Below are 48682 nucleotides of genomic sequence, written 5' to 3' on the forward strand. Positions count from 1 at the left end.
CACATCGGTAGCCACCAACACATCAGCGTCATTTTTTTTAAACGCCATGATAGAAGCGCGCCGATCCCTTTGATCCATATCCCCATGCAAAGCGGTGCTTTTGTAATTTTTAGAAGCAAGGAATTGGTGCAATTCATCGGCTTCTTTTTTGGTGCGCGTGAAAACAATGCTCTTTTCAGGCGCTTGGGTGTCTAAAAGGCGCATGATCGCTTCGGCCCTCTCATGCTCATTGATCACATAAAAGCGTTGGGTGATGTCGGTGTTAGTGATATTAGAAGGAGCGATATGGATTTTAATGGGGTTTTCTAAAATCTTATCCGCTAGTCTTTTAATCGGCTCTGGCATCGTGGCTGAAAAAAGCAAAATCTGCACTTCGCTAGGGAGGTAGTCAAAAATCTCTTCAATATCGTCTAAAAACCCCATATCCAGCATTTCATCGCTTTCATCTAAAACGACCACTTTAGGCACGAATTTATGGATGCGTTCGTTTTTTAAATAATCCAACAACCTTCCTGGTGTAGCGATCATCACTTGGGGGTTTTTCTTAATGAATTCGCATTGTTTTTTAACGCTCTGGCCTCCATACACGCACACGGTCTTAGTCCTAGTGTGTTTGCCCAGTTTGAAAATCTCATCGCTAATTTGCATGGCTAATTCTCTGGTGGGCGTGATCACTAAGGCCTCTATGGTGTGGTTGTTTTTAAGGTTGTTGATAATGGGCAGAGCGAAAGCGGCGGTTTTTCCTGTGCCTGTTTGGGCTTGCGCGATGACATCTCGACCTTGCAAAACAGCCGGAATGGCCTTTTCTTGAATGGGGCTTGGGGAAGTGAAACCGGCTTCATAAACGGATTTTAAAACCGATTCTTTTAAGCCCAAATCATTAAAACTAGGCTTATGATAAGCGTCATCATCAATTTCTGTAGGGAGTGGTGGTTGATTAAATTCCATGGGAGATTCATACCTCAATTCAATTTGAAACTTTATAAAAAGCTAATAAAAGGCTAAAATTAAAATCTTTGATTTAAAGTTTATAGGATTTTTGAGTATAGCATAAAAATGCGCTCAATTAGGTTTAAAGTTTTTATAAAAGGCTTATGCTAAAATAATTAGAATTTAAGGAATAAGAAAGGGTTTGATTGAAACGGGTGTTTTTATGGCTTATTTTTGTATTAGCCTTCCACAAGCTTTTGGCCGAAAAAATAGGCGATATAGCGAGCATGGTGGGCGTAAGGGATAACCAGCTGATTGGTTATGGGCTTGTGATTGGCTTGAATGGCACAGGGGATAAATCCGGCTCAAAATTCACCATGCAATCCATTTCTAACATGCTAGAGAGCGTGAACGTCAAAATCTCCGCAGATGATATTAAGTCTAAAAATGTCGCTGCAGTGATGATTACAGCCTCCTTACCCCCCTTTGCAAGACAGGGCGATAAAATTGATGTTCAAATTTCTTCTATTGGGGATGCAAAATCCATTCAAGGAGGGACTTTGGTGATGACCCCTTTAAATGCGGTAGATGGGAATATTTACGCTCTCGCTCAAGGGGCTATCACTTCGGGTAATTCCAATAACTTGCTCTCAGCCCATATCATCAATGGGGCGACTATTGAAAGGGAAGTTTCGTATGATTTATTCCATAAAAACGCCATGGTTTTAAGCCTAAAAAGCCCTAATTTTAAAAACGCTATCCAAGTGCAAAACACTTTAAATAAGGTATTTGGCAATAAAGTAGCCATAGCGTTAGATCCAAAAACCATTCAAATCACTCGCCCAGAGCGTCTTTCTATGGTGGAGTTTTTAGCCTTAGTGCAAGAAATCCCTATTAATTACAGCGCGAAAAATAAGATCATTGTAGATGAAAAATCAGGCACGATCGTTTCAGGAGTGGATATAATAGTGCATCCTATAGTGGTTACAAGCCAAGACATCACGCTTAAAATCACTAAAGAGCCTTTAAGTGATTCTAAAAACACGCAGGATTTAGACAATAGCATGTCCTTAGACACCGCTCATAACACGCTGAGTTCTAACGGGAAAAACATCACCATTGCCGGGGTGGTAAAAGCCTTACAAAAAATTGGCGTGAGCGCTAAGGGGATGGTTTCCATCTTGCAAGCCCTAAAAAAAAGCGGCGCGATTAGCGCTGAAATGGAGATACTATGATAAACAACAATAAAGCCATGTTAGAGCAATACAATGTTTCTAAATTAGCGAGCGAAGAGAAATTAAAAGCACTAGCCCGCAATAAAAACGACAAGCTCCTCAAAGAACAAACCGATTCTTTTGAAGCGTTGCTTTTAAAATTCATGCTGGATAGCGCCATGAAAATGGATAACCCTTTATATCCTAAAGCCCCGGGCGATGAGATTTACACATCCATGTATAAGGACACCCTTTCTAAAGAATTGAGCGGGAATTTTGGCTATAGCGAAATGCTGTTTAATTTCTTAAAAGAGCGAGAAAAACAAAAACCATGAAAAAATCCAAGCGCTTGAAACGCCCTTATTTAAAGCGTCCCTATTTGAAACACTCCCATAAGGCTTCTTCTTTGAAGGGGTTGTTAAAAAAAGAGGATAATGTGATTTCATTAGAAAATTTCAAACCCAAAGAGAGCGAAGATTTATTAGAAAATTTTTCCAATAAAAAAGACATGCAAGAATTGCTAGGGCTTTTAAACCAATTCATTTTACAAAGCTACAAGGTAGAAAAGGAATTTAAGGATTATAAAGCCCTTTATGAATGGGTCATAGAGATTTTACCGCAAGCCATTTGGGTGATGAATGAAAACGGGAGCTTTTTTTATAAAAATTCTTTAGCCAATCAAAGCCATGAGGTGTTCAATAAGGCTAAATTAGAAAATTTTAACACTGAAATTGAACATGAAAATAAAAGCTATTTAGTCCAGCAAAACAGCATTCAAGGCAAGCAAATCATCACCGCAACCGATATTAGCGCTCAAAAACGCCAAGAGCGGCTCGCTTCTATGGGGAAAATCTCAGCGCATTTAGCCCATGAGATCAGAAACCCTGTAGGATCTATCTCTCTTTTAGCTTCGGTGTTATTAAAGCATGCGAACGAAAAAACTAAGCCCATTGTTGTAGAATTGCAAAAAGCTTTATGGCGCGTAGAAAGAATCATTAAAGCCACCTTGCTTTTTTCTAAAGGCATTCAAGCCAACCGCACCAAGCAAAGTTTAAAAACGCTAGAGAGCGATCTCAAAGAAGCCCTAAATTGCTACACTTACTCTAAAGACATTGATTTTCTTTTTAATTTTAGCGACGAAGAAGGGTTTTTTGACTTTGATTTGATGGGGATTGTGTTACAAAACTTCTTGTATAACGCTATTGATGCGATTGAAGCCTTAGAAGAGAGCGAACAGGGGCAAGTGAAGATTGAAGCGTTCATTCAAAACGAATTTATTGTCTTCACCATTATTGATAATGGCAAGGAAGTGGAAAACAAAAGCACTTTATTTGAGCCTTTTGAAACCACTAAATTAAAGGGTAATGGCTTAGGGTTAGCTTTGTCTTTACAAGTGGTTAAAGCCCATGAAGGGAGCATTGCGCTATTAGAAAATCAAGAAAAAACCTTTGAAATTAAGATTCTTAACGCTTCTTGATTTGGATAACTATCCCCCTTAAAAATGAGTTTTACTATAAAACAAAATTTTAAAAAGATTAAATAATATTAAATTGAATAGGGTTTATCAATATTTGACAAAAATAAGATCAAAAAAATTTTTTATTAACTCTTTTGGTGTAGGATAGCGTTCAAGGTTTTTATGAAAATAAAAGCCTAAAACAATTTTAAAAAAAGGACTTTTGATGAAAACATTTGAAATTTTAAAACATTTGCAAGCGGATGCGATCGTGTTATTTATGAAAGTGCATAACTTCCATTGGAATGTGAAAGGCACCGATTTTTTCAATGTGCATAAAGCCACTGAAGAAATTTATGAAGAGTTTGCGGACATGTTTGATGATCTCGCTGAAAGGATCGTTCAATTAGGACACCACCCCTTAGTCACTTTATCCGAAGCGATCAAACTCACTCGTGTTAAAGAAGAAACTAAAACGAGCTTCCACTCTAAAGACATCTTTAAAGAAATTCTAGAAGACTACAAACACCTGGAAAAAGAATTTAAAGAGCTCTCTAACACCGCTGAAAAAGAAGGCGATAAAGTCACCGTAACTTATGCGGACGATCAATTAGCCAAGTTGCAAAAATCCATTTGGATGCTGCAAGCCCATTTGGCTTAAGCTCCCAAAAAGAAGCCAGCATGAGAGATTACAGCGAGCTTGAAATTTTTGAGGGAAACCCCTTAGACAAGTGGAATGACATTATTTTTCATGCGAGCAAAAAGCTTTCTAAAAAGGAGCTAGAAAGGCTTTTAGAACTTTTGGCTCTTTTAGAAACTTTTATAGAAAAAGAAGACTTGGAAGAAAAGTTTGAATCTTTCGCTAGAGCTTTAAAAATTGATGAAGAGTTGCAACAAAAAATAGAGAGCAGGAAAACAGACATTGTGATCCAATCCATGGCGAATATTCTCAGTGGGAATGAATGAGCTTATCCGCTATGGCTTGATATTCCTCTTTTTTTTAAAGGCGTTTGGGCTTGATTATGGGATAGATAAAACGCTAGAATTAAAAAAAGATGAAGTGTTTAAAGCGATCATCAAAGACACTTCAAATGAACAAACCAAAGAAATCACGCTCTATTGGACGCTATATGCAAATAAAGGTTTAGTCATCAACATGCGTTTTAACCATTTCCCTTACCAGTTTATTTTATACACCGATCATGCGAGAAACACCTATAACCTCAAGGTTTTTGAAGAAAAATTTTCTTCTAACAGCACTCTGTCGCTCGTGTTTAAAGATTTTAAAGAAGATAAAGCCGCTTTAAGGCTTTTAGCCCTTATGCCCCTTGTTTTTTCTCCTAAAGAGCCTTAAGGAATTTGCATGCAAGAAAAACAACTTAAAGACATTCAAAATAAGATCGCTTCTTGGATCAAAGAAATAGAAAGCGGCTTTATAGACGAATTATTTTCTAAGATCGGCCCTTCAAAAATGCTGCGCTCCAAACTCATGCTCGCTTTGTTAGACGAAAAAACAGACGCTATTTTATTGGATAAAGCATTCAATTTGTGCGCGATTGTAGAAATGATACAGACCGCTTCCTTATTGCATGACGATGTGATTGACAAGGCGGCCATGCGCCGAAAACTCCCCAGCATTAACGCTCTTTTTGGTAATTTTAACGCCGTGATGCTTGGGGATGTGTTTTATTCTAAAGCCTTTTTTGAACTCTCTAAAATGGGTGAATCCATCGCCAAAGCCCTCTCTAATGCGGTTTTAAGGCTCTCTAGAGGCGAGATTGAAGATGTGTTTGTGGGGGGAAGTTTTAATAGCGACAAGCAAAAATACTGGCGCATTTTAGAAGACAAGACCGCTCATTTCATAGAAGCGAGCTTAAAGAGCATGGCGGTTCTTTTGGATAAAGACGCAAAAATGTATGCGGATTTTGGATTGAATTTTGGCATGGCGTTTCAAATCATTGATGATTTATTGGACATCACTCAAGACGCCAAAACTTTAGGCAAGCCCAATTTCAGCGATTTTAAAGAAGGCAAGACCACTTTACCCTACTTGCTTTTATATGAAAAATTAAATCAGCATGAACAAGGGCTTTTAATTTCTTATTTTAAACAAGATAGTCATGAAATCATAGAATGGACTAAGGAAAAATTCAAGCAATATGGTATCATAGAAGAAACCCTTAAAACCGCTCAAGTTTATTCTAAGAAGGCCCTTGAAGCCATTAAAGGGGAAAACAATTTGATTTTAGAAAAGCTAGCGCAAGATGTCATTTATAGGACTTTTTAATGGAGTTAGAAACTCATTTGTCAAAATATTTCACCCTAGCCTTTACGCATAAAAGCATGAGCTTGGAAATGCGAGAAAAACTCGCTATCAATTCGCCCGCAATGCTTAGAGAATTTTTACAAACCATTAAAAACCATTGCCCTAATATCAAAGAGTGCATGGTGTTATCCACATGTAACCGCTTTGAAATCTATGCGAGCCTAAGGCATGGCGCTCACGCTAACGAACAAAAAAGCGCGTTATTGAAAATTTTGGCTCAAAATAAAAAAATGAGCGTGTCTGATTTAGAAAAATGCGTTTTAATGAGCACTGATGAAAGTGCAGTCCATCATGTCTTTAGCGTGTGCAGCAGTCTAGATAGCCTAGTAGTGGGGGAAACTCAAATCACAGGGCAGATGAAAAACGCCTATAAATTCGCTTTTGAAGAGAAATTTTGCTCCAAAGATTTAACCCGATTGCTCCATTTTGCTTTCAAATGCGCCGCTAAAGTGCGCAATTTAACCGGCATTTCCAAACAAGGGGTCTCCATCTCTTCAGTGGCGGTCAAAGAAGCACTTAATATTTTTGAAAAAGAAAGGATTAAGGATAAAAAAGCCCTTGTGATAGGGCTTGGCGAGATGGCTCAATTGGTCATCAAGCACCTTTTAAACAAGCAATTTGAAGCGCTCATCTTAGGGCGTAATGCGGCTAAATTTGAAGATTTCATCAAAGAATTAGAAGAGCCAAAAAAAGTGAGCTTTCAAAATATAGAAAATTTAAACGCTTATATCAATGAATACGAACTGCTTTTTTGCGCCACTTCTTCGCCGAACTTTATCGTGCAAAATGGCATGTTAAAAGAAACGATTTTCAGGCGTTTTTGGTTTGATTTAGCCGTGCCACGAAACATTGAAAAGCCGGTATTGGATAATATTTTCTTATACAGCGTTGATGATTTAGAGCCTATGGTGAGAGAAAATGTGGAAAACAGGCAAGAGAGCAGAATTAAAGCTTATGAGATTGTAGGGCTTGCCACAATGGAGTTTTACCAGTGGATCCAAAGTTTAGAAGTAGAGCCTGTGATTAAGGATTTAAGGGAATTAGCCAGGATTTCAGCCCAGAAGGAATTGCAAAAAGCGCTTAAAAAACGCTATGTGCCTAAAGAATACGAAAACAACATTGAAAAGATCTTGCACAACGCTTTCAATACTTTTTTACACCACCCCACCATCGCCTTGAAGAAGAATGCTCAAAAAGAAGAATCCGATGTGCTTGTGGGTGCGATTAAAAACTTGTTTAATTTGGACAAATCTAACGCTAATCATGCCCAGAATTTGAATCTCTATAAATGCGAATATTACGAGGAATAATGCATGCTGTTTTCAAAACTCTTTGCCCCCACTCTCAAAGAACCCCCTAAAGATGCCGTGTTAAAAAGCCATAAACACTTAGCTCAAGCAGGATACATTTATCAAGTAGGCAGCGGGATTTATAATTTTTTGCCTTTAGCTAAAAAAGTGCTAGACAAGATAGAAAACATCACGCACAAACGCATGCAAGAGCATGGGGCGCAAAATATTTTAATGAGTTTTGTGGTTTTGGCGAGTTTGTGGGAAAAATCAGGTCGTTTGGATAAATACGGCAAGGAATTATTGGTTTTTAAAGACCGAAAAGACAATGATTTTGTTTTAAGCCCCACTTTAGAAGAAAATATCACCGAAATTGCCGCTAATTTCATTAAAAGCTACAAGCAATTACCCGTCCATCTCTATCAAATCCACACGAAATTCCGTGATGAAATCCGCCCACGATTTGGGCTGGTGAGAGCGAGGGAATTTATCATGAAAGATGGTTATAGCTTTCATGAAGACGCTGAGAGCTTGGATAAGGAATTTTTAAACACGCAAAGCGCTTATAAAGAGATTTTGAGCGATTTGGGTTTGGATTTTCGCATTGTGGAAGCGGATAGCGGGGCGATTGGGGGGAGTAAGAGCAGGGAATTTGTCGTTTTAACAGAATGCGGGGAAGACACGATCGTGGTGTGTAAAAATTGCGATTATGCCGCCAACATTGAAATCGCTAAACGCTCTAAAAGGCTTGAGCCTTTAAATGTCCCAAAAGCGCAATTAGCGAAATTCCCTACCCCTAATACCACTAGCGCGCAAAGCGTGGCGGAGTTTTTTAAAACAGAGCCTTATTTTGTTTTAAAAGCACTTGTGAGAAAGGTGATCCATAAAGATAAAGAAACCCTAGCGTGCTTTTTTGTTAGGGGCGATGACAATTTGGAGGAAGTTAAAGCCCTAAACGCCTTGAACATTATAGGAGCGAACGCTTTAGAATTGAGAGAGGCGAGTCAAAAAGATTTGGATAATGCGGGGTTAATAGCGGGTTTTATAGGGCCTTATGGCTTGAAAAAGCATGTTTCTTACATTGTTTTTGATGGTGATTTAAAAGAGAGTGATTGCTTGATCGCTGGGGCTAATGAAAAGGATTTTCATGCGGTGGGCGTGGATTTAAAAGGGTTTGAAAATCTTGTTTATGCGGATATTGTCCAGGTTAAAGAGAGCGATCATTGCCCTAATTGTCAAGGAACGTTGAAATACCATAAGAGTTTGGAAGTGGGGCATATTTTCAAACTCGGGCAAGGCTACGCTAAAAGCTTGAAAGCTAGTTTCTTGGATAAGAATGGTAAGGAGCGGTTTTTTGAAATGGGGTGCTATGGGATAGGCATTAGCCGATTGCTCAGCGCGATTTTAGAGCAAAAAAGCGATGATCTAGGCTGTGTATGGACGAAAAATACCGCTCCTTTTGATGTGGTGATCGTGGTTTCTAATTGGAAAGATGAAGCGCAAAAAAAACTCGCTTTTGAAGTGTATGAAAGGCTGCTTCAAAAGGGTGTTGATGCGCTACTAGATGACAGAGACGCGCGTTTTGGGGCGAAGATGAGGGATTTTGAATTGATTGGGGAACGATTGGCGCTCATTATTGGGAAGCAAACTTTAGAGAATAAAGAATTTGAATGCATCAAACGCGCTAATTTAGAAAAACAAACGCTTAAAGACGCAGAATTAGAAGAAAAAATTTTAGAAATGTTAGCGAGCGAATAAGGGGGAGAGAGTGGGAAATTTAGTGATTGGCTCTAGGGGGAGCGAATTAGCCTTATGGCAAGCGAATCACATTAAAGAGCGCCTGAAAAAAGAATGCTTGATAGAAAGCGAGATTCAAATCGTTAAGACTAAGGGCGATAAAATCTTAGACACCCCTTTAAATAAGATTGGCGGTAAGGGGCTATTCACTAAGGAATTAGAAGAATTGCTTTTAAAAGGCGAAATTGATTTGGCGGTGCATTCTTTAAAAGACGTGCCGGTCGTGTTTGAAAAGGGGTTAGACTTGGCATGCATCACCAAAAGGGCTGATGTGAGGGACACTTTTTTGAGCGTGAAATTCCCTGATTTGATGAGTTTGCCTAAAGGGGCCAAGGTTGGCACGACCTCTTTAAGGCGCTCCATGCAGCTCAAACTGAAACGCCAGGATCTAGACACAGAAAGCTTAAGGGGGAATGTCCAAACCCGTTTGAAAAAGCTTGAATGCGGAGAATTTGACGCTATCATTTTAGCTGAAGCCGGGTTATGCCGCCTAGAAATTCAAGGCGCGAAATACCGCAAGGCTTTTAGCGTGGAAGAAATGATTCCCAGCATGGGTCAGGGGGCTTTAGGGGTAGAAATGCTCAAAAACCACAAGCATTTTGCCACGCTCCAAAAACTCAACGATGAAGAAAGCGCGTTTTGTTGCCATTTAGAAAGGGAGTTTATTAAGGGGCTTAATGGGGGGTGTCAGATCCCTATAGGCGTGCATGCGAGTTTAGTGGGCGATAGGGTTAAAATCCAGGCGGTTTTAGGCTTGCCTAACGGGAAAGAAGTCATTACTAAAGAAAAGCAAGGGGATAAAACTAAGGCGTTTGATTTAATTCAAGAGCTTTTAGAGGCGTTTTTACAAAGTGGGGCTAAAGAGATTTTAGAAAAGGCGCAGTTGTTTTAATGCGTTTGTTTATCGCGCTGGTTTTGTTTGGGTGGTGGTTAAATTTGAACGCTAAAGAAGCGGATTTCATCTCTGATTTGGAATACGGGATGGCTCTTTATAAAAACCCTAGGGGTGTTGCGTGCGCGAAATGCCATGGCATTAAAGGCGAAAAGCAAGAAATCACTTTTTATTACGAAAAAGGCGAAAAAAAAATCCTCTACGCCCCTAAAATCAACCATTTAGATTTTAAAACCTTTAAAGACGCCTTGAGTTTAGGCAAAGGCATGATGCCTAAATACAATCTCAATTTAGAAGAAATCCAAGCGATTTACCTTTATATCACCTCTTTAGAGCATAAAGGAGAGCGTAAGGATCCTCTTAAGCCTTAATCAAAGCGCTTGATTTATGTTAAAATGGAGCGTTGCATTTTTTGTTTTGATTGAAGAGGGTTCTAAAAATCAGAATTTAAAAGAAGGTAGAAATGAGTGTCAAAATTTTAAAAATATTAGTTTGTGGGTTATTTTTTTGGAGCTTGAATGCCCATTTATGGGGGAAACAAGACAATAGTTTTTTGGGGATTGCTGAAAGAGCCTATAAAAGCGGGAATTATTCTAAAGCGGCATCTTATTTTAAAAAAGCATGCAACGATGGGGTGAGTGAAGGTTGCACGCAATTAGGAATCATTTATGAAAACGGGCAAGGCACTAGAATAGATTATAAAAAAGCCCTAGAATATTATAAAACCGCATGCCAAGCTGATGATAGGGAAGGGTGTTTTGGTTTAGGGGGGCTTTATGATGAGGGGTTAGGCACGGCTCAAAATTATCAAGAGGCCATTGACGCTTACGCTAAGGCGTGCGTTTTAAAACACCCTGAGAGTTGCTACAATTTAGGCATTATTTATGACCGAAAAATCAAAGGCAATGCCGCTCAAGCGGTTACCTACTACCAAAAAAGCTGTAATTTTGATATGGCTAAGGGGTGTTATGTTTTGGGCGTGGCTTATGAAAAAGGCTTTTTAGAAGTCAAACAAAGCAACCATAAAGCCGTCATCTATTATTTGAAAGCATGCCGATTAGATGATGGGCAGGCTTGCCGTGCGTTAGGGAGTTTGTTTGAAAATGGCGATGCAGGACTTGATGAAGATTTTGAAGTGGCGTTTGATTATTTGCAAAAAGCCTGCGGGTTAAACAATTCTGGTGGTTGCGCGAGTTTGGGCTCTATGTATATGCTAGGCAGGTATGTCAAAAAAGATCCCCAAAAGGCTTTTAATTATTTCAAACAAGCATGCGATATGGGGAGCGCGGTGAGTTGCTCCAGGATGGGCTTTATGTATTCCCAAGGGGATGCTGTTCCAAAAGACTTGAGGAAAGCCCTTGATAATTATGAAAGGGGTTGCGATATGGGCGATGAAGTGGGTTGCTTCGCTCTAGCGGGCATGTATTACAACATGAAAGACAAAGAAAACGCCATAACGATTTATGACAAGGGCTGTAAGCTAGGCATGAAACAAGCATGCGAAAACCTCACTAAACTTAGGGGGTATTGAAAAATTCAATCAATCCCCTAAATTATCATCGTGTTTGACTCAAAACTTTTCAAAGATTTGGCTCTGTTTTAAGAACCAAAGCAGAAACCCACCCTATTAATTTTTAATCTTTAGTGTTTGTAATGCTGCTAATCTATAACATTGCGTTCGTATCTAGGGTAAAGGAGTTACGCTTTTAAAGACATGATGCACAAAAAGAGCGGATGCGTTAGAGATCAAAATCTGTAAAATCCCTATTATAGGGATACAGAGTGAAACCCAAACTCTCGCATCAGTCTAGGGAAAATCTCAAATACCCTTAGCGTTGCTCCACTATGAATAAGCTTTAATTTTTTAAAAAACGGGATTTTTAAAACTCATAAGGGGATAGGGGGTATTTTGAAAAACTCTCCCCAAAACTAAATCCCCCTAACCCTATAAGAGCGTGTTATGAGAAACTACCGCTCGCTTAGCTCTTTTATTTTGATTATAAAAAAATACTTTTAGTGTTTTTAAACCCTACAAAGACCAATAGATCGCTCCAAAGAACACCACACTCCCTATCAAAACGCTTATAAACATGCGTTTAGTGTCCTTAAAAGCCACCATTAAAAACGCGCTCAAATAAAACAACAATAAAAACACGCAAAAAATCCCCAAAAGCGCCTTAAACACAACGCCCACCTTAGCCTTATGCAGCATGATGAGCGCGCCTAAAAAGCCCCTTTCAATGGTTTTGATTTTTGTTTGAGTGCCTTTAGTTTCAAGGTTGATTTCATACAAAGGCGTGCCAATAACCAACGCTCCCCTATACTCTCTAGGCTCTATCTTTTTAGGCATAGCGACATGGTTTTCTTTCAGAAAGTCTTTCAAAAAATCCAATCGTTCTTCTTTTTTTAAGGATTTTTCTAAAACCCACTCTTTGATCGTAGCGCCAGTGTCTTGGCGCACCCCAAAGAGCAATGAAAGCCCGCTAACCGCAAAAAGAAGCGCCAAAGGGAAGAAAAAAGTGGTCGCATAGATGTGAAAATAACGCATCGTTGCGGTCATTATTGCAACCTGTGGCTCACGAATTTTGAAAAATTATCCAAGATCAACCCCCCTTTTCTAAACCCTAGCGCGCAAGATTCATAAGCGAAAAACACATTAGGCTGATAATACAACCCGTTATGCGAATTGAGCTCGTAAAACTCTTGATAAACGGGTTTGTGGTTAGAATAAACGCCGTCCGTTTTCAAAAGCGATTGCATGGAAGCTTCAAAGATTTCACTATTCGCCCCTTCCCTACCAAAAGCCACTTTTTTGATTTGCTTTTTATTGGCTAAAGGTTCATAGCTCGTTTCTAACAATAAGGGGTGGTTGGGGTATCTGTCCCATAAAAGTTTTAAAAAACGCTTGGATTGGAAAAGGATCGTGTAAGCGGGGTTTAAAAAAATCGTGTTTTTATTTTCCATCATGCCTTGCATCAAAAGGGCTAATTCTGGCTCATCAATAGCGATATTTTCCCATGGGATTAGTTTGAATAAAAACTCATAATTCAAGCCGTTTTTAAACACGCCCTCTTCTATATTAAATTCCACCTCATCAATGTAAGAAAAATCCGTTTCAAACCCCACGCTCTGAGCAGCGTCTTGTAAAAAATGCATGGTGCGTTCTTCTTCAATATTCCCCCTAACGCTTGAAAAAAGGATTTTCCACCCCTCATACATTTCCTCAAAACGGCTCGTGTCTTCGCCTAAAGTGACCATGCGTTTAAAATTCTCGCCAAGCGCTTCATAAAGGTTATTGAATTGCTTGTTTTCATCATAGCCATTCGCTTTGAGTAACGCCCATTGAATCACCGCAGTTTCATAGAGCATGGTGGGGGTATCAGCGTTAAATTCCAGTAATTTAATAGGCTTGCCATCAAGCCCCCCGGCTAAATCAAAACGCCCGTAAATATGCCAATGCACTTCTTCTTCAAAACTCTGTTTGATCATAGGAATGAGCGCGTTAGGAATATCCAATTCAAAAAAGCGATCGTTTTTAATGGTCTCTTCAGCCGTCTCTACAAACATGTCATAAAGCTCATTACAAGCGTCATAATAAGCGTCCGCTTCTTTTTGAGAAACAACCACCATTTCATCAGCGATATAAGACGACATGTCGTCATTAGTGTGCCAATCTAAGCCGATTTCTTCTAAGGTCTTATTGTCTAAAGGTTTTAAAGGAATCACTTGCATTTTTTAGCCTTGAATAGATTAAATTATGAGTTAAAGCCCCTTGTCCCAGAGCTTACCGCAGGCGAACTGGTAGGCCTACTAGAGCCAAAAAACCCACTCTGTCCCTTACTCGCTCCGCCCATGCTTGAAGCACTGGGCACGCTTTTAGAAAAGGAATTTTGAGAGCGTTGGTAAGCTTGTGGGGATTTGTAGGTCCGTTGGGCGTTTTGCTGATAATTAGGGTTATTGAAAAGCTTATTGCCAATATAACTCCCTAAAATCGCCCCCGCCGCACTCCCTAAAATCGCGCTCCCCAAGCCAAAGCCTGAGCTTTCATTACTCCCTCCACTCCCTCCATTATTAGGTTGGATAAGCTTGCTCGTGCCGTTATCAATTTTGGCTTCTTCTTCTTTGATGAGCTTTTGAATCTCTTCATTGCTTAACACTCGTTCATTGCCTTGCAAATCGCGCACTATAATGTGGGTTCTTGAACTGGGGTATTCTTCAACAACCTTGTAAGATTTATCCTTTTGCTCTTCTAAAATCACAAACGCGCCTTTTTGAACGCTTTGACTTAAAGAGCTTTGCTCTTTTGGTTTGTCATCGGCATTGCTCTTACACCCCACAATGCTCACCATCACTAACGCGCTCAAACCACCCACGATCGCATAATCAGAAATCTTTCTGTAGGGTTTTTTCATGAGAGTAACCTTATATCATGCCTTATAATGGTATAAGAAAGGCACGCCTTTAATCATACCGGATTCAAAAATCTTTTTAGTGGTATTTTCCACTTTAGTACGCAAATCTTCAGGCTCTTTTTGAGCGTTAATATCGTATTGGGTGGAATAAATCTTTTCAAGAATAGAGATTTTATCTTCCACGCTCGCTCCCCTAGCCCTAGCTTTCGCCATTTCTTCTTGGATCAAAGCCGCTTTTTTAGCTGAATTGACTCCAAGCCACCCCACTACAACCATTCTCACGGTGTTTTCTTTTAAGTGATCCCTGAGTTTAGTGAGCTCTTTTTGGCAATGCGGGCACATGGGATCAGAAACAATATAAAGGATTTTATCCTTATTTTTAGCGTTAGTAGAGGGCAACTCTATCGCATAATCAGCCGGTATTTCATTAAAAATAGCGTTCAATTTCGCGCTATTTTGCTGGGTAGCGTTAAGGGCTTGGATTTTTTGATTGGTTTCTGCGACTAATTGCACATCTTCGCTTTTATTGCTAAAAAAGATATTGCTAAGCCCTATGATTAAATTACCATCCTTACTCACTACAAGCGGAATATTGTATTTAGTGTCCGGATCTTCAATAACGACCATTTTTAAATCCTGGCTGGATTTTAAAGGTTTGATTTCTAAAATACGCACCTTTTTATTGGTCTGTTTTTCAATCACGCTCACTAAATTATCCTGCATCCGTTTGTCATTAGCTGAAACTGAATGTTTAGGGGCTGCCCCTAAGCCTACAAGAAGTAACGCGCTCAACACACTCGCTCTTAATATCATTAAAACTCCTAAAGTTCAATAGCCTAAATCCCTAATAATAAAAGGAATAAGCTTTTAATGGGTATAATACCATAAAAATCCCCTATTTTCATAAGGCTTAAAAAGGTTTAAAGATGATTATCATTCCTGCCAGATTAAAATCCAGTCGTTTTGAAAATAAAGTGCTAGAAGATATTTTTGGCTTGCCTATGGTAGTCCGTTGCGCTAAAAATGCGAATCTAGTAGATGAATGCGTAGTCGCTTGCGATGATGAAAGCATCATGCAAACATGCCAAAAATTCCGCATTAAAGCGGTGCTAACCTCCAAACACCATAATAGCGGCACGGAACGCTGTTTGGAAGCGGCGCGAATTTTAGGGTTAAAAAACGATGAAAGGGTTTTAAACCTGCAAGGCGATGAGCCTTTTTTAGAAAAAGAAGTCATTTTAGCCTTATTAGAAGCCACCAAAAACGCCCCTTTCATGGCAACTTGCGCTAAAGTCATTGATGAAAGGCAAGCCAAAAGCCCCAATTTAGTCAAGGTGGTTTTAGATCATCAAAATAACGCCTTGTATTTTTCGCGCTCCCTTATCCCCTTTTTACGAGACGCTGATATGAAACGCCAAACCCCCCTTTTAGGGCATATCGGTATTTATGGCTTCCACAATAAAGAAATCTTAGAAGAATTATGTGCTTTAAAAGCTTGCGTTTTAGAGGAACTAGAAAAATTAGAGCAATTAAGGGCTTTGTATTACCAAAAAAAGATTGCAGTGAAAATCGTTCAAAGCGAAAGCGTGGGCATTGACACCAAAGAAGATTTGCAAAACGCTTTGAAAATTTTTAACCCCAATCTCCTTTGAGCGCTAAATTTTAAAAAGCACTCAAAGCATTTTCCACCATCAAAAACCTCTTTTTAAATCCAAAAAAAAGCAAAATTTCTTAATTTTTGCTTAATTTTATTAAAAATTCAATAAATTTATGGCATAATTTAAACGCATTGTAAATAAAGTTTCAATTTGATACGATTTTACAAATAAAACATTACTTTAAGGAACATTTTATGAAAAAAACGATTTTACTTTCTCTTATGGTTTCACCGCTCCTGGCTGAAAATGACGGCGTTTTTATGAGCGTGGGCTATCAAATCGGCGAAGCGGTTCAACAAGTGAAAAACACCGGCGAAATCCAAAAAGTCTCCAACGCTTACGAAAATTTAAACAATCTTTTAACCCGCTATAACGAACTCAAACAAACGGCCTCTAGCGCTGATTCAAGCACCGCTCAAGCGATTGACAATCTAAAAGAGAGCGCTAGCAGATTGAAAACGACCCCTAATACCGCTAAAGAAGCCGTATCCTCAGCGCTCAGCTCTGCGGTGGGCATGTGGCAAGTGATAGCCTCTAATTTAGCCAATAACTCGCTATCCACTAGTGAATACAACAAAATCAATGCGATTTCTCAATTGCTCCAAAATACTCTAGAAAATAAAAATACAGCCAACAATAATACCACGATTGAAAATGACTACGAACATCTTTTAGGGCAAGCTAGCACCATTATTAGCACCCTTCAAAGCCAATGTCCAGGAATAGACGGAGGCAATGGCAAACCATGGGGCATTAATGCAAGCGGGAACGCATGCGCTATTTTTGGCAGCACCTTTAACGCCATAAACAGCATGATAAATAGCGCTAAAGAAGCCGCCGCGCAATCCCGAAGAACCGACCCAGAAAATCCAAACCAACCAAGCGCGTTTACCAACGCTGATTTCAATAAAAACCTTAATCAAGTATCAAGCGTTATTAATGACACGATCTCTTACCTCAAAGGAGACAATTTAGCAACCATCTATAACACCCTTCAAAAAACGCCCGGTTCTAAAGGGTTTCAAAGTTTGGTGAGCCGATCTAGCTATAGTTATTCTCTCAACGAAACCCAATATTCCCAATTCCAAACTACCACCAAAGAGTTTGGCCATAACCCTTTTAGAAGCGTGGGATTGATTAACTCTCAAAGCAATAACGGGGCGATGAACGGCGTGGGCGTGCAATTAGGCTATAAGCAATTCTTTGGGAAAAATAAATTTTTTGGGATCCGTTATTATGCCTTTTTTGATTACAACCATGCCTATATCAAATCCAACTTTTTTAACTCCGCTTCCAACGTTTTCACTTATGGCGCCGGCAGCGATCTTTTATTGAATTTCATCAATGGCGGATCCGATAAAAACCGCAAAGTCTCTTTTGGTATTTTTGGAGGCATCGCTCTAGCAGGCACGACATGGCTCAATTCCCAATTTATGAATTTAAAAACCACCACTAGCATCTACAGTGCTAAAATCAACAACACCAATTTCCAATTCTTATTCAATACCGGTTTAAGGCTTCAAGGGATTCACCATGGCGTTGAATTAGGCGTGAAAATCCCCACCATCAACACGAATTACTATTCTTTCATGGGCGCTAAATTAGCATACCGAAGACTTTATAGCGTGTATTTCAATTATGTTTTGGCTTATTGATATGGAATCGGTTCTCATTACTAATGAGGACAAAGCCAACTTTTTGGCTCTCAATGAATAATGGCATCATTTTACTTGACTTTTTACAAAAAACACACTAAAATTTCTCTTTATTTTTTGAGCGAAATTCCAGATTAGCTCAGCGGTAGAGTAGGCGGCTGTTAACCGCTTGGTCGTAGGTTCGAATCCTACATCTGGAGCCATACTTTTAACTCATCTTTTTTTATAGCAAAAATTCACGCAATCCCTTTAGATTTGATCCATAACGCATTGACTAAAACCCCCACCACAACCCCTATCGCTAAATTATGCGTGTATAAAACCACCGCCACGACTAAGAGCATGTTGAACATGTCATAGAGCTTGATTTTTTTAATGTTGATAATGGATTGGAAATTAAAAGTGGTGAAAGAAATCATCACCATCACCGCCACAACTGCCACAATGGGGATCTTAACCACATATTCATTAAACACTAATATTAGCACCATTAAAGAAAAGCCGGCAAAAAAAGTAGAAAGCCTTGTTTTGGCCCCGGATTTTGCGTTGATGATAGACTGCCCCACTAAAGCGCACCCTGTCATTCCCCCCAAAAGCCCTGAAATGATATTCCCCAAGCCTTGCGCTTTAGTTTCTTTATTTTTATCGCTCACGCCGTCTTTTAAAATCACATCTAAAGTTTTAGCGGTCAATAAACTTTCTATCGTGCCTACTAGTGCTAAAGAAAGAGCATAAGGCAACAATCCTATCATTATTTTAAAATCCAAATTTTTGGGGATAATGATGAAATGAAAGCCTGAAACCCCTTGCTCAATGCTCCCCAAATTCGGCGCATGCACATCAAAAATTAAAGCGATCGCGCTGATTGCAAGGATACAAACCAGATTAGAGGGGATTTTTTTAGTGATTAAGGGGAAGAGATAAATGATCAATATCCCAATAACAAGCAAGATAAACACCCCTAAATTTTGGTTTTGAAGGAATTTGAATTGCTCCATTAACAGCAAAATGCCTAGCGCGTTCACAAAGCCATACATCACTGATTGAGGGATAAACCTCAAAAGATTCCCTATTTTCAAATAGCCTAAAAGAATTTGCAACACCCCTGCCATAAGAGTCGCCACGCCCGCGTATTCAAGCCCATACTTTTTAACCACGCCCACTAAAATGAGCGCCACTGAACCGGCCGCTGCGCTAATCATCGCCTTTCTAGCCCCAAAAAGAGACAAAACAAAAGCCATGTAAAAGGTCGTATAAAACGCCACGCCCACATCTAAACCCACCATGATCGCAAAGCCGGCCGTCTCTGGGATCACAGAAAGCCCCACCACAAAACCAGACAACAAATCTTTTTGAATGTTGCTCAACCATTCTTTTTGTATCTTTTCCAACATGCCTTTCTTTCTCATTAGAATGGCTTGATTATAAGATTTAAAAACCAATTTCAAACCAATAAAATTTTTCTTAGCGTTAAGCTTTTTTAAATATTTTATTGTAAAAAATACTTAAAATCGTTTTTTTTTTTTTNTTTTTTTTTTTTTCAAAATATAAATTTTAAGTTAAGAATAAGCATTTTATGGTAAAATGGTGGAATTTCATAAACATGCACTATCATGGGAATGTCATGGGAATGTGAAACCAAGAAAATCTATTAAAAGGAGAAACCATGAAAATCAAAAAATCTCTCTTTGCTCTCTCTTTCTCTCTCATAGCTTCATTATCAAGGGCTGAAGATGACGGGTTTTATATGAGTGTGGGCTATCAGATCGGTGAAGCGGTCCAAAAAGTGAAAAACACTGGAGCATTGCAAAATCTTGCGGACAGATACGATAATTTAAACAACCTTTTAAACCAATACAATTACTTAAATTCCTTAGTCAATCTAGCCAGCACGCCAAGCGCGATCACCGGCGCGATTGATAATTTAAGCTCAAGTGCGATTAACCTCACTAGCACTACCACCACTTCCCCCGCCTATCAAGCTGTGGCTTTAGCGCTCAATGCCGCTGTGGGCATGTGGCAAGTCATAGCCCTTTTTATTGGCTGCGGTCCTGGCCCTACCAACAATCAAAGCTATCGATCGTTTGGTAACACACCAGCCCTTAATAGGACAACCACCACTTGTAATCAAGCGTATGGGACAGGCCCCAATGGTATTCTATCCATTGAAAAATACCAAGAGCTCAACCAAGCTTATCAAATTATCCAAACCGCTTTAAACCAAAATCAAGGGGGCGGGATGCCTGCCTTGAACGACACCACCAAAACAGGGGTAGTCAACATACAACAAACCAATTATAAGACCACTACACAAAACAATATCATAGAGCATTATTATACAGAGAATGGGAAAGAGATCCCAACCTCTTATTCAGGCGGATCATCATTCTCGCCCACAATACAATTGACATACCACAATAACGCTGAATACCTTTTGCAACAAGCCGCTACTATCATGCAAGTCCTTATTACTCAAAAGCCGCATGTGCAAACGAGCAATGGCGGTAAAGCGTGGGGGTTGAGTTCTACACCTGGGAATGTAGTGGATATTTTTGGCCCTTCTTTTAACGCTATTAACGAGATGATTAAAAACGCTCAAGCCGTTTTAGAAAAAACCAAACAGCTTAACGCTAATGAAAACACCCAAATCACGCAACCAGAAAATTTCAACCCCTACACTTCCAAAGACAAAGGGTTCGCTCAAGAAATGCTCAACAGAGCGAACGCTCAAGCAGAGATTTTAAGCTTAGCCCAACAAGTAGCGGACAATTTCCACAGCATTCAAGGGCCTATCCAAGGGGATTTAGAAGAATGTAAAGCAGGATCGGCTGGCGTGATCACTAATAACACTTGGGGTTCAGGTTGCGCGTTTGTGAAAGAAACTCTCAATTCTTTAGAGCAACACACCGCTTATTATGGCAACCAGGTCAATCAAGATAAGGCTTTATCTCAAACCATTTTGAATTTTAAAGAAGCCCTTAACACTCTAAATAAAGACTCTACAGCAATTAATAACGGTATCTCTCACTTGCCTAACGCCAAGTCTCTTCAAAACATGACGCATTCCACTCAAAACCCTAATTCCCCAGAAGGTTTGCTCACTTATTCTTTGGATACCAACAAATACAACCAGCTCCAAACCATCACGCAAGAATTAGGCAAAAACCCTTTCAGGCGCATCGGCGTGATTGACTATCAAAACAATAATGGGGCGATGAATGGGATCGGCGTGCAAGTGGGCTATAAACAATTCTTTGGTAAAAAAAGGAATTGGGGGTTAAGGTATTACGGCTTTTTTGATTACAACCATGCTTATATCAAATCCAACTTTTTTAACTCCGCTTCTGATGTTTGGACTTATGGGGTGGGAATGGATGCGCTTTATAATTTCATTAACGATAAAAACACCAACTTTTTAGGCAAGAATAACAAGCTCTCCGTGGGGCTTTTTGGAGGCTTTGCGTTAGCCGGGACTTCGTGGCTTAATTCCCAACAAGTGAATTTGACCATGATGAATGGCATTTATAACGCTAATGTCAGCACTTCTAACTTCCAATTTTTGTTTGATTTGGGCTTGAGAATGAATCTCGCTAGGCCTAAGAAAAAAAACAGCGATCATAGCGCTCAGCATGGCATTGAATTAGGCTTTAAGATCCCCACGATCAACACCAACTATTATTCTTTCATGGGCGCTAAACTAGAATACAGAAGGATGTATAGCCTTTTTCTCAATTATGTGTTTGCTTATTAAAACCCTCTTAAAAAGGGGGGTTTGTTTAAAAACGCTTGAAAGCCTTTTTAAATCAAGCAAGTAAAGAGGATAGTCTCTTGTAATCGCTCTCAAGCTGTAAAATTAAAGTGATCAAAACCCTATTTTTGCAATCATTAAAGAAAAATTTTTTAAAGATTATCACTCTTTTTTGATAAAGTAATCATTTAGAATTTAGGGAGTTTTTTTATGGAAGAATCAACAGCGTTCATTTTGGCTCTTGTGGGGCTATTCACCGGCATTACCGCCGGGTTTTTTGGTATTGGTGGGGGGGAGATTGTCGTCCCTAGCGCGATTTTTGCCCATTTTAGCTATAGCCATGCGGTGGGTATTTCGCTCATGCAAATGCTTTTTTCTTCAGTGGTCGGCTCTATCATCAATTACAAAAAGGGCTTATTGGATTTGAGAGAAGGCTCATTTGCTGCGTTTGGAGGGCTAATGGGGGCGATTTTAGGGAGCTTTATCTTAAAAATCATTGACGATAAGATTTTAATGGCTGTGTTTGTGGTGGTGGTGTGCTACACCTTTATCAAATACGCTTTTTCTAGCAACAAGAAGCCTGAGCATTTTGAAGAAATGCATTTTGATTTGCATGCGAATAACAAAACGCCAGAAAAAAAGCGCTCGATCCCTTTTGTGTCTATGGACAGAACGCATGGGGTTTTGATGCTCGCCGGTTTTGTTACCGGCATTTTTTCTATCCCGCTAGGCATGGGTGGAGGGATTTTAATGGTGCCGTTTTTGGGCTATTTTTTGAAATACGATTCTAAAAAAATCGTGCCTTTGGGGCTATTTTTTGTGGTGTTCGCTTCTTTATCTGGGGTCATTTCTCTTTATAACGGGAAGGTTCTTGATGACATAAGCGTTCAAGCGGGGGTGATTACCGGTATTGGAGCGTTTTTAGGGGTGGGCATTGGCATTAAGCTCATTGCTTTAGCTAATGAAAAGGTGCATAAAATCCTGTTGCTCCTCATTTATGCTTTAAGCATTTTAGCGACTTTACACAAGCTCATTATGGGGTAAAAATGCTCAAAGGCATTTTTTAAAACATTTCTTTTAAGAAATAAAAACCATTTTATAGAGATTGTTTTTTTTGAATAAGAATAGTTAAGAATAAATCAGTGGGCGGACTTTAGCGTTTTTAAGATAACCAAACGCTTAACCCCCCTTAGGGGGCTTAGTCATTACCCCTTAATGCGTTTTTTTATCTTGGATGTATTTTTTCAATTCACCCTTTTTGATATAAGGGATAAACTCGCCATAGCCCTCTTTTTCCATGTCTTTTAAGGGGATAAACCTTAAAGCCGCGCTATTAATGCAATACCTTAAGCCCCCTAATTCTTTAGGCCCATCGTTAAACACATGCCCTAAATGCGCCTTACCAATACGGCTCAACACTTCAATGCGTTTCCTGTTAAGGCTCTCATCGTCTTCGTATTTCACCACATCTTTATTGATAGGCTTAGAAAAGCTTGGCCACCCGCAACCGGAGTCGTATTTATCCGCTGAAGAAAATAACGGCTCGCCTGTGGTAATATCCACATAAATGCCCTCTTCTTCTTTGTTGTAATACTCATTTTCAAAGGGTTTCTCAGTGTGTTTGTTTTGCGTCACCTCATACTGGAGTTTGGTGAGTTTTTTCTTTAAAACTTCATCGCTGGGTTTGGTGTATTTATCATCATCCACAATCACTTCATCCGCCTTTTTCAAATCAATATGGCAATAACCACCAGGATTTTTCTTCAAATAATCTTGGTGATACTCTTCAGCCCTCACATAATTTTTTAAAGGCTCCACTTCAATAGCGATTTTGCCTTTCACTTCTTTTTGCAACGCTTTTAAGGCGTGATCTATCACTTCTTTATCCGCGCTATTGGTATAATAAATCCCTGTGCGATACTGCCTACCCACATCATTACCCTGCTTATTCACGCTCACCGGATCAATCACCTTAAAATAGTAACGCAACAACTTGTCCAAACTGATTTTTTTAGGATCATAAACGACTTTCACGCTTTCAGCATGATCGCTCTCATGCAATTTTTCATAATTTGTGCTTGAAGTCTTGCCGTTAGCATAACCAGAGCTTGCGTCTATGACGCCATAAATCCTCTCCATATACGCCTCTAGCCCCCAAAAGCACCCCCCAGCCAAGTAAATCACTCTTTCATCGGTTTTTTGGTGTTGAGATCCCATGTTTTCACTCGCTTGCATAATTGCTCCTATCGCTAAAAAAAGATAAAAACTTTTCAAGTAAGACAATACTTTCATTGAATAACCTTTGTTTTAATTTTAATGGTGTCTGCCATTATAACTAAAAAAATGGTAGTTGTTCTTTAAATTGAGTTTAAATTTTAATAAGGCTCTGTTCTATTAGGTAACAAAATTTAAAATCACATCCACTCAACAATCTTACCCACCACATTGGCCTCATAGCATTTGATAGAGGTTTTTTGACTGGGTTTTTTGGGCAAAATGGCTTTTAAAAACCCATAATTTTCCATTTCTTTCAATCTAGCGTTCAAATTAGGGGCTTCTAAAATCCTGCCATTCAAACTCACTTCGCCCAAAAAGGCGGTTTTATTATCAATTTTTCTGTTTTTAAAGCTTGAAAGGATACTGGCAATGACCGCTAAATCGCAAGCCGGCTCGTTAATCTTAATGCCTCCGCTCACATTGATAAACACGTCATGGCGGTTTAAGGGGATTTCTAGCTTTTTTTCCAATAAAGCGATGAGCATGTTAAGGCGGTTGGTGTCAAACCCGTTCGCTAATCGTTTGGGCGCTCCGAAACTGCACTCGCTCACCAACGCCTGAATCTCTAAAATCAACGCCCTTGAGCCTTCTAAAGTGATGGTAATGGCACTCCCCTCCATAGGCTCTTCTTTAGAAAAAAACAGGCTTGAAGCTTCTTTGGCGCTCACCAAACCCTGCTCTTTCATCTCAAACAAGCCGATTTCACTCGTAGGGCCAAAGCGGTTTTTAAAACTCCTTAAAATCCTTAATTCCCTACTGGGATCGCCTTCAAAATACAGCACGCTATCTACCATATGCTCTAACACTCTAGGCCCTGCAATGCTCCCCTCTTTAGTGATATGACCGATGATAAAAATAGCAATATTTCTTGTTTTGGCCAAACGCATGAGCTCAAAAGTGATCTCTCGCACTTGCGAAATAGAGCCGGGCGCTGAAGAAATCTCTGGCGAATAAAGCGTTTGAATAGAGTCAATCACGCAAGCAAAATAATTTTCGCTCTCAATATTCGCCTTAATTACAGGCCAATTGATTTCATTGAGCAGATACAATTCTTTTTCTATGCAATCCAATCTAGTGGCGCGCATTTTAATCTGGCTCAAGCTCTCTTCCCCGCTCACATACAAAACCTTTTGCTGGTTTTTGGCTAAGCCAGAAGCCACTTTTAAAAGCAGAGTGGATTTCCCCACCCCAGGACTCCCCCCCACTAAATACAACCCTCCTTTAGCGATCCCCCCACCTAAGACAATATCCAATTCGCTTTGAGTGGAAGAAAACTTGATCACTTCTTCATGCTCAATTTCAGCGATAGAAACGCTTTTTTGCGCTTGTGGGATCGGATTTTTAAGCGTGTTTAAAACTTCCTTTTGAGCTTGGTTCAATTCTATAAAACTCTCCCATGCGTTGCATTGAACGCACTTGCCTAGCCACTTAGGGCTTGTAAAACCGCAATGCTGACACTCAAATAAAGAAGTTTTTTTAGCCAAAATACCACTCTTTTTTAAAATCACACAGCTAAAAACTAGATAAAAACGGACTTTTGGTTTGGTTCTGTAGCAAAACTCATAAAGCTAAACTCAAAACAAGTTAAAAATTATCAAGCACCATTTTGCTCTATTTTTCTTAAAGCCTTCAAAATATAGCGTTTGATATAAGATCCCACGCTTTCTTCTTCTTCGTTAGCCATTTTCTCTAGTTTTTGGTATTGTTCATCAGAAAAATACAAGCTTACAGCACGGGTTTTTTTATTAGCGTCTGCTTTTGGTTTGCGTCCTAGTTTATTTTTAGTTCCCCTTAAGTGAGTTTCATCTGTGTTTTCTGTCGTTTCCATCAAGTTCCTTCAATCATCATCGCAAATCGCTTCAAAATAGCATATTAGCATAAAAGTAGCGTATAATGAATAATGCCACAAGCACTAATCATTCCTTATCTTAAGTTTATTAGCGCTCGCTTGAAAAAGGCTTCACCCCCTAAAAAAAACAAATCAAATCGGTAACACCCTGATACTGCGATCCAACAATTCCTGCAGGGCGTTTTCAATGGCAAATAAAGTCCCGGTAGTCGCGCTCATGCACCCATCGCATGCCCCCATGTAGCGGATATACACATCAATGTAATCATCGCTTTCTTTAATGTCTAAAATCTCTAAATCCCCTCCGTCCATCATAAGCATCGGGCGGATATTTTCATCAATGACTTTATCCACCGCTTTAATCTTTTGAACCATAGTCATTTCCCTGAAAGCCAATTCCCCGCTTTGGGATTTATTAGCGGTGGCTTTAAGTTTTTCAGCCTCCATTTCTTCGCGCACTTCTTTAAGAATATCCACCAGGTAATAATCCCTTTTTTCATGCCCTCCAGGCCTCACGCAGCTTTTACAAAAAGCACCGGCTTTGGTGTAGTTAGTGATTTCTTCAACGCTTTTTAAATCATTGAGCCTAATCACTTCTTTAATCGTGCCTAAACTCACCCTAGCGCACTCGCACACGATGATTTCTTCTTCAAAATCTTCAGCGTTTTTCCCCAAATACATGCCGGCAGCTTTTTTGATCACATCATACGCCATCACCGAGCAGTGCATTTTTTGCCCAGGGACAGCCGGCGTGTCCGGATCGTCTCTCAAGCCTCTTTCCACATCTAAATTCGTGATCTTTACCGCATCTTGGACTCTTTTATTCAAACACAACTCCACCATCATGTCTGAGCTTGCAATCGCTGTCCCGCAACCAAAGCTTTTAAACTTCGCGTCAATAATTCTATCCGTGCCTTCATCTACAAGCCAATACAACCTCACCGCATCACCGCATGCCTCTGCGCCATAATCCGCCACAATGAGCTTAGCGTTTTTATTTTTAGCCTGCTCTTCGGTGATGACCCCTAAATGCGTGGGGTTGTCCATGCGCCTTTGAACTTCTTTAGAATACGCGTCCCAGAGAACCGAACCCACTAAATCATGTTTTGCCATTTTGATTCCTTTATATTCTTTTTAATAAGAACTTGAAATGTTTCTCAATCTTACAGCCGCTTGAGAGAAAACTTCAATCGTTTTATCAATTTCAGCTTCCGTGTTAAAACGGCTCAATGAAAGCCTGATAGCGGTATGAGCTAATTCCTTACTCGCTCCAATCGCTACCATGACAGGATTAGCCTCTAAATCCTCACTCGCACACGCACTCCCTGTGGAAGCAGCGATATTAGAGCGGTTCAAATCCCATAACATGGCCTCTCCTTCAATCCCTCTCACGCTGATTAAAGTCGTGTTAGGCACACGATGGATTCGATCGCCTACCACCATCACATCAGGGATTTTCAAAAGCGCTTCTTCTAATTTGTCGCGCAATTTCCCTACCACTTCTTTTTCATAGTCTAAATGCTCTACGGCTAATTTCATCGCTTCGCCCATGCCCACAATATAAGGCACATTCAAAGTCCCGCTGCGCCTGCCATTCATATGCTCCCCGCCATGAAAAAGAGGGGTCAATCCCACCCCACTTCTAATATACAACCCCCCAATGCCTTTAGGCCCATGGAATTTGTGCGCGCTAAAAGAAAGGAAATCCGCATTCGCTTTTAACACATCTACAGGGATTTTACCAATCGCTTGCACCGCATCGGTATGGAACAACACGCCCTTTTCTTTACAAATAGCCCCAATTTCTTCAATAGGGAAAATGAGACCGGTTTCATTATTCGCCCACATCACGCTCACTAAAGCGGTTTTTTCTGTGATCGCTTCTTTGACTTGCTCTGCGGTAATACTCCCATGCTCATTAATAGGCAAGTAAGTAACCTCCACCCCTAAGCTTTCTAAAAAATTGCAAGTGGATCGCACCGCTGGATGCTCTGCAACCGTGGTTACAATATGGTTTTTGCCTTTTTTCAAGCATTCATCAAAATACACGCCCTTTAAAACCCAATTATTGCTTTCTGTCGCGCAAGAAGTGATGATCACATCATCTATATCCCTAGCGTTAATGCCCTTATAAAGCTTATCTAGCGCTTCTGCAATGGCTGGGTGGGTTTCTGTGCCAAACTGGTGCAACGAGCTAGGGTTCCCATAATGATCCCTTAAAAAAGGATCCATGATTTCTTTGACTTTAGGGTCAATCCTCGTTGTAGCGTTATTGTCTAAATAAATTCGTTGTAACAAGGTTAATATTCTCCTTAAAAATTTTACATAGATTTTCTTATCTAAGTCTAAATTATGATTAAATACAAGATATTTTCTTAATTTTAACTTAAAATAAGATGAATTTTAAAAACATTTTGAGAAATGCGAACATCCTCCTATCAAAAACCAACAACAGCCACCACCAACCCGCTTAAGGTTTTTTAAGGGGTCTCCCACGCCTGTCTTTCAAAGCGTCTATCCCCCCTTGTCGGTAACGCTTCTCCCACACATAGAGTTTTTGCAATTGTTTCGCTACTTCTTTTTTAGTGGGCTTAATGCCCCTAAGGTTATAAAGAGCGGTAACTATAAGGGGCTTTGGGACATCAAACCTTTGGATAAATTCCAAACAATCTTTTTTGAGTTGGGAGTCTTGCTTGTTTTTAGTAATATCCACATGGCTTAAATATTGCAACACATAAAGGCGTTTTTCTTCATCTTCTTGCGCGATTTCTGGGGCTAACTCCATCCCTTGACTAACACCTTTAAAAAACTTATTTGAAGCCTCTTGGGCGGGATAAACGCTCAAATAAGTTTCTAGTAAAGAAATCACTCTTTTTTGCTGTTCCAATAGTGCGTCTATCTTGGTGCTCAAACGATTTATTTTACTTTCCATGCGTTCAATACTAACCACCAAAAATAAATAACTATTTAATCATTAAAAATGATTATTCTAATACCATGCTCCAAATTAAGATGTATTTTGATGATCATGCTACAATAAGAGAACGCAAAACGATTTCAAAGAAAAAGGGCTTAAAATGAAAACTTTTGAAGTGATGATTCAAACCGATTCGCAAGGGTATTTGGACGCTAAATTTGGCGGTAACGCTCCTAGAGGGTTTCTCAATCCAAACGGCTTACCCACTTATTCGCCTAAAATCTCATGGCAAAAAGTAGAAGGCGCTCAAAGCTATGCGTTAGAACTCATCGATTATGACGCTCAAAAAGTGTGCGGCATGCCGTTTGTCCATTGGGTCGTGGGCAATATTTCTCATAATGTTTTAGAAGAAAACGCCTCCATGATGGATAAAAGGATTACTCAAGGGGTCAATTCACTCACTCAAGGCTTTATCCGTTCTCCTCTCAATGAAAGCGAAAAACAACGCTCCAATCTCATTAACAGCGTCTATATCGGCCCCATGCCCCCTAATGGCGATCACCATTATCTTATTCAAGTGTATGCCCTAGACATCCCTAAACTTGAATTGAAAGCCCCTTTTTTCTTGGGCGATTTGCATGACAAAATGCGCAACCATATCATCGCCATAGGGAGAAAGGAATTTTTATACAAGCAGTTTGTAAGGAAATAAGCTGCATGTTTGTAGCTATCCTTTCGCTAGATTGAATTTTTGATACATCTCTAAAATCCTCTTTTCATCTAGCATGCTTTCTTCAATCTTTGTGTCTATCAAATCGGCATGGTGTTTTTTAAAATCTTTTAAAGGGATTAAATCATTATCAACGATAGCGTTTCGCCTCTTTTTAGCTAAAGGGAAGTGCCATTGCATGAGTTCTTTATCCTTAATATGGTGTTTGTCTTTAAGCTTTAAAATTTCATAAATATCATCATTGTGTTGCCAAATTTCTAAACCATCATCATTGTGTTGCCAAATTTCAAAAGGCTCACAATCGTTATAAAACAGCCATTGATCTCCCCAAGCGTCTAAAAACCCAAAATCCCCACTATTACACACAAACACTTCAAAATCTTGAACCACAAAATTAATGCGCGAATACATCACAACCTCTTTAATGCTCTTAGGGATATAAAAACTTTCATAAAGTTTTTTAGCGTCATAAACATGATCGCAATCAATTTTTACTACCCACTCATTTCTAGGGATAAAAGAAAGCACATAATTAGAGTAATGATAGAGTTGGTGCCACAAACTCGGGCAATCCTTTAGTATGACTTCATAAGGATAGCTGATAGGGATAAATGAGGGGAATTTTTTACAAAACTCTAAAATCACTTCTTTAGAGCCATCATCGCAATCATTAAAACCAATGACCCCCCTTTGAATGGCAGGAAGCATAGAAAACAAACTCTCTTCTAAAGTAACGATTTCATTTTTGATCTAATAAAAGCCCATGGGTTTAGAGGGCTTTTAGGGTTTTGACTTTTTTTATCATAGTCAAAATAACCTGAATGCGTAGGATTGGGTAGAGTTAAAGTGGGATGGATAACCCTATATTCTAAATGACCCCCCCATAATTATAATTAAGAGAACTATTTTTATAAATACTCCTATTGCGTTCAATGAAACTTTCATTATTTAAATTTAAAGAAGCGATAGCTAAAAACACGCTTTCTTGATGGTCATGGTTGAATAAAGCTTTTTCTTGAAGAGAATGGAGTTTTTTAGCCTCTAGCATTTCCTTGAATTTCGTGATTAATTTCATCATAAATGTTTTTGGCCCCTTTTAAACTGCGAACACATCTGACCACAAAAGGCATTTTCTCTCTAATAAAACCCTTGATTTTATTTTTTAACCCCATAAAAACTCCTAATATAAAAACTCCTGATTGAATAAAACGCTATTAAAAGCAAAATCTTATTATACTACACTCTCGCTACACTTTTAAAACGCTCCCTAACTTCCTTATCTAACGCCAGTACTTCATCTAAACTAGAGAGCTTGAAGGACATTTTAGCGTATGATTCTAAGGCTTGAGAAATGGTTTTGATAAGGCCACCAAAAGCGATTTCTTTGTTTAAAAACTTCTCCATCGCCGCTTCATTGCTCGCATTCAGCACCACGCCAAGCTTTGGGTTTTCCAACAACAAGTCTTTATAACGCCATAAAGTGTAGCGCTCCATGCTAATGGGTTCAAATTTAATCGCGCTTAAAGCGTATAAATCTAAGGGCTTGATGGAAGCGTTCAAAGAGGCTAACTTCGGATCGATCGCATAGCTTATGGGTAATTTCATGTCTGCGCTCGCTAAATGCGCGATGACAGAGTTATCTTCAAACTCCACCAAAGCATGCACGATAGAACTTCTTTCAATGAGCGCATCAATCTTTAAAGACGCGCCAAAAAGCCAATAAGTTTCTAAAATTTCAAAAAGCTTATTGACCATGCTCGCTGAATCAATGGTGATTTTAGATCCCATGCTCCAGTTAGGGTGCTTGAGCGCGTTTTGCGCGTTTTGCATAGGAATAAATTCTAAAGGCGTGTCCCTGAAAGCCCCCCCACTCGCGCTAATGATTAAAGACTTAGGCTTTAAAGCCTTGTTTTGCAACAACGCCCACAAACCAAAATGCTCGCTGTCAATGGGCGTGATTTGCGAAATGTCTAATAAATGCCCCGCGCTCACTAAGCTCTCTTTATTCGCTAGGGCCAGTTTTTTGTTAGTTTGCAAGCTTTTAAAGCTCGCCTTTAATCCTGCTACGCCCACAATGGCGTTAATGACTAAATTTGAAACGCACTCTTCTATCATCGCATCAATGCCGTCTAACCCTACAAACACTTCTGCGTCCAAAGGCTCTAAAAAATCCAAATCGTTAGGATCTAAGATTGCCACTTTCTTGGGTTTGAAAACTTTGATTTGCTCATTGATTAAAGCGATATTTTTCCCACAGCTTAAGGCTTCTATTCCTACCTTGAATTTTTTGGCGATTTTTAGGGCGTTTTTCCCAATAGAGCCGGTGCTTCCTAAAACAACCATTCAATCCCCCAAAAACACCGCCGTCTCTTTCCAAATTTCTAAAAAATACAACAACGCATGCAAGCTTAAAGCCCCAAAAAGCATGGAATCCAACCGGTCTAAAACGCCCCCATGCCCAGGTAAAATCTTACCGCTGTCTTTGATCCCGACCTTTCTTTTCAAATAGCTTTCATACAAATCCCCAAACACCGCCATAAGAGCGATTAAAAAACTAAAAAAGAGCGCCATAAGAAAGCCCCCACTCAATTTCCCCATGCCCACAAACGATCCTAAAACGCTCGCCAAAACCACGCCAATCAACGCGCCCTCTAAAGTTTTATTCGGCGAAGTGGGCGTGAAAGGGGTTTTGCCTAAAAGCTTGCCTCCAAAAAACGCCCCCACATCGCTTGCGACCACCACCACTAAAAGCCAAATGATCGCTACTGCACCAAAATCCTTATAAACCCCAAAAAGCGCAAAAAACCCAACGCCCGGGTATAAAAAGGGTAAAATGGCTTCGCTATGGTGCGCTTTTTGATAAGCAATAACACTAGCCATGACCATAGCACTGATAAGAGCGCATTCTATAGGGCGCCCGTTAAAATACGCCGCTACCCATGACAACACTAAAACGAGATACAAGCTAAAGCTCGCTTTAACCTGGAATAGTCTTAACGCTTCAGAAAACCCTACCGCATAAATCCCCCCTAAAACAGCCCAAAACAACAACAAATTGTCCGCATACAAAATCAAGCCCGCCACAATGATTAAAACAAACCCTGTAATGTAACGAGACTTTTCTTTAAATAACTCTTCTTTCACTTTTTTCCTTAATCAATTAAATATTAACGAAACCAAAAAATAGCTAAACGCGCTAATCAAAACAACGCCCACCAAATTAAGCCACAAACCGGCTTTAATCATATCCGTTATTTTAACATACCCAGAGCCATAAGCTATCGCATTGGGTGGGGTGGCCACAGGGAGCATGAACGCGCAAGTCGCGCTCAAGGCTACAGGAATGGTCAATAACAAGCTCTGATGGTTTTCATAACCCATGCCCATCGCAACCCCTCCAATTACCGGTAAAAACGCGGCAGCAGTAGCGGTGTTAGAAGTGATTTCGGTTAAGAAAATGACCATTAAAGTAACCATGACAATGATGAATAAAATCGGTAAATGCGAAAAGCCAGAGACTAAATGCCCGATCCACAAACTCAACCCGGTTTTAGAAAATTGCGCGCTCAAGGCTAACCCGCCGCCAAACAAAAGCAACACATCCCAAGGGAGTTTTTTGGTGGTGTCCCAATCAATGAGCCTATCGCCCTGATGGTTAGCGGGCAAAATGAATAAAAGCGCAGAAACCCCTATTGCGATCACCGAATCAATCCTGTCTATTTTAACGCCCCAAGCTTTTAACATCACGCCTAAAAAAATCCACCCTAAAGATGCCAGGATAAAAATAATCCCCACAGAGATTTCCGCCTGACTCAAACGGCCTAGTTTGTTTAACTCTAATTTAACGACTTCCTTACCCCCTGGGATTTCTTTAATCTTTAAAGGGAAAACCACATAAGTGAGCAAGAGCCACGCTAAAATGAGCATGATAAAGGCTAACGGCGTCCCAAACACCATCCACTGAGCGAAATCAATTTCAATATTGAAAGCGGTTTTCATATAGCCGGCCAATAAAGCGTTAGGCGGCGTGCCAATCAAAGTGCCTAAAGAGCCAATAGAAGCCGCATAAGCGATGCCAAGCATCAAGCAAATGCTGAAATTCGTGCGATAGATAGTAGTCTTTTCTTGAATGACTTGAGTAATGTCTTTGCCCTTATGCACGATATTACCCATAATACCCCCATGCGCTTTGGTGATTTCTTCTTTTTGATAGAATGCATTAGAGGCGTTTTCTTTGCCCACCAGTTTAGCGACTAATTGCAAAACGCTCATGCCAACAGGAAACATCATCACCGCCGTTGCGGTATTGCTCACCCACATAGACAAAAAGCCTGTGGCTATCATGAAACCTAAAATCAACCTCCTAGGGCTTGTGCCTACTAATAAAATAATGCTTAAAGCGATGCGCGTGTGCAAGTTCCATTTTTGCATGCTTAAAGCTAAAATAAACCCTCCCATAAAAAGAAAGATAATGGGCGATGCGTAAGAAGAGCTGACGCTAGAGAATTGATCCACGCTAAAGACGCTAAAAAGCACCAAAGGTAAAAGTGCGGTTGCAGGCAGGTCAATGGCTTCAGTCATCCACCATATCCCCATTAAAACAGCCACCCCCGCCACAACAGGCATCGCCTTATAATTCAAAGAACTGAGCTTGGGGATTTCTTCTACAATATGAGGCATTTGAGCGTTTAAAGCGTAATAGATAATGAGCGCGATTAACGCTCCCCCTATTAACCCCAACAAGCGCACGATCTTAGTGCTTTTATCATCGGTGCGCGTATCGGTATGCGTATTGGCATGCGAATGATTTTCCATTTTGTTTTACCCTTTAAAATTACTAACCTCCATGCTACAATAAAACTTTTTCAAAACTAAGATTTTAGAAAAATCATATCAAAATAGGAAAAAGAGTGGTAAAAGAAAGTGATATTTTAGTGGTTGGTGGGGGGCATGCAGGCATTGAAGCGGGCTTGATTGCAGCCAAAATGGGGGCTAGAGTGCATTTAATCACCATGCTCATAGACACGATCGGTTTAGCGAGCTGTAACCCGGCGATTGGGGGCTTGGGTAAAGGGCATTTGACGAAAGAAGTGGATGTTTTAGGGGGGGCTATGGGGATTATTGCAGATAATAGCGGTTTGCAATATCGTGTGTTAAACGCTTCTAAGGGACCGGCAGTCAGGGGGACTAGAGCGCAAATTGATATGGATACTTACCGCATTTTTGCAAGAAATCTTGTTTTAAACACCCCTAATTTGAGCGTCTCTCAAGAAATGACCGAAAGTTTAATCATTGAAAATGGTGAGGTAGTGGGCGTAACCACAAACATTAATAACACTTATAAAGCTAAAAAAGTGATCATCACCACAGGCACTTTTTTAAAAGGGGTGGTGCATATTGGCGAGCACCAAAACCAAAACGGGCGCTTTGGGGAAAACGCTTCTAATTCTTTAGCCTTGAATTTAAGAGAGCTTGGCTTTAAGGTGGATCGCTTAAAAACCGGCACTTGCCCAAGAGTGGCGGGCAATAGCATTGATTTTGAAGGTTTAGAAGAGCATTTTGGGGACACAAACCCCCCCTATTTCAGCTATAAAACCAAAGATTTTAACCCCACCCAACTCTCATGTTTTATCACTTACACCAACCCTATTACCCACCAAATCATCAGGGATAATTTCCACCGAGCCCCCCTATTTAGCGGTCAAATTGAAGGCATAGGCCCAAGGTATTGCCCTAGCATTGAAGATAAAATCAACCGCTTCAGCGAAAAAGAACGCCACCAGCTGTTTTTAGAGCCTCAAACCATTAATAAAAGCGAATATTATATCAACGGCTTAAGCACCTCTTTACCCCTAGATGTGCAAGAAAAGGTCATCCATTCTATCAAAGGCTTAGAAAACGCCCTCATCACGCGCTATGGCTATGCGATAGAGTATGATTTTATCCAGCCCACAGAATTGACCCACACTTTAGAAACCAAAAAAATCAAAGGGCTTTATTTGGCCGGGCAAATCAACGGGACTACCGGCTATGAAGAAGCGGCGGCTCAAGGGCTTATGGCTGGGATTAATGCGGTATTAGCCTTAAAGAATCAAGCCCCCTTTATTTTAAAGCGCAATGAAGCTTATATCGGTGTTTTGATTGATGATTTGGTTACTAAAGGCACGAATGAGCCTTACAGAATGTTTACCAGCCGAGCCGAATACCGCTTGCTTTTAAGAGAAGACAACACGCTTTTTAGGTTAGGCGAACATGCCTATCGTTTAGGGCTTATGGAACAGGATTTTTATAAGGAATTGAAAAAAGATCAACAAGAGATACAAGACAATCTCAAACGCCTTAAAGAATGCGTCCTTACCCCTAGCAAAGAAGTGTTAAAACGCTTGAATGAATTAGGCGAAAACCCTATCAATGACAAGGTTGATGGCGTCAGCCTTTTAGCGCGCGATAGTTTTAATTCAGAAAAAATGCGCTCCTTTTTCAGCTTTTTAGCCCCCTTGAATGAGCGGATTTTAGAGCAGATTAAAATTGAATGCAAATATAATATTTATATTGAAAAGCAACACGAAAATATCGCTAAAATGGACAGCATGCTCAAAGTTTCTATCCCTAAAGATTTTGTGTTTAAAGGCATTCCAGGCTTAAGCTTAGAAGCGGTAGAAAAGTTAGAAAAATTCCGCCCTAAAAGCCTTTTTGAAGCATCAGAAATCAGCGGGATCACTCCGGCGAATTTAGATGTTTTGCATTTATACATCCATTTGCGGAAAAACTCTTAAAGGATTTTTAATGGACGCTTTAGAAATCACCCAAAAGCTCATCAGCTACCCCACCATTACGCCCAAAGAATGCGGTATTTTTGAATACATTAAATCGCTTTTTCCTACTTTTAAAACTCTAGAGTGTGGAGAAAACGGCGTGAAAAACCTTTTTTTATACCGCATTTTTAACCCCCCCAAAGAGCATGCAAAAAAAGAGCATATAGAAGGAAAGGTTAAACCCTTGCATTTTTGCTTTGCAGGGCATGTTGATGTCGTGCCTCCTGGAGATAATTGGCAAAGCGATCCCTTTAAACCCATTATTAAAGAGGGGTTTTTATACGGCCGTGGGGCGCAAGACATGAAAGGGGGCGTGGGGGCGTTTTTGAGCGCGAGTTTAAATTTTAACCCTAAAACCCCTTTTTTGCTTTCTGTTTTACTCACAAGCGATGAAGAAGGGCCAGGGATTTTTGGCACTAGGCTCATGTTAGAAAAACTCAAAGAAAAAGATTTACTGCCCCATATGGCACTTGTGGCTGAACCCACTTGCGAAAAAGTCCTAGGCGATAGCATCAAAATTGGCCGAAGAGGCTCTATTAATGGCAAACTCATTTTAAAAGGCGTTCAAGGGCATGCGGCTTACCCAAAAAAATGCCAAAACCCCATTGATGCGCTCGCTTCTGTTTTGCCCTTGATTTCAGGAGTTAATTTAGACGATGGCGATGAATATTTTGACCCTTCAAAATTAGTCATCACCAACTTGCATGCAGGGTTAGGGGCGAATAACGTTACACCGGCAAGCGTAGAAATGATCTTTAATGCGCGCCATTCTTTAAAAACCACCAAAGAAAGTTTGAAAGAATATTTAGAAAAAGTTTTAAAAGATTTGCCTCACGCTTTAGAATTAGAATCAAGCAGTTCGCCTTTCATCACGGCGTCTCATTCAAAGCTCACCAGCGTTTTAAAAGAAAATATTTTAAAGGCATGCCACACCACCCCCTTTTTAAACACCAAAGGAGGCACGAGCGATGCGCGGTTTTTTAGCGCTTATGGTATAGAAGTGGTGGAATTTGGCGTGATTAATGACAGGATCCATGCCATTGATGAAAGGGTGAGCTTGAAGGAATTAGAGCTTTTAGAAAAAGTGTTTTTAGGGGTTTTAGAGGATTTGAGCGAGGCATAAAATAAATAAACATTAAGTAAGGCTTATCAATATTTGATTACAATTATAAAGGATTACATTTTTTTAATAGGAGATATACCATGCTAGGAAGCGTTAAAAAAACCCTTTTTGGGGTCTTGTGTTTGGGCGCGTTGTGTTTGAGAGGGTTAATGGCAGAACCAGACGCTAGAGAGCTTGTTCATTTAGGTATAGAGAGCGCAAATAAGCAAGATTTCGCTCAAGCTAAAACGCATTTTGAAAAAGCTTGTGAGTTAAAAAATGGCTTTGGGTGTGTTTTTTTAGGGGCGTTCTATGAAGAAGGGAAAGGAGTGGGAAAAGACTTGAAAAAAGCCATTCAATTTTACACTAAAGGTTGCGAATTGAATGATGGTTATGGGTGCCGCCTGCTAGGAAATTTATACTATAACGGACAAGGCGTGTCTAAAGACGCCAAAAAAGCCTCACAATATTACTCTAAAGCTTGCGACTTAAACCATGCTGAAGGGTGTATGGTATTAGGAAGCTTACACCATTATGGCGTAGGCACGCCTAAGGATTTAAGAAAGGCTCTTGATTTGTATGAAAAAGCTTGCGATTTAAAAGACAGCCCAGGGTGTATTAATGCAGGATACATATATAGTATAACAAAGAATTTTAAGGAAACTATCGCTCGTTATTCTAAAGCATGCGAGTTGAATGATGGTAGGGGGTGTTATAATTTAGGGGTTATGCAATATAATGGACAAGGCACAGCAAAGGACGAGAAGCAAGCGGTAGAAAACTTTAAAAAAGGTTGTAAATCAGGCGTTAAAGAAGCATGCGACGCTCTCAAGGAATTGAAAATAGAACTTTAGTTTCAATAAAGTTAAGCCAAACGCCGTGTTTAGCTGGCTTCTACGCTTTTTAATATCTTAATGAAAGCATAAACACCACGAATTAATCTTTTAATCATAATAAGTTTTTATCGCACCCATTCATTGCCGTTTTTAGATTGGCGTTTGAAAGATTTAAGCAAGTTTATTCAAACCCTTAAAAAGGGTTTTACCCCCTTACAGCACTTTCAACAGCACGCTATTTAGGCGCTCATTAAAGCTTTTGGCGTCTTTTAAAGCCCCTTTTTCTAAAAGCTTCGCCCCATCATAAAGCAACCAGATAAAAGCGCTCAACTGCTCTTTATCTTCGCATTTTAAGAGTTTTTGCAAAATCGCATGGTTAGGGTTTAATTCTAAAATTTTTTTGCTTTCAGGCACGCTTTGGCCCATTTGACGCATCCAATTAGCCATCATCGCATTTTGTTCATCGCCTATTAAAGCCACCGCTGAAGTGAGGTGACTGGAAAGCTCTACGCCTTTAATCTCATCTTTAAGATTTTCTTCAAACGCTTTCATTAAATCTTTAAACTGATCTTTCACCTCATCATTGATTTCTTCCAAACCAAGTTCTTTTAGGCTCTCGCTATGGCTAGCGTCTCTAAAGGGCGTTTTATCGTATTCATTCACGCCTGGCATCACAAACGCATCAATTTCATCACTCAGTAACAAAACATCATAGCCTTTTTGAGCGTATTTTTCTAAAAGCGGGGACGCCTTTAGTAAGTCTAAATTTTCGCCTAAAAGGTAGTAAATGCTTTTTTGATTTTCTTTTAAATTTTCTTTGTATTCTTTTAAAGAAACCAATTTTTCTTTGTCTTTAGAATAGAATCTTAACAATTCTAAAAGTTTTTCTTTGTTTTCAAAATCCCCATACAAGCCTTCTTTTAACACTTTCCCGAAAGGCTCATAGAATTTATGGTAATTTTTTTCATCCTTGCTCAAGCGTTCAATCTCGCTTAAAATCTTTTTCACTGAAGCCGAACGGATATTGGCTAAAATCTTGTTTTGCTGTAAGATTTCACGGCTCACGTTCAAGGGTAAATCTTCGCTGTCAATCACGCCTTTAACAAACCTCAAATAAGACGGCAACAATTCTTTGTCATCATCAGTGATAAACACCCTTTTAACATAAAGTTTGACCCCGCTTTTATAATCCACCCTAAACATGTCAAAGGGCGCTTTGCTAGGGATGTAAAAAAGCGTTGTGTATTCTAAAGAGCCTTCCACTTTATTATGGATATAGCTCAAAGGCTCGCTGTTATCATGCGCAAACGATTGGTAAAACTCTTTGTAATCTTTGTCTTTTAACTCGCTCTTATTCATTTTCCATAAAGCGCTCGCTTGATTGATCTGCTCGCATTTTTCTTCTTTAATTTCTTTTTGATTATCCCCTTCGCCCTCATATTTCGTATCGGTGTAAGTTAAAAAAATAGGGAAAGGGATGTGTTCAGAATACTTTTTAACAACGCTATCAATCTCCCAACGGCTCGCAAAATGAGAATCTTCATCTTTTAAAAAGAGGGTGATTTCTGTGCCTTGCTCCTCTTTGACGCATTCGCTGATTTCAAACTTGCCCCTACCATCGCTCACCCATGCATAAGCTTGATGACTAGTAACTTTCTTGGTTTGAACGACAATCTTACTCGCTACCATAAACGCCGAATAAAAGCCCACGCCAAATTGGCCAATCAGTGCGCTATCTTTTTTCTTATCCCCGCTCAAAGCGCTTAAAAAACTCTTCGTGCCTGATTTAGCGATCGTGCCTAGATGCTCGATGAGATCGTTTTTATCCATGCCTATACCATTATCTTTAATCGTTAAGGTCTTTTTCTGGCTATCAAAACTCAAATGAACGCTGGGTGTGGTATTCAGCCCTTTTAATTTCTCATCGGTTAGCATCAAATAATTCAGCTTGTCCAAAGCGTCGCTCGCGTTAGAAACCAACTCTCTTAAAAAAATCTCTTTATTAGAATACAAAGAGTGGATCATCAAATCCAAAAGCTGGTTGATTTCGGTTTGGAAGGTGTATTCTTGATTAGACATTGATCTTTTCCTTTAATAAAATTTTTAAGATTATACAATAAAAGCGTGCTTAAAAGGGGTATGCTACGGCTTAAAAAATAACATGAAAGAAGGTTTAATTTTTTAAAAACGATAACTCATAGAGCTCATCAAATAGCTTCTGTTTTGAATGGTTTGAGCGAAATTGGGGTTGTAACCGCTTGTAAAAAACCCTACCTTATAACCCTTATGCATCGTGATTTGATAGCCATTAAACATCAGCATTAAATAGATATGTTTTTTAAGGTTATATTTAAAAGCAACCCCTAAGCTTTGCGAATCAGCCCTTGGGGAATAGGTCAATTTCCCATACAATTGCACCAAAAGATTCTTAATACTCTTCCCTACAAAAGCGTTAACGGTCACGGAATTAGCGTTGTAAAAATTGGAATAAGCGTCTTCATAAGGGGTGTCATCTTTAGTGTCATAAAAAGGATCCGCTGGTGAGCCGTTCCAGCCTAATTGAGCGCTCCCGTTCCCGAAATTCTTATACACGCTCCAGCCAAAACGATAAGAGCGGAAATTTATTCTTTGAAACACAAACAAACTCGCGCTTTTTTTACCCACTAAAGCGGCTCTGTAATAATCTTTAGACAAATAATCGCTATAAAAGGGGAACCATGCGTAAAAAGTCGTTTGGATGCGCCAATCAGATTCCCAATAAGACTTTGTGTCATGGGTGATTTCAAATCCAGGAGCGTTAAAATTCTTAGGGTAAAACCAAATAAAAGGCACGACCCTAATGTATTTATTTTCGTAAATGAGGTTTAAATTGTGCATGCCGTAGTTGGTTTTTTGCTTGTAATTGACAGGAGCGTAAAAATCTCTAATGGATTGCTCATTGGCTAAAGCCCTTCCAAAGGTGCTAAACCACTCTATCCTAAACTTTTTCCACCGGTAAAAAAGCTCAAACCCTTGGTTAAACCCGCTCAAAAACAAAGCTTTAGAGGGGTAACGCCCTAATTTAATCCCAAAAATATCCTTATATTGATAATCCAAATACAAATTGTATAACACATAAGGCCTGGCGTTTTGAGCCTTTTGCTCTCTGGTCCAATTTTGGCTGTGTTGCATCAAATAGCCCTCCCATCGCCCCATATAATACCAATTCGCTGGCTGAAACCCTGCCTTAGGGTTGGCCTCATCAATCAAAAATTTCGTGGAATCATAAGCCAACGATCCTATTTCGCCCCCCACCCCAAAACCCAGTTTGTGGTTTTCAATCCCTTTAGGGAGCAAACTAGAATCAACTTGTAAAGCCCCGGTAGTGGTTACATAACTCCCTGTAGGATAAATCCCTTTTTTTGAATTGATGACTGACTGGTTGAAAGCGATGCGCGAAAACGATCCCACTCTCGCACTGATTTGATACTCAAAAGCGTTGAGAAAAACCCCATGCAAAGCTAAAAACCCTAGCCAAACTTTTTGATTAAGCACCCTTTTGTTAAACACCTTTTTTATTGAAGTCTAATATTATGCCATAAAACAAACTCTCAATTTTGGTTTTGAAAAAAAAACGATAAAATCACAAACCACCCCTCTTTTTTTACAAAAGCGGATTCAATTTAAAGATTTAAGGACTATGCATGCAAGAGATTATCCCTATTGTTGTGGCTTTTGATAACAATTATTGCATCCCTGCTGGCGTGAGCTTATATTCTATGCTGGCACACGCCAAACGAGAGAGAGAGAGAGAGAGAGAGTAAAACTCTTTTATCAAATCCATTGTTTGGTGGAGGGTTTAAGCGTTGAAAATGTAGCCAAATTAGAAGAAACGATCGCTCCTTTTAGCGCTTTTTCCAGTATAGAGTTTTTGGATATTTCTAATGAAGAATTAGAACCACGCCACAATTACCGCAAACTTGATCCTTTAAGAGCGAGTGAAATTAAAAAATTGTATTTAAAACTCAATGCTTTTTCGCAAAAACGCTTTTCTAAAATGATCATGTGCCGTTTCTTTTTTGCTTCCCTTTTCCCCCAATACGACAAGATGATCATGTTTGATGTGGACACTTTGTTTGTGAATGATATGAGCGAGAGCTTTTTTATCCCCCTTGAAACGCATTATTTTGGGGCTGTGAGGGAAAAAGATTTGATCGCTATAAACAGGAATTCGGCTAAGGATTTATACGAATTACGCCAAATGCATGCAAAAACTATCGGTGTCGCTGATGCTTTCCCTAATTTAGAAGAAGCGCAAATCCTTTTTGACAACTACTTTAACGCCGGGTTTTTAGCCTTAAATTTAAAATCATGGCGTGAAGAAAATCTGGAAAACCAATTGATTGCATTTTTCATTTTGAAAAACGAAAAACTTTTATTTAGCGATCAAGACGCTTTGTGTTTTGTGTGCCGTGGTAGGATTTTAGAACTGCCTTACTCCTACAATGCCCACCCTAGTTTCCTTGATACGCCCTCATTCCCTAGCCTTAAAGAAGCACGCATGCTGCATTTTTGGGGCGATAAACCCTGGAAACTCTTAAGCGTCATTGGCGCGAAAAAATGGCATGAAATTTTGATTCAAACGCCTTTTAAAGACGCTTATTTTAACGCTCCCTTTTTAGATCACCTCTTTGAATCCTTTCAAAACAAGGATAATGAGATTAAAAGAAGAGATGAAAGGATTATTGAAGAAGTTCAAGCGATTCAAGCAAGGGATAAAGAAATCCAAAACAGGGATAAAGAAATCCAAAACAGGGATAAAGAAATCCACACTCTTAATAAAATCCTGTCTTTTTCAGACAGACGGCATTCTTTTGAATTTCTTCTGCCCAGGCTTTCTTCTAAACTCCTTATAGAATTTTTGCTTTTTAAAGCCAAACAAAAAGTGAAACGATTGATTAAAAGGGTTTTTTAAACCCCCTTTCAAAACTAATGCGAATAAGCATGCGTTTGTGTGGGTTGGATGTCTTTGTTATCGGCTAGTTTTTCCTTTTCCACTCTCTCTAAAAAAGCACTTAAATCTTGCGCCATTTTTTCAAAAATCTTAGCGCTCACGCTATCAGGGTGAGAGATCACAATCGGTTCGCCCCTATCCCCCCCTAAACGCACTTTAGGCTCTAAAGGGAGCTTGGCTAAAATCTGCGTGTGATAAGCCTCTAATAATCCACTCATGGAATTTGAGCCAAAAATCTCGCTCTCTTTCTTGCAATGCTCGCACACAAAACTCCCCATATTCTCTACAATGCCCGCAATAGGAATGTGTAGTTTCTTAAACATGTCCAAACTCCGTTTAGCGTCATCTAAACTCACGATTTGAGGCGTAGTAACGGTGATTCCTGCACTGAGTGGCACGGCTTGGGCTAGCGTGAGCTGTGCATCGCCTGTTCCTGGGGGCATATCCACCACCAACACGTCTAAATCCCCCCAAATAATATCGCTTAGCATCTGTTCAATCGCTCGCATGAGCATGGGCCCTCTCCAAATGAGACTCTGCCCCTCATCATACAAAAGCCCCATGCTCATCACAGAAACGCCAAAAGCCTTTAAAGGAATGAGTTTTTTACCGCTAGGATCCATGATCACATCAGCGTTTTGCAAGCCCATCATTCTAGGGATATTAGGGCCATACACATCAGCGTCCAATAACCCCACTTTTTGGTTCAAATTCGCTAAAGCGATGCTTAAATTCACGCTGGTGGTGCTTTTACCCACACCGCCCTTACCCGAGCTTATCATCACTACATGTTTAATGTTTTTAGCCAGATTTTTAGCGGCGGGCTTTGGAGCTTGGGGCTTTGGCGGGGTTTTAATATCCAAATTCAAAGCTTTCACGCCTATTTTCTGCACCGCTTTGGAGATATTCTCCCTTAAAATCGCGCTCGTTTCTTCAGAGCTTGAGGGGATTTCTATTAAAAGCCCTAATTGATTGTCATGCAAAGCGATGTTTTTGACAAAACCAAAGCTGACAATATCCTTTTCAAAATTAGGGTAAATGATCGTTTTTAACGCGTTTAAGACGTCTTCTTGGGTGAGCATTTTAATCCTTAAAATGATAGTGTTTGGATTTTCTTTATAGCATGTTTTGTTTAATTTTGCATTATAAATTAAATTTGCGTTTTTAAAGGATAGGGCATGGAATTTTATAAGCGTGTTTTGAAATTGCACCAATTTAGGAATTTGGGTAGAAAATCGCCTGCGGAGCTGCTTTTAAATTCAAGTTTTGAAAAACATGGGGGGTTGGTGATCTTGGTGGGAGAAAACAATGTCGGTAAAAGCAATGTTTTAGAAGCTTTGAAAATCTTTAATGATGCGGATATTAAACTTTGTAGTGAGAACGATTATTTCAAAGCCCATGAGTCTGAAGACGCCGTTTTGAGCCTAGAAGAAGAAACAATCCTTGATCATAAAATCACAGGTTTTTCTTGCGTGGATTTGAGGATCCAAACCAAAGAGATTAGCGAGGGTTTAAAGGAATTATCAAAAATATTGATCAGTTATCCTTTTTGTGTTTTTGTAGGGGGCTTTATCAATCTCATCATGTCTTATGGCGCATTAGATTCGTTTTTAAAATCCTACAAAGAGAAATTAAAATTGAGCGCATTTTCAACTAAACAAAACCGCAATCTGCTTTTCAAAGAATTAATTAAACATTTGAGCGCTAACAATCAATTGATTAAAGTTTTTTGTCAGTGTATAAGAGAAATTATAGAATACAACGCTCCAAATAAAAATCACAAACCCAATCAATTTTTTATAATGGGGAAAAACAGACAAAATCAATTAGCAAAAATTTATTCTCATTTAAAAGAATTTAGCAAAAGAGAAATCAAACCACAAGATATGGGAGACATCTTAAAAAAACTAGAGGAATTAGATAAATTTTTTAAAACTACTGACTTTAATACAAAATTCGCACCAAAAACTGAAGTGAAAGATATTATTGAAGAGATAGACGAAAAATACCCTATCAATGAAAATTTTAAACAACAATTTGAGGAGTTTGAATCAAATGTTAAGAAATATGATGAAGCAAGAAAGGATTTTGAGCGAAAAAAAGAGTCGCTGATCCGAGAGATTGAATATTACTGCAAAAATCAAAAAACGCTAGAGTTTAACGATGATGTTTTGCTAGACAATATCCAACAAACATGCAAAAGTTATATAGCAAGCCATGTTGTTAGCGATGAGTCTAAAGATGTGGAATCCATGATGTGCCAGTTTTATTTGGAAAAAATAGAATTGTTATCAAATTCAAAAATTAGGCGATACCAATACGATGATCTTTTGAAATCAGCAAGAATACCTCTGTGGGAGAGTATAAAAACTTTAGATGAAAAAAGCAACGCTCGTTTGTTCCCTAAAAATATTGATAAAATTAAGAAAAGATTTGAAGCAAACAGGGAAAAATTCAAACAAAGCGAGAGCGTTTCAGAGATTATAAGGTATTGCAGAGAGTGTAATCCTTATACAGCGTTTCAAGGTTTAAAAAATAAAGTTCAATTCCCTTTAAGCGGTGATTTATCTTATAAATTTGATAAACTCGTGCCAACCATAAAAGAATACAAAGAGCTAAAAATCACAGATAGTAATCTTAAGATCAAACCACTTGAGGATTTTCATTCTCAAATTTTTAAATATTGGTTCTTTCAGTCATTATTTAATAAAATAGATTTTAATCCTACTACAATTTGGCATAGTTTAGAAACTAAGCGAACATTACAAATAAAATTTGATAAAAATAATGATTTAGAAATTTATTTTGGTTTTGATAAATCGTTTGTTATCCCTAAAAAATACTTGCAAGAAAACAACCAAGAATTGTTAAAAGAGATCAAGCGATCAGATTATCCTTTTCCAAAGTGTGAGCATCATAATGATAACGATATGGTGCAACTCACATTTTCTAAAGATGATGTATCTCCCTTAATGGTTGAAGTAAGTCTTATAGAAATCATGGAATACAACATGCAATTAAAAATGGATTCTTCAATCGCAAAAGAATTTAACAAGCTTTTAGCGATCGCTCAAGATAGTCCTCAAGATAATTACCAATTAAAAATTCGTGTCCGACACAACAATAAGTTTTTTGGAGAGAAATATGCGCCATATGAAATAAAACTTGAAATTCATGATTGCAGAAAATCCGACAATCAAAAACCAATCATTTTAAGTGAGCAAAGCACCGGCTTCCAATGGGCGTTTAATTTCATGTTTGGTTTTCTCTACAATGTGGGATCAAATTTTAGTTTCAACAAGAATATTATCTATGTCATGGACGAGCCAGCCACCCACTTGAGCGTGCCAGCCAGGAAGGAGTTTAGGAAATTTTTAAAAGAATACGCTCATAAAAATCATGTTACTTTTGTTTTAGCCACCCATGACCCCTTTTTAGTGGATACGGATCACTTAGATGAAATAAGGATTGTAGAAAAAGAAGCAAATTGTATTTCAATAAGCATAATCCACAATACAAAGACAACCCCATTCCTTTCACTTTCTTACCCATTTCAGGGCTTAAAAACAATCCAAACGAGATGAAAGAAACCCTTCAAAAACTTTGCGAATTGGACAACAACCCCATTGTTTTGACAGATGATGACAGAAAAGATGGCTCTGACCCACAAAGAGCAAAAAGCGAAGAATTTAAAAACGCTAATGAAGAAATGCATGATCCTATCAGAATTTTACAACTCTCAAAATGCAACAAAAAGTTCAAACAAATTGAAGATTGTTTCAGTGAAAACGATAAAAAAGAATACGCTAGAAACAAGCAAAGGGAATTGGCCATGGCGTTCAAAACAAGGCTCTTGTATAGCGGGAAAGACGATGTAATGAGCGAAGAAACAAAAGAGAATTTTCAAAAATTGTTTGAGTGGATCACTAAAGCATGCAATGACTCAAAAATCGGTTAAAAAATAATGCATCAAATTTGATTATAATACCCCACAATATTATAAGTGAAAGGATTTTGATGTTTAAAAAAATGTGTTTGAGCTTGCTAATGATAAGCGGTGTTTATGTGGGGGCAAAGGATTTGGATTTCAAGCTGGATTATCGCGCGACTGGGGGGAAACTCATGGGGAAAATGACGGATTCCAGCCTTTTAAGCATCACTTCCATGAACGATGAACCGGTGGTGATCAAAAATCTCATTGTCAATAGGGGAAATTCATGCGAAGCGACTAAAAAAGTGGAACCCAAATTGGGCGATAAGTTTAAAAAAGAAAAACTCTTTGATCATGAATTAAAGTATTCGCAACAGATATTTTACCGCCTAAATTGCAAGCCTAACCAATTGTTAGAAGTTAAAATCATCACGGACAAGGGCGAGTATTACCACAAGTTTTCTCAATAAAAAGAGTTTTTAATCTCTGCTCTGATGGAGTGTTGGTCATAAAATTCAAAAATGCTAAAAGCTTTTTTAATATCAAAAAGCTTGCTTAGCAAGCGGTGACTTTTTAAAAAACAGACTAAAAAATATTAATTTATCTATACTTGGTTCTCATAGGTAGTAAAATAACTACCAAATCTCTAACTAATATAAAAATTCCTTGTCTTTTACTTTAAAAATAATTTCTGTTTAAGAAATCAAATCCCTAAAGAAACCCCTTTTATGGAGTTCCTTTTTGAGCTTGCTCTAAAGCCATTTGCGCATGCTTGCAATCCTTTTTAAAAGACTTCGTGATAAAATTAACCTTAAGAGTCGAATCAAAGGCTTCATGGCATTTTTTAAGCTTGTGATCGCGCTCTTGCGGATCTTGCAAGTAATATTTCACTGAATGCACAAAACTGAAATGAAACCCCATAGGAGGGATACGACTCTCTGGAGTGCCTTCGCAAAAATCGCTGCAATAAGTGCTTTGCGACTTTAACCCCCCCAACACCACTAAAAATAAAAAAATCATCTTTTTCATCAATACTCCTTCAATCCTTTTTACCCTCCAAAATACACCAACGCTGAACCCCAAGTCAATCCCCCACCAAAAGCGTCTAAAAGCATTAAATCGCCCTTTTTCAAACGCCCCTCTTCATAAGCTTCACACATGGCCATAGGGATACTGGCTGCTGAAGTGTTGCCGTATTTATGCACGGTTAAAACCACTTGCTCATCTTTGAAATCCAAATGCTCCCGCACCGCTTGAATGATCCTAAAATTAGCTTGATGCGGGATAAACAAACGCACATCTTCAGGTTTGAGAGCGTTTTTTTCTAAAATCATTTCCACATCTTTTAAAAGCGTTTTCACCGCCAGTTTAAACACTTCATTGCCTTTCATGCGCAAAAAAGGCTCTAAAGCTTCTTCTTTAGCGTTAAAGGGCGTGGGTTTTAGAGTCCTTGGCGTATAGAGATAATTAGAAAAATTCCCGTTCGCTGAAATTTGCACGTCTAAAATGCTTTCTTTTAAACGCTTGGTTCTGCCTATCACGCACGCCCCAGCCCCATCGCCAAATAAAATACAAGTCCCCCTATCTTTAAAATCTAACACGCTGCTCGTTTTTTCTGCCCCCACAATCAGCGCATTTTCGCACATCCCGCTCTCAACATAAGCCTTAGCCACCGATAACAAATAAATAAAACCCGTGCAAGCGGCTGAAATATCAAACGCCGGCTTGTTTTCAATGCCTAATTTCGCGCTCAACACGCAAGCGGTTGAAGGCATGGCTAAAAAATCAGGGCTTAGAGTCGCTACAACCACCAAATCAATGTCTTTTGGGGTTAAATGCGCTCTCTCTATGGCTT

Annotated in this window: 42 protein-coding genes, 1 tRNA gene and 4 pseudogenes; 25 read left to right on the forward strand and 22 right to left on the reverse strand. The window is 39.3% G+C overall.

Going from position 1 to position 48682, the window contains the following annotated elements:
- On the reverse strand, positions 1 to 948 hold a 948-nt coding region (locus tag DV63_RS10015; protein ID WP_020982360.1), incomplete at its 3' end, for a DEAD/DEAH box helicase.
- A 188-nt stretch (positions 949 to 1136) separates the two neighbouring features.
- On the opposite strand from DV63_RS10015, the gene DV63_RS10020 reads away from it, so the two are divergent.
- The 12 genes from DV63_RS10020 to hcpE all read left to right on the forward strand — a co-directional run bounded on the left by DV63_RS10020 (position 1137) and on the right by hcpE (position 11435).
- Positions 1137 to 2165, forward strand: a complete 1029-nt coding sequence (locus tag DV63_RS10020) for a flagellar basal body P-ring protein FlgI (protein WP_000832044.1) — start codon at positions 1137 to 1139, stop codon at positions 2163 to 2165.
- Entirely contained in the window at positions 2162 to 2479 is a 318-nt protein-coding gene (locus DV63_RS10025) for a hypothetical protein (protein ID WP_000609420.1), read from the forward strand. Before DV63_RS10020 ends, DV63_RS10025 begins: the two co-directional genes overlap by 4 nt.
- Positions 2476 to 3621 (forward strand): acid survival sensor histidine kinase, encoded by a 1146-nt coding sequence (flgS, locus tag DV63_RS10030; protein WP_000748814.1) that lies wholly within the window; start codon positions 2476 to 2478, stop codon positions 3619 to 3621. The genes DV63_RS10025 and flgS overlap by 4 nt, the downstream gene beginning before the upstream one ends.
- Before the next feature lie 205 nt (positions 3622 to 3826).
- On the forward strand, positions 3827 to 4261 hold the full coding sequence (gene dps / locus DV63_RS10035) for a DNA starvation/stationary phase protection protein (RefSeq protein ID WP_000846459.1): 435 nt from the start codon (positions 3827 to 3829) through the stop codon (positions 4259 to 4261).
- Between the two features lie 20 nt (positions 4262 to 4281).
- A complete protein-coding gene (locus DV63_RS10040; protein WP_001206055.1) occupies positions 4282 to 4566 on the forward strand; it encodes a DUF2018 family protein in 285 nt (94 codons plus the stop codon).
- Complete coding sequence (locus DV63_RS10045) at positions 4559 to 4954, forward strand: hypothetical protein (protein ID WP_001004080.1); 396 nt, start codon at positions 4559 to 4561, stop codon at positions 4952 to 4954. Before DV63_RS10040 ends, DV63_RS10045 begins: the two co-directional genes overlap by 8 nt.
- Positions 4955 to 4963: 9 nt before the next feature.
- A complete protein-coding gene (locus DV63_RS10050) occupies positions 4964 to 5887 on the forward strand; it encodes a polyprenyl synthetase family protein (RefSeq protein WP_001156666.1) in 924 nt (307 codons plus the stop codon).
- A complete protein-coding gene (gene hemA / locus DV63_RS10055; protein WP_000418296.1) occupies positions 5887 to 7236 on the forward strand; it encodes a glutamyl-tRNA reductase in 1350 nt (449 codons plus the stop codon). Before DV63_RS10050 ends, hemA begins: the two co-directional genes overlap by 1 nt.
- Before the next feature lie 3 nt (positions 7237 to 7239).
- Entirely contained in the window at positions 7240 to 8973 is a 1734-nt protein-coding gene (proS, locus tag DV63_RS10060; protein WP_000899228.1) for a proline--tRNA ligase, read from the forward strand.
- A 10-nt stretch (positions 8974 to 8983) separates the two neighbouring features.
- The gene (gene hemC, locus DV63_RS10065; RefSeq protein WP_000527598.1) at positions 8984 to 9904 is read left to right on the forward strand and encodes a hydroxymethylbilane synthase; all 921 of its coding nucleotides are present in this window, start codon (positions 8984 to 8986) and stop codon (positions 9902 to 9904) included.
- The gene (locus tag DV63_RS10070) at positions 9904 to 10275 is read left to right on the forward strand and encodes a c-type cytochrome (protein ID WP_001235906.1); all 372 of its coding nucleotides are present in this window, start codon (positions 9904 to 9906) and stop codon (positions 10273 to 10275) included. Before hemC ends, DV63_RS10070 begins: the two co-directional genes overlap by 1 nt.
- A gap of 92 nt (positions 10276 to 10367) precedes the next feature.
- Positions 10368 to 11435, forward strand: a complete 1068-nt coding sequence (gene hcpE / locus DV63_RS10075; protein WP_000111723.1) for a Sel1-like repeat protein HcpE — start codon at positions 10368 to 10370, stop codon at positions 11433 to 11435.
- Positions 11436 to 11933: 498 nt separating this feature from the next.
- On the opposite strand, the gene DV63_RS10080 is transcribed toward hcpE, so the two are convergent.
- Genes DV63_RS10080 through dsbK form a run of 4 tightly spaced genes read right to left on the reverse strand, consistent with a single transcriptional unit; the run spans position 11934 to position 15129 of the window.
- The gene (locus DV63_RS10080) at positions 11934 to 12464 is read right to left on the reverse strand and encodes a hypothetical protein (protein WP_000127522.1); all 531 of its coding nucleotides are present in this window, start codon (positions 12462 to 12464) and stop codon (positions 11934 to 11936) included.
- On the reverse strand, positions 12464 to 13636 hold the full coding sequence (locus DV63_RS10085; protein ID WP_001197195.1) for a glutathionylspermidine synthase family protein: 1173 nt from the start codon (positions 13634 to 13636) through the stop codon (positions 12464 to 12466). The genes DV63_RS10080 and DV63_RS10085 overlap by 1 nt, the downstream gene beginning before the upstream one ends.
- A 23-nt stretch (positions 13637 to 13659) precedes the next feature.
- Positions 13660 to 14316, reverse strand: a complete 657-nt coding sequence (locus tag DV63_RS10090; RefSeq protein ID WP_000743505.1) for a UPF0323 family lipoprotein — start codon at positions 14314 to 14316, stop codon at positions 13660 to 13662.
- A 15-nt stretch (positions 14317 to 14331) separates the two neighbouring features.
- Positions 14332 to 15129 carry a protein disulfide-isomerase DsbK gene (dsbK, locus tag DV63_RS10095; protein WP_000603210.1) on the reverse strand — a complete coding sequence of 266 codons (798 nt, stop codon included), beginning with the start codon at positions 15127 to 15129 and terminating at the stop codon, positions 14332 to 14334.
- Between the two features lie 113 nt (positions 15130 to 15242).
- Here dsbK and kdsB point away from each other — a divergent pair, with 113 nt between their 5' ends.
- The 3 genes from kdsB to DV63_RS10110 all read left to right on the forward strand — a co-directional run bounded on the left by kdsB (position 15243) and on the right by DV63_RS10110 (position 17832).
- Complete coding sequence (gene kdsB / locus DV63_RS10100; protein ID WP_000584065.1) at positions 15243 to 15968, forward strand: 3-deoxy-manno-octulosonate cytidylyltransferase; 726 nt, start codon at positions 15243 to 15245, stop codon at positions 15966 to 15968.
- A 200-nt stretch (positions 15969 to 16168) separates the two neighbouring features.
- Positions 16169 to 17629: a porin HopA gene (gene hopA, locus DV63_RS10105; protein WP_000751133.1), complete on the forward strand. Its 1461-nt coding sequence runs from the start codon at positions 16169 to 16171 to the stop codon at positions 17627 to 17629.
- A gap of 128 nt (positions 17630 to 17757) precedes the next feature.
- Positions 17758 to 17832: transfer RNA gene (locus tag DV63_RS10110), tRNA-Asn, on the forward strand.
- Between the two features lie 33 nt (positions 17833 to 17865).
- On the opposite strand, the gene DV63_RS10115 is transcribed toward DV63_RS10110, so the two are convergent.
- Positions 17866 to 19023: a SulP family inorganic anion transporter gene (locus tag DV63_RS10115; RefSeq protein ID WP_017179785.1), complete on the reverse strand. Its 1158-nt coding sequence runs from the start codon at positions 19021 to 19023 to the stop codon at positions 17866 to 17868.
- 272 nt (positions 19024 to 19295) lie between these two features.
- Here DV63_RS10115 and hopM point away from each other — a divergent pair, with 272 nt between their 5' ends.
- On the forward strand, positions 19296 to 21380 hold the full coding sequence (gene hopM, locus DV63_RS10120) for a Hop family outer membrane protein HopM/HopN (protein WP_000694326.1): 2085 nt from the start codon (positions 19296 to 19298) through the stop codon (positions 21378 to 21380).
- Positions 21381 to 21587: 207 nt separating this feature from the next.
- Positions 21588 to 22421, forward strand: coding sequence for a sulfite exporter TauE/SafE family protein (locus DV63_RS10125; protein WP_000393013.1), 834 nt, complete (start codon positions 21588 to 21590; stop codon positions 22419 to 22421).
- Positions 22422 to 22589: 168 nt separating this feature from the next.
- Here the strand turns inward: DV63_RS10125 and msrB are convergent, their stop codons facing one another.
- The 6 genes from msrB to DV63_RS10155 form a co-directional block, all read right to left on the reverse strand.
- Positions 22590 to 23669 (reverse strand): peptide-methionine (R)-S-oxide reductase MsrB, encoded by a 1080-nt coding sequence (msrB, locus tag DV63_RS10130; protein WP_000866641.1) that lies wholly within the window; start codon positions 23667 to 23669, stop codon positions 22590 to 22592.
- 122 nt (positions 23670 to 23791) lie between these two features.
- Complete coding sequence (gene radA, locus DV63_RS10135; RefSeq protein ID WP_017179784.1) at positions 23792 to 25138, reverse strand: DNA repair protein RadA; 1347 nt, start codon at positions 25136 to 25138, stop codon at positions 23792 to 23794.
- Positions 25139 to 25248: 110 nt separating this feature from the next.
- A complete protein-coding gene (locus DV63_RS10140) occupies positions 25249 to 25482 on the reverse strand; it encodes a ribbon-helix-helix domain-containing protein (RefSeq protein WP_000450339.1) in 234 nt (77 codons plus the stop codon).
- A gap of 153 nt (positions 25483 to 25635) precedes the next feature.
- Complete coding sequence (locus tag DV63_RS10145) at positions 25636 to 26616, reverse strand: iron-sulfur cluster assembly scaffold protein NifU (protein ID WP_001052015.1); 981 nt, start codon at positions 26614 to 26616, stop codon at positions 25636 to 25638.
- 21 nt (positions 26617 to 26637) lie between these two features.
- Positions 26638 to 27801, reverse strand: a complete 1164-nt coding sequence (locus DV63_RS10150) for a NifS family cysteine desulfurase (RefSeq protein ID WP_000941688.1) — start codon at positions 27799 to 27801, stop codon at positions 26638 to 26640.
- Positions 27802 to 27973: 172 nt separating this feature from the next.
- Positions 27974 to 28435: a helix-turn-helix domain-containing protein gene (locus DV63_RS10155; RefSeq protein WP_031202191.1), complete on the reverse strand. Its 462-nt coding sequence runs from the start codon at positions 28433 to 28435 to the stop codon at positions 27974 to 27976.
- 145 nt (positions 28436 to 28580) lie between these two features.
- On the opposite strand from DV63_RS10155, the gene DV63_RS10160 reads away from it, so the two are divergent.
- Positions 28581 to 29132: a YbhB/YbcL family Raf kinase inhibitor-like protein gene (locus DV63_RS10160; RefSeq protein WP_000846566.1), complete on the forward strand. Its 552-nt coding sequence runs from the start codon at positions 28581 to 28583 to the stop codon at positions 29130 to 29132.
- Between the two features lie 15 nt (positions 29133 to 29147).
- On the opposite strand, the pseudogene DV63_RS10165 reads toward DV63_RS10160, so the two are convergent.
- The 5 genes and pseudogenes from DV63_RS10165 to DV63_RS10185 form a co-directional block, all read right to left on the reverse strand.
- Positions 29148 to 30007, reverse strand: a pseudogene (locus DV63_RS10165) (beta-1,4-N-acetylgalactosamyltransferase).
- 11 nt (positions 30008 to 30018) lie between these two features.
- Positions 30019 to 30322 (reverse strand): annotated as a pseudogene (locus DV63_RS18195) (beta-1,4-N-acetylgalactosaminyltransferase).
- Between the two features lie 64 nt (positions 30323 to 30386).
- The gene (gene dxr / locus DV63_RS10175; protein WP_000260812.1) at positions 30387 to 31493 is read right to left on the reverse strand and encodes a 1-deoxy-D-xylulose-5-phosphate reductoisomerase; all 1107 of its coding nucleotides are present in this window, start codon (positions 31491 to 31493) and stop codon (positions 30387 to 30389) included.
- Entirely contained in the window at positions 31494 to 32294 is an 801-nt protein-coding gene (locus DV63_RS10180; RefSeq protein ID WP_000656901.1) for a phosphatidate cytidylyltransferase, read from the reverse strand.
- A gap of 12 nt (positions 32295 to 32306) precedes the next feature.
- A complete protein-coding gene (locus DV63_RS10185) occupies positions 32307 to 33965 on the reverse strand; it encodes an SLC13 family permease (RefSeq protein WP_020982361.1) in 1659 nt (552 codons plus the stop codon).
- A 95-nt stretch (positions 33966 to 34060) separates the two neighbouring features.
- On the opposite strand from DV63_RS10185, the gene mnmG reads away from it, so the two are divergent.
- The 3 genes from mnmG (at position 34061) to hcpA (ending at position 37921) form a co-directional block, all read left to right on the forward strand.
- Entirely contained in the window at positions 34061 to 35926 is a 1866-nt protein-coding gene (gene mnmG, locus DV63_RS10190; RefSeq protein WP_000238052.1) for a tRNA uridine-5-carboxymethylaminomethyl(34) synthesis enzyme MnmG, read from the forward strand.
- A gap of 10 nt (positions 35927 to 35936) precedes the next feature.
- Positions 35937 to 37088: a succinyl-diaminopimelate desuccinylase gene (gene dapE / locus DV63_RS10195; RefSeq protein ID WP_000339225.1), complete on the forward strand. Its 1152-nt coding sequence runs from the start codon at positions 35937 to 35939 to the stop codon at positions 37086 to 37088.
- A gap of 80 nt (positions 37089 to 37168) precedes the next feature.
- Positions 37169 to 37921, forward strand: coding sequence for a Sel1-like repeat protein HcpA (hcpA, locus tag DV63_RS10200; protein WP_000901653.1), 753 nt, complete (start codon positions 37169 to 37171; stop codon positions 37919 to 37921).
- 195 nt (positions 37922 to 38116) lie between these two features.
- Here the strand turns inward: hcpA and htpG are convergent, their stop codons facing one another.
- Positions 38117 to 39982, reverse strand: coding sequence for a molecular chaperone HtpG (htpG, locus tag DV63_RS10205; RefSeq protein ID WP_000070612.1), 1866 nt, complete (start codon positions 39980 to 39982; stop codon positions 38117 to 38119).
- Between the two features lie 102 nt (positions 39983 to 40084).
- Positions 40085 to 41437, reverse strand: coding sequence for an outer membrane beta-barrel protein HofA (hofA, locus tag DV63_RS10210; RefSeq protein WP_031202199.1), 1353 nt, complete (start codon positions 41435 to 41437; stop codon positions 40085 to 40087).
- A gap of 149 nt (positions 41438 to 41586) precedes the next feature.
- On the opposite strand from hofA, the pseudogene DV63_RS18425 reads away from it, so the two are divergent.
- Positions 41587 to 41752, forward strand: a pseudogene (locus DV63_RS18425) (glycosyltransferase family 8 protein).
- Entirely contained in the window at positions 41730 to 42857 is a 1128-nt protein-coding gene (locus tag DV63_RS10220) for a glycosyltransferase family 8 protein (RefSeq protein ID WP_000229214.1), read from the forward strand. The pseudogene DV63_RS18425 and the gene DV63_RS10220 overlap by 23 nt, the downstream one beginning before the upstream one ends.
- A 14-nt stretch (positions 42858 to 42871) precedes the next feature.
- On the opposite strand, the gene DV63_RS10225 is transcribed toward DV63_RS10220, so the two are convergent.
- On the reverse strand, positions 42872 to 44110 hold the full coding sequence (locus DV63_RS10225) for an Mrp/NBP35 family ATP-binding protein (protein ID WP_000249730.1): 1239 nt from the start codon (positions 44108 to 44110) through the stop codon (positions 42872 to 42874).
- On the opposite strand from DV63_RS10225, the pseudogene DV63_RS10230 reads away from it, so the two are divergent.
- Together DV63_RS10230 and DV63_RS10235 are read left to right on the forward strand one after the other, a co-directional pair.
- Positions 44075 to 46903: pseudogene (locus DV63_RS10230) on the forward strand (AAA family ATPase). The gene DV63_RS10225 and the pseudogene DV63_RS10230 overlap by 36 nt on opposite strands.
- A gap of 10 nt (positions 46904 to 46913) precedes the next feature.
- Positions 46914 to 47297: a hypothetical protein gene (locus DV63_RS10235; protein WP_000473925.1), complete on the forward strand. Its 384-nt coding sequence runs from the start codon at positions 46914 to 46916 to the stop codon at positions 47295 to 47297.
- A 256-nt stretch (positions 47298 to 47553) separates the two neighbouring features.
- Here the strand turns inward: DV63_RS10235 and DV63_RS10240 are convergent, their stop codons facing one another.
- Positions 47554 to 47856 carry a hypothetical protein gene (locus DV63_RS10240; RefSeq protein ID WP_017179729.1) on the reverse strand — a complete coding sequence of 101 codons (303 nt, stop codon included), beginning with the start codon at positions 47854 to 47856 and terminating at the stop codon, positions 47554 to 47556.
- Positions 47857 to 47876: 20 nt separating this feature from the next.
- The coding region (fabH, locus tag DV63_RS10245) for a beta-ketoacyl-ACP synthase III (protein ID WP_000518796.1) at positions 47877 to 48682 on the reverse strand (806 nt) is incomplete at its 5' end.

This window comes from Helicobacter pylori FD535, assembly GCF_000296015.2.
Taxonomy (GTDB): Bacteria; Campylobacterota; Campylobacteria; order Campylobacterales; family Helicobacteraceae; genus Helicobacter; species Helicobacter pylori_CT.

What these genes read in the sequence shown, in the direction of transcription:
- DV63_RS10155 (WP_031202191.1), bottom strand. Translation starts at nt 28,435, where the DNA reads ATGGAAAGTAAAATAAATCGTTTGAGCACCAAGATAGACGCACTATTG.
- DV63_RS10045 (WP_001004080.1), top strand. Translation starts at nt 4,559, where the DNA reads ATGAATGAGCTTATCCGCTATGGCTTGATATTCCTCTTTTTTTTAAAG.
- DV63_RS10025 (WP_000609420.1), top strand. Translation starts at nt 2,162, where the DNA reads ATGATAAACAACAATAAAGCCATGTTAGAGCAATACAATGTTTCTAAA.
- DV63_RS10080 (WP_000127522.1), bottom strand. Translation starts at nt 12,464, where the DNA reads ATGACCGCAACGATGCGTTATTTTCACATCTATGCGACCACTTTTTTC.
- DV63_RS10140 (WP_000450339.1), bottom strand. Translation starts at nt 25,482, where the DNA reads ATGGAAACGACAGAAAACACAGATGAAACTCACTTAAGGGGAACTAAA.
- hcpE (WP_000111723.1), top strand. Translation starts at nt 10,368, where the DNA reads ATGAGTGTCAAAATTTTAAAAATATTAGTTTGTGGGTTATTTTTTTGG.
- DV63_RS10115 (WP_017179785.1), bottom strand. Translation starts at nt 19,023, where the DNA reads ATGTTGGAAAAGATACAAAAAGAATGGTTGAGCAACATTCAAAAAGAT.
- DV63_RS10125 (WP_000393013.1), top strand. Translation starts at nt 21,588, where the DNA reads ATGGAAGAATCAACAGCGTTCATTTTGGCTCTTGTGGGGCTATTCACC.
- DV63_RS10070 (WP_001235906.1), top strand. Translation starts at nt 9,904, where the DNA reads ATGCGTTTGTTTATCGCGCTGGTTTTGTTTGGGTGGTGGTTAAATTTG.
- DV63_RS10040 (WP_001206055.1), top strand. Translation starts at nt 4,282, where the DNA reads ATGAGAGATTACAGCGAGCTTGAAATTTTTGAGGGAAACCCCTTAGAC.
- dps (WP_000846459.1), top strand. Translation starts at nt 3,827, where the DNA reads ATGAAAACATTTGAAATTTTAAAACATTTGCAAGCGGATGCGATCGTG.
- msrB (WP_000866641.1), bottom strand. Translation starts at nt 23,669, where the DNA reads ATGAAAGTATTGTCTTACTTGAAAAGTTTTTATCTTTTTTTAGCGATA.
- hopM (WP_000694326.1), top strand. Translation starts at nt 19,296, where the DNA reads ATGAAAATCAAAAAATCTCTCTTTGCTCTCTCTTTCTCTCTCATAGCT.
- kdsB (WP_000584065.1), top strand. Translation starts at nt 15,243, where the DNA reads ATGATTATCATTCCTGCCAGATTAAAATCCAGTCGTTTTGAAAATAAA.
- DV63_RS10235 (WP_000473925.1), top strand. Translation starts at nt 46,914, where the DNA reads ATGTTTAAAAAAATGTGTTTGAGCTTGCTAATGATAAGCGGTGTTTAT.
- hopA (WP_000751133.1), top strand. Translation starts at nt 16,169, where the DNA reads ATGAAAAAAACGATTTTACTTTCTCTTATGGTTTCACCGCTCCTGGCT.
- dxr (WP_000260812.1), bottom strand. Translation starts at nt 31,493, where the DNA reads ATGGTTGTTTTAGGAAGCACCGGCTCTATTGGGAAAAACGCCCTAAAA.
- DV63_RS10185 (WP_020982361.1), bottom strand. Translation starts at nt 33,965, where the DNA reads ATGGAAAATCATTCGCATGCCAATACGCATACCGATACGCGCACCGAT.
- flgS (WP_000748814.1), top strand. Translation starts at nt 2,476, where the DNA reads ATGAAAAAATCCAAGCGCTTGAAACGCCCTTATTTAAAGCGTCCCTAT.
- dapE (WP_000339225.1), top strand. Translation starts at nt 35,937, where the DNA reads ATGGACGCTTTAGAAATCACCCAAAAGCTCATCAGCTACCCCACCATT.
- DV63_RS10160 (WP_000846566.1), top strand. Translation starts at nt 28,581, where the DNA reads ATGAAAACTTTTGAAGTGATGATTCAAACCGATTCGCAAGGGTATTTG.
- hcpA (WP_000901653.1), top strand. Translation starts at nt 37,169, where the DNA reads ATGCTAGGAAGCGTTAAAAAAACCCTTTTTGGGGTCTTGTGTTTGGGC.
- DV63_RS10085 (WP_001197195.1), bottom strand. Translation starts at nt 13,636, where the DNA reads ATGCAAGTGATTCCTTTAAAACCTTTAGACAATAAGACCTTAGAAGAA.
- proS (WP_000899228.1), top strand. Translation starts at nt 7,240, where the DNA reads ATGCTGTTTTCAAAACTCTTTGCCCCCACTCTCAAAGAACCCCCTAAA.
- DV63_RS10050 (WP_001156666.1), top strand. Translation starts at nt 4,964, where the DNA reads ATGCAAGAAAAACAACTTAAAGACATTCAAAATAAGATCGCTTCTTGG.
- DV63_RS10145 (WP_001052015.1), bottom strand. Translation starts at nt 26,616, where the DNA reads ATGGCAAAACATGATTTAGTGGGTTCGGTTCTCTGGGACGCGTATTCT.
- htpG (WP_000070612.1), bottom strand. Translation starts at nt 39,982, where the DNA reads ATGTCTAATCAAGAATACACCTTCCAAACCGAAATCAACCAGCTTTTG.
- DV63_RS10090 (WP_000743505.1), bottom strand. Translation starts at nt 14,316, where the DNA reads ATGAAAAAACCCTACAGAAAGATTTCTGATTATGCGATCGTGGGTGGT.
- hemA (WP_000418296.1), top strand. Translation starts at nt 5,887, where the DNA reads ATGGAGTTAGAAACTCATTTGTCAAAATATTTCACCCTAGCCTTTACG.
- dsbK (WP_000603210.1), bottom strand. Translation starts at nt 15,129, where the DNA reads ATGATATTAAGAGCGAGTGTGTTGAGCGCGTTACTTCTTGTAGGCTTA.
- DV63_RS10240 (WP_017179729.1), bottom strand. Translation starts at nt 47,856, where the DNA reads ATGAAAAAGATGATTTTTTTATTTTTAGTGGTGTTGGGGGGGTTAAAG.